General features: G+C 68.1%; 53 protein-coding genes and 1 pseudogene (1 of these 54 only partly in view). 31 read left to right on the top strand and 23 right to left on the bottom strand.

All coding sequences use genetic code 11. The features are described from left to right. Together D578_RS0103985 and lgt are read right to left on the bottom strand one after the other, a co-directional pair. Nucleotides 1-642 carry the 5' portion of a thymidylate synthase gene (locus tag D578_RS0103985; protein WP_018948683.1) on the bottom strand. 177 nt of this gene lie to the left of the window's left edge, so only the first 642 of its 819 coding nucleotides appear in the window; its start codon is at nt 640-642; its stop codon lies off the left edge, out of view. 1 nt (nt 643) lies between these two features. Continuing rightward, nucleotides 644-1,459 (bottom strand): prolipoprotein diacylglyceryl transferase, encoded by an 816-nt coding sequence (gene lgt, locus D578_RS0103980; RefSeq protein ID WP_018948682.1) that lies wholly within the window; start codon nt 1,457-1,459, stop codon nt 644-646. A gap of 101 nt (nt 1,460-1,560) precedes the next feature. On the opposite strand from lgt, the gene D578_RS0103975 reads away from it, so the two are divergent. The 6 genes from D578_RS0103975 (at nt 1,561) to D578_RS0103950 (ending at nt 7,655) form a co-directional block, all read left to right on the top strand. Next, nucleotides 1,561-3,594: a thioredoxin domain-containing protein gene (locus D578_RS0103975; RefSeq protein WP_018948681.1), complete on the top strand. Its 2,034-nt coding sequence runs from the start codon at nt 1,561-1,563 to the stop codon at nt 3,592-3,594. 158 nt (nt 3,595-3,752) lie between these two features. Continuing rightward, entirely contained in the window at nt 3,753-4,166 is a 414-nt protein-coding gene (locus D578_RS0103970) for a rhodanese-like domain-containing protein (RefSeq protein WP_018146120.1), read from the top strand. Nucleotides 4,167-4,323: 157 nt separating this feature from the next. Beyond that, nucleotides 4,324-5,139 carry a GNAT family N-acetyltransferase gene (locus D578_RS0103965; RefSeq protein ID WP_018948680.1) on the top strand — a complete coding sequence of 272 codons (816 nt, stop codon included), beginning with the start codon at nt 4,324-4,326 and terminating at the stop codon, nt 5,137-5,139. Nucleotides 5,140-5,143: 4 nt separating this feature from the next. After that, entirely contained in the window at nt 5,144-5,884 is a 741-nt protein-coding gene (locus D578_RS0103960; protein ID WP_018948679.1) for a 1-acyl-sn-glycerol-3-phosphate acyltransferase, read from the top strand. A gap of 24 nt (nt 5,885-5,908) precedes the next feature. Next, nucleotides 5,909-7,150, top strand: a complete 1,242-nt coding sequence (locus D578_RS0103955) for a glycosyltransferase family 1 protein (protein ID WP_018948678.1) — start codon at nt 5,909-5,911, stop codon at nt 7,148-7,150. Beyond that, nucleotides 7,125-7,655 (top strand): phosphatase PAP2 family protein, encoded by a 531-nt coding sequence (locus tag D578_RS0103950; RefSeq protein ID WP_018948677.1) that lies wholly within the window; start codon nt 7,125-7,127, stop codon nt 7,653-7,655. The genes D578_RS0103955 and D578_RS0103950 overlap by 26 nt, the downstream gene beginning before the upstream one ends. Nucleotides 7,656-7,917: 262 nt before the next feature. On the opposite strand, the gene D578_RS0103945 is transcribed toward D578_RS0103950, so the two are convergent. The 7 genes from D578_RS0103945 to D578_RS0103915 all read right to left on the bottom strand — a co-directional run bounded on the left by D578_RS0103945 (nt 7,918) and on the right by D578_RS0103915 (nt 16,190). Next, entirely contained in the window at nt 7,918-8,247 is a 330-nt protein-coding gene (locus D578_RS0103945; protein WP_018948676.1) for a hypothetical protein, read from the bottom strand. A 69-nt stretch (nt 8,248-8,316) separates the two neighbouring features. Next, the gene (locus D578_RS0103940) at nt 8,317-9,501 is read right to left on the bottom strand and encodes an alanine--glyoxylate aminotransferase family protein (RefSeq protein WP_018948675.1); all 1,185 of its coding nucleotides are present in this window, start codon (nt 9,499-9,501) and stop codon (nt 8,317-8,319) included. 64 nt (nt 9,502-9,565) lie between these two features. Further along, nucleotides 9,566-10,831: a glycolate oxidase subunit GlcF gene (gene glcF / locus D578_RS0103935; RefSeq protein ID WP_018948674.1), complete on the bottom strand. Its 1,266-nt coding sequence runs from the start codon at nt 10,829-10,831 to the stop codon at nt 9,566-9,568. Between the two features lie 4 nt (nt 10,832-10,835). After that, entirely contained in the window at nt 10,836-11,945 is a 1,110-nt protein-coding gene (gene glcE, locus D578_RS0103930) for a glycolate oxidase subunit GlcE (RefSeq protein WP_018948673.1), read from the bottom strand. A gap of 22 nt (nt 11,946-11,967) precedes the next feature. Next, nucleotides 11,968-12,372, bottom strand: a complete 405-nt coding sequence (locus D578_RS0103925; RefSeq protein WP_018948672.1) for a DUF302 domain-containing protein — start codon at nt 12,370-12,372, stop codon at nt 11,968-11,970. 28 nt (nt 12,373-12,400) lie between these two features. Continuing rightward, on the bottom strand, nt 12,401-15,190 hold the full coding sequence (locus D578_RS0103920) for a TRAP transporter permease (protein WP_018948671.1): 2,790 nt from the start codon (nt 15,188-15,190) through the stop codon (nt 12,401-12,403). Continuing rightward, on the bottom strand, nt 15,183-16,190 hold the full coding sequence (locus tag D578_RS0103915) for a TAXI family TRAP transporter solute-binding subunit (protein ID WP_018948670.1): 1,008 nt from the start codon (nt 16,188-16,190) through the stop codon (nt 15,183-15,185). Before D578_RS0103915 ends, D578_RS0103920 begins: the two co-directional genes overlap by 8 nt. Before the next feature lie 147 nt (nt 16,191-16,337). On the opposite strand from D578_RS0103915, the gene D578_RS0103910 reads away from it, so the two are divergent. The 4 genes from D578_RS0103910 to ribD all read left to right on the top strand — a co-directional run bounded on the left by D578_RS0103910 (nt 16,338) and on the right by ribD (nt 20,460). Next, a complete protein-coding gene (locus D578_RS0103910; protein ID WP_018948669.1) occupies nt 16,338-17,132 on the top strand; it encodes a transglutaminase family protein in 795 nt (264 codons plus the stop codon). A gap of 280 nt (nt 17,133-17,412) precedes the next feature. Continuing rightward, entirely contained in the window at nt 17,413-18,672 is a 1,260-nt protein-coding gene (glyA, locus tag D578_RS0103905; protein ID WP_018948668.1) for a serine hydroxymethyltransferase, read from the top strand. A gap of 31 nt (nt 18,673-18,703) precedes the next feature. Then, a complete protein-coding gene (gene nrdR, locus D578_RS0103900) occupies nt 18,704-19,285 on the top strand; it encodes a transcriptional regulator NrdR (protein WP_026289162.1) in 582 nt (193 codons plus the stop codon). Beyond that, nucleotides 19,285-20,460 (top strand): bifunctional diaminohydroxyphosphoribosylaminopyrimidine deaminase/5-amino-6-(5-phosphoribosylamino)uracil reductase RibD, encoded by a 1,176-nt coding sequence (gene ribD, locus D578_RS0103895; RefSeq protein WP_018948666.1) that lies wholly within the window; start codon nt 19,285-19,287, stop codon nt 20,458-20,460. The genes nrdR and ribD overlap by 1 nt, the downstream gene beginning before the upstream one ends. A 155-nt stretch (nt 20,461-20,615) precedes the next feature. Here ribD and D578_RS15845 read toward each other — a convergent pair whose 3' ends face one another. After that, the gene (locus tag D578_RS15845; RefSeq protein ID WP_155996752.1) at nt 20,616-20,771 is read right to left on the bottom strand and encodes a hypothetical protein; all 156 of its coding nucleotides are present in this window, start codon (nt 20,769-20,771) and stop codon (nt 20,616-20,618) included. Nucleotides 20,772-20,843: 72 nt separating this feature from the next. On the opposite strand from D578_RS15845, the gene D578_RS0103890 reads away from it, so the two are divergent. The 6 genes from D578_RS0103890 (at nt 20,844) to D578_RS0103865 (ending at nt 25,376) form a co-directional block, all read left to right on the top strand. Beyond that, nucleotides 20,844-21,527, top strand: a complete 684-nt coding sequence (locus D578_RS0103890) for a riboflavin synthase (protein WP_018948665.1) — start codon at nt 20,844-20,846, stop codon at nt 21,525-21,527. 22 nt (nt 21,528-21,549) lie between these two features. Continuing rightward, nucleotides 21,550-22,656: a bifunctional 3,4-dihydroxy-2-butanone-4-phosphate synthase/GTP cyclohydrolase II gene (gene ribBA / locus D578_RS0103885; RefSeq protein WP_018948664.1), complete on the top strand. Its 1,107-nt coding sequence runs from the start codon at nt 21,550-21,552 to the stop codon at nt 22,654-22,656. Between the two features lie 98 nt (nt 22,657-22,754). Beyond that, nucleotides 22,755-23,234, top strand: coding sequence for a 6,7-dimethyl-8-ribityllumazine synthase (gene ribE, locus D578_RS0103880; protein WP_018169400.1), 480 nt, complete (start codon nt 22,755-22,757; stop codon nt 23,232-23,234). 48 nt (nt 23,235-23,282) lie between these two features. Continuing rightward, nucleotides 23,283-23,819, top strand: a complete 537-nt coding sequence (gene nusB / locus D578_RS0103875) for a transcription antitermination factor NusB (protein ID WP_018948663.1) — start codon at nt 23,283-23,285, stop codon at nt 23,817-23,819. A gap of 25 nt (nt 23,820-23,844) precedes the next feature. Then, nucleotides 23,845-24,834: a thiamine-phosphate kinase gene (thiL, locus tag D578_RS0103870; RefSeq protein ID WP_018948662.1), complete on the top strand. Its 990-nt coding sequence runs from the start codon at nt 23,845-23,847 to the stop codon at nt 24,832-24,834. A gap of 20 nt (nt 24,835-24,854) precedes the next feature. Beyond that, nucleotides 24,855-25,376, top strand: a complete 522-nt coding sequence (locus D578_RS0103865; RefSeq protein WP_018938466.1) for a phosphatidylglycerophosphatase A — start codon at nt 24,855-24,857, stop codon at nt 25,374-25,376. A 260-nt stretch (nt 25,377-25,636) separates the two neighbouring features. On the opposite strand, the pseudogene D578_RS14765 reads toward D578_RS0103865, so the two are convergent. Both D578_RS14765 and D578_RS0103855 read right to left on the bottom strand, forming a co-directional pair. Then, a pseudogene (locus tag D578_RS14765) lies at nt 25,637-26,755 on the bottom strand (cytosine permease). A 45-nt stretch (nt 26,756-26,800) separates the two neighbouring features. Continuing rightward, nucleotides 26,801-27,379, bottom strand: a complete 579-nt coding sequence (locus D578_RS0103855) for an NAD(P)H-dependent oxidoreductase (protein ID WP_018948661.1) — start codon at nt 27,377-27,379, stop codon at nt 26,801-26,803. 132 nt (nt 27,380-27,511) lie between these two features. On the opposite strand from D578_RS0103855, the gene D578_RS0103850 reads away from it, so the two are divergent. The 3 genes from D578_RS0103850 to D578_RS16295 all read left to right on the top strand — a co-directional run bounded on the left by D578_RS0103850 (nt 27,512) and on the right by D578_RS16295 (nt 29,460). Beyond that, nucleotides 27,512-28,459 (top strand): sodium-dependent bicarbonate transport family permease, encoded by a 948-nt coding sequence (locus D578_RS0103850; RefSeq protein ID WP_018948660.1) that lies wholly within the window; start codon nt 27,512-27,514, stop codon nt 28,457-28,459. Nucleotides 28,460-28,463: 4 nt separating this feature from the next. After that, on the top strand, nt 28,464-28,754 hold the full coding sequence (locus tag D578_RS0103845) for a nitrogen regulatory protein P-II (protein ID WP_026289160.1): 291 nt from the start codon (nt 28,464-28,466) through the stop codon (nt 28,752-28,754). Nucleotides 28,755-28,896: 142 nt separating this feature from the next. Beyond that, nucleotides 28,897-29,460 carry a hypothetical protein gene (locus D578_RS16295; RefSeq protein ID WP_369772754.1) on the top strand — a complete coding sequence of 188 codons (564 nt, stop codon included), beginning with the start codon at nt 28,897-28,899 and terminating at the stop codon, nt 29,458-29,460. Nucleotides 29,461-29,505: 45 nt separating this feature from the next. On the opposite strand, the gene thpR is transcribed toward D578_RS16295, so the two are convergent. The 6 genes from thpR to dksA form a co-directional block, all read right to left on the bottom strand. Next, nucleotides 29,506-30,027: an RNA 2',3'-cyclic phosphodiesterase gene (gene thpR / locus D578_RS0103830; RefSeq protein ID WP_018948656.1), complete on the bottom strand. Its 522-nt coding sequence runs from the start codon at nt 30,025-30,027 to the stop codon at nt 29,506-29,508. A 4-nt stretch (nt 30,028-30,031) separates the two neighbouring features. Further along, on the bottom strand, nt 30,032-31,393 hold the full coding sequence (locus tag D578_RS0103825) for a sigma-54 dependent transcriptional regulator (protein ID WP_018948655.1): 1,362 nt from the start codon (nt 31,391-31,393) through the stop codon (nt 30,032-30,034). Nucleotides 31,394-31,946: 553 nt separating this feature from the next. Beyond that, complete coding sequence (locus D578_RS0103820) at nt 31,947-34,868, bottom strand: ATP-binding protein (RefSeq protein WP_018948654.1); 2,922 nt, start codon at nt 34,866-34,868, stop codon at nt 31,947-31,949. Beyond that, on the bottom strand, nt 34,858-35,031 hold the full coding sequence (locus D578_RS16030) for a hypothetical protein (RefSeq protein WP_018948653.1): 174 nt from the start codon (nt 35,029-35,031) through the stop codon (nt 34,858-34,860). Before D578_RS16030 ends, D578_RS0103820 begins: the two co-directional genes overlap by 11 nt. A gap of 92 nt (nt 35,032-35,123) precedes the next feature. Then, nucleotides 35,124-36,071, bottom strand: a complete 948-nt coding sequence (gene gluQRS / locus D578_RS0103810; RefSeq protein WP_018948652.1) for a tRNA glutamyl-Q(34) synthetase GluQRS — start codon at nt 36,069-36,071, stop codon at nt 35,124-35,126. 13 nt (nt 36,072-36,084) lie between these two features. Beyond that, nucleotides 36,085-36,537: an RNA polymerase-binding protein DksA gene (gene dksA, locus D578_RS0103805; RefSeq protein ID WP_018146088.1), complete on the bottom strand. Its 453-nt coding sequence runs from the start codon at nt 36,535-36,537 to the stop codon at nt 36,085-36,087. 168 nt (nt 36,538-36,705) lie between these two features. On the opposite strand from dksA, the gene D578_RS0103800 reads away from it, so the two are divergent. After that, on the top strand, nt 36,706-37,476 hold the full coding sequence (locus tag D578_RS0103800; RefSeq protein ID WP_018948651.1) for an HAD family hydrolase: 771 nt from the start codon (nt 36,706-36,708) through the stop codon (nt 37,474-37,476). A gap of 13 nt (nt 37,477-37,489) precedes the next feature. On the opposite strand, the gene D578_RS0103795 is transcribed toward D578_RS0103800, so the two are convergent. After that, nucleotides 37,490-38,197 (bottom strand): MarC family protein, encoded by a 708-nt coding sequence (locus D578_RS0103795; RefSeq protein ID WP_018948650.1) that lies wholly within the window; start codon nt 38,195-38,197, stop codon nt 37,490-37,492. 229 nt (nt 38,198-38,426) lie between these two features. On the opposite strand from D578_RS0103795, the gene cysM reads away from it, so the two are divergent. The 9 genes from cysM to kdsB all read left to right on the top strand — a co-directional run bounded on the left by cysM (nt 38,427) and on the right by kdsB (nt 45,770). Next, nucleotides 38,427-39,338 carry a cysteine synthase CysM gene (cysM, locus tag D578_RS0103790; protein ID WP_018948649.1) on the top strand — a complete coding sequence of 304 codons (912 nt, stop codon included), beginning with the start codon at nt 38,427-38,429 and terminating at the stop codon, nt 39,336-39,338. Then, nucleotides 39,335-40,141 carry a 3'-5' exonuclease gene (locus D578_RS0103785; RefSeq protein WP_018948648.1) on the top strand — a complete coding sequence of 269 codons (807 nt, stop codon included), beginning with the start codon at nt 39,335-39,337 and terminating at the stop codon, nt 40,139-40,141. Before cysM ends, D578_RS0103785 begins: the two co-directional genes overlap by 4 nt. Then, nucleotides 40,141-41,469: a 23S rRNA (uracil(1939)-C(5))-methyltransferase RlmD gene (gene rlmD, locus D578_RS0103780; RefSeq protein ID WP_018948647.1), complete on the top strand. Its 1,329-nt coding sequence runs from the start codon at nt 40,141-40,143 to the stop codon at nt 41,467-41,469. The genes D578_RS0103785 and rlmD overlap by 1 nt, the downstream gene beginning before the upstream one ends. 27 nt (nt 41,470-41,496) lie before the next feature. Further along, nucleotides 41,497-42,135, top strand: coding sequence for a MotA/TolQ/ExbB proton channel family protein (locus D578_RS0103775; RefSeq protein ID WP_018948646.1), 639 nt, complete (start codon nt 41,497-41,499; stop codon nt 42,133-42,135). Beyond that, complete coding sequence (locus D578_RS0103770) at nt 42,132-42,560, top strand: biopolymer transporter ExbD (protein ID WP_018650355.1); 429 nt, start codon at nt 42,132-42,134, stop codon at nt 42,558-42,560. The genes D578_RS0103775 and D578_RS0103770 overlap by 4 nt, the downstream gene beginning before the upstream one ends. Before the next feature lie 71 nt (nt 42,561-42,631). Then, nucleotides 42,632-43,768 carry a glycosyltransferase N-terminal domain-containing protein gene (locus D578_RS0103765; protein WP_018948645.1) on the top strand — a complete coding sequence of 379 codons (1,137 nt, stop codon included), beginning with the start codon at nt 42,632-42,634 and terminating at the stop codon, nt 43,766-43,768. A gap of 2 nt (nt 43,769-43,770) precedes the next feature. Continuing rightward, nucleotides 43,771-44,793 (top strand): tetraacyldisaccharide 4'-kinase, encoded by a 1,023-nt coding sequence (lpxK, locus tag D578_RS0103760; protein WP_018948644.1) that lies wholly within the window; start codon nt 43,771-43,773, stop codon nt 44,791-44,793. A gap of 3 nt (nt 44,794-44,796) precedes the next feature. Continuing rightward, entirely contained in the window at nt 44,797-44,991 is a 195-nt protein-coding gene (locus D578_RS0103755) for a Trm112 family protein (protein WP_018169424.1), read from the top strand. 11 nt (nt 44,992-45,002) lie between these two features. Next, nucleotides 45,003-45,770 (top strand): 3-deoxy-manno-octulosonate cytidylyltransferase, encoded by a 768-nt coding sequence (gene kdsB, locus D578_RS0103750; protein ID WP_018948643.1) that lies wholly within the window; start codon nt 45,003-45,005, stop codon nt 45,768-45,770. A gap of 195 nt (nt 45,771-45,965) precedes the next feature. Here the strand turns inward: kdsB and D578_RS0103745 are convergent, their stop codons facing one another. The 4 genes from D578_RS0103745 to D578_RS0103725 all read right to left on the bottom strand — a co-directional run bounded on the left by D578_RS0103745 (nt 45,966) and on the right by D578_RS0103725 (nt 52,893). Further along, nucleotides 45,966-46,826: a PA4780 family RIO1-like protein kinase gene (locus D578_RS0103745; RefSeq protein WP_018948642.1), complete on the bottom strand. Its 861-nt coding sequence runs from the start codon at nt 46,824-46,826 to the stop codon at nt 45,966-45,968. Nucleotides 46,827-47,303: 477 nt separating this feature from the next. After that, nucleotides 47,304-50,759 (bottom strand): AAA family ATPase, encoded by a 3,456-nt coding sequence (locus D578_RS0103735; RefSeq protein ID WP_018948641.1) that lies wholly within the window; start codon nt 50,757-50,759, stop codon nt 47,304-47,306. Nucleotides 50,760-50,766: 7 nt separating this feature from the next. Then, complete coding sequence (locus D578_RS0103730) at nt 50,767-52,047, bottom strand: DNA repair exonuclease (RefSeq protein WP_018948640.1); 1,281 nt, start codon at nt 52,045-52,047, stop codon at nt 50,767-50,769. A 99-nt stretch (nt 52,048-52,146) separates the two neighbouring features. Then, a complete protein-coding gene (locus D578_RS0103725; RefSeq protein ID WP_026289158.1) occupies nt 52,147-52,893 on the bottom strand; it encodes an HAD family hydrolase in 747 nt (248 codons plus the stop codon). Nucleotides 52,894-53,319: 426 nt separating this feature from the next. Here D578_RS0103725 and D578_RS0103720 point away from each other — a divergent pair, with 426 nt between their 5' ends. Both D578_RS0103720 and D578_RS0103715 read left to right on the top strand, forming a co-directional pair. Further along, nucleotides 53,320-53,904 (top strand): cytochrome b, encoded by a 585-nt coding sequence (locus D578_RS0103720; RefSeq protein ID WP_018948638.1) that lies wholly within the window; start codon nt 53,320-53,322, stop codon nt 53,902-53,904. A 13-nt stretch (nt 53,905-53,917) separates the two neighbouring features. After that, nucleotides 53,918-55,513, top strand: coding sequence for a hypothetical protein (locus D578_RS0103715; RefSeq protein ID WP_018948637.1), 1,596 nt, complete (start codon nt 53,918-53,920; stop codon nt 55,511-55,513). Nucleotides 55,514-55,568: the final 55 nt, after the last annotated feature.

Below are 55,568 nucleotides of genomic sequence, written 5' to 3'. Positions count from 1 at the left end.
GGCGTCGCCGAAGGTGTGGACGAACTCTCCGGGCTTGAGACCGACCACCTGCGCAAGCATGTGGGTTAGCAGGGCGTAGCTGGCGATGTTGAACGGCACCCCAAGGAAGACATCCGCGCTGCGCTGGTAGAGCTGGCAGGACAGGCGATCGTCGGCCACGTAGAACTGGAACAGGGTGTGGCAGGGGGCCAGGGCCATGCGCCCGGCCTCGGCGTTCGCCCGCGGCGAGACGGACTCGTCCGGTAGGTCGGCCACGTTCCAGGCGCTGATGATGTGGCGCCGGGAGTGGGGGCGGTTCTTCAGGTTGTCGATCAGTTCGGCAAGCTGGTCGTGGCCGGCCCAGCTGCGCCATTGCGCGCCGTAGACGGGGCCCAGGTCGCCGGCCTCGGTGGCCCACTCGTCCCAGATACGGACCTGGTGCTCGCGCAGGTAGCCGACATTGGTGTCGCCGGCAATGAACCACAGCAGTTCATGGATCACCGAGCGCAGGTGGGTGCGCTTGGTGGTGACCAGCGGGAAGCCGTCGGCCAGATCGAAGCGCACCTGGTAGCCGAACACCGATCGTGTGCCGGTTCCCGTGCGATCCGGGCGGTCCGTCCCGTGGTCGCGGATATGGCGCACCAGGTCCAGGTATTGCTGCATGTCAGACGGTCTCCGGGGCAGGGCGCGCGGTGGGCAGGGGGTTGCGCCGCGACCAGAGGATCAGGATGACGCCGACCAGGATCACCGGGAGCGTCAGGACCTGCCCCATGGTGAGCCAGTCGAAGGCGACATAGCCGAGATGGGCATCCGGTACGCGCACGAACTCGACCACGAAGCGGAAGCTGCCGTAGAGCGTCAGGAACAGTCCGGAGATCAGGCCTGTGCGCCGCGGCTGGCGCGAGACGATCCACAACACGACGAACAGCACCAGGCCCTCGAGGAAGGCCTGGTACAGCTGCGACGGATGACGCGGGATGTAATCCGCGGCCGGGAAGACCATGGCCCAGGGCAGGTCGGTGGGTTTGCCCCACAGCTCGCCGTTGATCCAGTTGCCGATGCGCCCGGCCCCCAGGCCGATCGGGATCAGCGGGGCGATGAAGTCGGTCAGGCGGAAGAACGACTGGCCGATGTTGCGCGCGTAGAGCCAGCAGGTGACCAGCACGCCCGCGAGCCCGCCGTGAAAGGCCATGCCGCCTTCCCAGATGCGGAACAGGCTCAGCGGGTCGGCCAGCGTGGTGTCCAGGTTGTAGAACAGTGCATAGCCGAGCCGCCCGCCGACGACGACTCCGATCACGCCCCAGAACAGCAGGTCGCCGACCTGCCAGGGGTGCAGGGGGTCCCAGTTGCGGCTGCGCGTACGCCAAACCCCCAGCGCCCAGAAGGCGACGAAGCCGACCAGGTACGTCAGGCCGTACCAGTACAGGGTCAGCGGGCCTATGGACAGGGCGACGGGGTCGATAAACGGGTGTGTGGGCATGGACGCTTGCGGATGAAAAGCCGGCTGCACATGCTACTCGCCCGGGCCTCGGCATGCACCTGTATGCCGCTAGCCCGATCCACCTGCAAGGAGGCCGCGCGATGAACCGACTGGCCGGGGTCAGCAGCCCGTATCTGCTGCAGCACGCCGACAACCCCGTCGACTGGTACCCCTGGGGCGAGGAGGCGCTGGAGCGCGCCCGCCGCGAGGACAAGCCGATCCTGCTCTCGATTGGCTATTCCGCCTGCCACTGGTGCCACGTGATGGCGCACGAATCGTTCGAGGACCCGGCTACCGCCGAGGTGATGAACGCGCGCTTCGTCAGCATCAAGGTGGACCGCGAGGAGCGTCCGGACCTCGACCGCATCTACCAGAATGCGCACATGCTGCTGTCGCAGCGCCCCGGCGGCTGGCCGCTGACCGTATTCCTCACGCCGGACCAGGTGCCGTTCTTTGCCGGTACCTATTTCCCGAACACCCCGCGCCACGGCCTGCCGTCGTTCGTGGACCTGATGACCCGGGTGGCGGACTTCCTCGCCGAGCATCCCGACGAGATCCAGCGCCAGAACGACTCCCTGCAGCAAGCGTTGGGGCGGATCTACCGCCCGGCCGGTGGCGCGATTCCGGCCCTCAGTGTCATCGACAAGGGGCGTGCCGAACTGGCGAAGACCTTCGACGAGCAGTTCGGCGGTTTCGGTGACGCCCCCAAGTTCCCGCACCCGGCCAGTCTCGAATGGCTGGCCTGGCACGGGGCGCGCCATGGCGACGCCGAGGCCGACCGCATGCTGGCTCGCACCCTGGACGCGATGGCGGCCGGTGGCATCTTCGACCAGGTGGGCGGCGGCTTTTGCCGCTACTCGGTGGATGCCCGCTGGATGATCCCGCACTTCGAGAAGATGCTCTATGACAACGGCCCGCTGCTGGGCCTGTACGCCGAGCGCGCGGCGAGTGGTGACGAACGCTCGCGGCGGGTGGTGGAGCAGACGGTGGCCTGGCTGGAGCGCGAGATGCTGGATGCCTCCGGGGCCTTTTATTCGAGTCTGGACGCGGACTCCGAGGGCGAGGAAGGTCTCTTCTACGTCTGGGACCCGGAGACGGTCGAGGCACTTTTGCCGGCGGACGAGTGGGCAGTGGCCAGCCGGGTCTGGGGGCTGAACGGGCCCGCCAACTTCGAAGGGCGCTGGCACCTGCACGAGGTGGCGCCGCCGGCGACGGTCGCGGATGCGCTGGCGATCGACGAGACAGAGGCGAACCGGCGCCTGGATCGCGCCCGCGAGCGCCTGCTCGCGGCGCGCGAGGCACGCGTTCGGCCGCATCGCGACGAGAAGATCCTGGGTGCCTGGAATGCCCTGATGATCACCGGCCTGGCGCGCGCGGCGCGTGCCCTGGAACGCCCGGACTGGCTGCGACTGGCGCGCGAGGCCATGACGGCGGTGCGCGAACGCCTGTGGCGCGACGGGCGGCTGTACGCCAGCGTCCGCGAGGGTGCGACCGGCGCGATGCCGCGCGCCTATCTGGACGACCACGCCCTGTTGCTGGAGGCCACGCTGGCGCTGCTGGAGGCCGAATGGGACGCCGACCTGCTGGACTGGGCCGTGACCCTGGTCGAGACCCTGCTGGTGGACTTCGAGGACGCCGAGCATGGCGGCTTCTTCTTTACTGCCCGGGACCACGAGGCGCTGATCCAGCGTCCGAAGGTGTATGCCGACGATGCCATGGCCGCTGGCAACGGCGTCGCGGCGCAGGCGCTGCAGAAACTCGGTTTCCTGCTGGCGGAGCCGCGCTACCTGGAGGCCGCCGAACGCACCCTGGCCAATGCCGGCCCGATGATCGAGCAGGCGCCACTGGGTCACATGAGCCTGCTGACCGCGCTGGACATCCATTACCAGGCGCCGGCCCTGGTCGTGCTGCGGGGGCCGGCCGACGAACTTCCCGCTTGGCAGCAGCGACTGCGGGCGCAGGATGCTCCGGTGTGGACCTTCGCGATTCCCGCGCAGGCCGGCGATCTGCCCGCCGCGCTCGCGGAAAAAGCCGCCCCGGAGACGGGCGTGCGGGCCTATGTCTGTCGCGGGTTGCAGTGCGCCGCTCCGGTGACCGATCCCGTTGCGCTGGAACGCGCGCTCGACGCGGGTTGAATCGCTCGGACTCGCACCCAAGGTAGAATGAGGTCCCGGGTGTAGGAGCCTGCTTGCAGGCGAACGCCCCTGCCGGCATCCGACTCTGGCCGGGGCGTTCGCCTGCAAGCAGGCTCCTACGGGGGGTAGTCCGATTCATTGCAAAAGGGAATGTTCGAATGAGCGAAAAGAAGCTGATGGATTTCGTCGCCGAGGCGCGGAAGAACGTGAAGGAGATCGCCCCGGCGGATCTCGCCGAGAAGATGGAAAACGGCGAGGACTGGCTGGTGGTCGACGTGCGCGAGCCCTACGAATTCGAAAAGATGCACGCGCCGAATTCCATCCTGGTTCCGCGCGGCCTGCTGGAGGGCGCGGCCGATCCCAACACCCCGCACCGCATCGATGCGCTGGTGAACGCGCGCGAGAAGCCGGTGGCCGTGATGTGCGCAACCGGCGGGCGTGCCGCGATGTCCGTGCAGCGCCTGCAGGACATGGGCTTCACTAACGTGGTGAACATCGCCGGCGGTATCAAGAGCTGGGAAGGCGAGGACCTGCCGGTGGAATCCGGTGCCTATACGGGCCCGCTTCCGTAGCGGGGGCTGACGGGGCGGGGGCAGGGGCCTTCGCCCCGAACGGTGTCGTTTCCGGGCGCTGTTTCGACGAAGGGTTCATCCGACCGTCATCGTTCCTACACGGAGCGGTCAACCACGCGGCGTAGTCTCCGGGACAGTTCAACCGGAGGTCGCCACCATGAGCGCACCGCAGCTGTCCCCGCCCGCACCGATCGCGCCGAGCGAAACTGCCTACCGTGTCCACCTCGCGTCCAGCCCGTCGGATCTCGAGGCGGCCCAGCGCCTGCGCCAGGAGGTATTCGCTGGCGAGATGGGGGCCGCGCTTCCGGATACCGGGTCAGGTCTGGACCGGGACCCCCTGGATCCCTTCTGTCATCACCTGCTGGTGCGCGAACGGCGCTCCGGTGCGGTGGTTGCCTGCACGCGCATCCTGACCGAGGAGAGCGCCAGCACGGCCGGCGGCTTCTACTCGCTGTCCGAATTCGAACTGGGCCCATTGATGAACCTCCCGGGGAAGACTCTGGAGATCGGCCGCACCTGCGTGCACGCAGATCATCGTCAGGGCGCCGCGATCAACGCGCTGTGGACCGGTCTGGCCCGGTTCATGAATGCCCATCGCTACGAATACCTGATGGGTTGTGCGAGTCTGCCACTGAGCGAACACACGCCGGCGCAGCTGGCCTGGCTTCGCCTGTTCCACCGTGCTCCGTCACGTCTGCGGGTGACGCCGCGCCGGCCGCTGCCCAATTCTCTGACCATCTGGCATGGCACGCCCAGCCGAACTGGCATGCCGCCGCTGCTGAAGGCCTACCTGCGGCTGGGTGCCCGGGTCTGTGGCGAGGCCTGTTTCGATCCCGACTTCAATGTGGCCGACGTGCTCGTCCTGCTGGATGTGCGCGCCATGCCGGACCGTTACCATCGGCACTTCATGGGCGCCACGGCGTCCGCAAGCCGAGGAACGGAACATGACTGGAACATTGCGGGCACTGGGTAGGCTGATGCGCATCATGCTGCACATGCTAACGGGAGTTTGGCTGACCTGGCGGCTGGCCCGTCGGGGGGCGGCCTTCGAGGAACGCAGCCGCATGCGCCGCGCCTGGTACGACCGTGCGCTGTGGATCGTGGGGGTTCGCTTCAAGATCCATGGTGACGAGCCTGAGCGCCCGTCTTTGGTGGTGGCCAATCATGTCTCCTGGCTGGATATCCCCCTGATTGGCGCAGCGGTGGACACCTGTTTCCTCTCCAAGGCTGAGATAGCGCGCTGGCCGGTCTTCGGCTGGCTCGGACGCCAGCATGACACCCGCTTCATCGACCGCGGCGCCAGTCAGGCGTCTGCCCACTTCGAGGCGATGCAGGCCGGCCTCGACGAGGGCCGACAATTCGTGGTGTTCCCGGAAGGCACGACCAGCCGTGGCGAGTTCGTGCGCCGGTTTCACCCGCGGCTGTTCGCGGCCGTGGCGGGGACCCAGCACCCGGTACAGCCGGTGGCGCTGGCCTACGAAGGTATGCCGAACGGACCGGTGCCGGTGTCCTACGCGGAAGACGATCGCCTGATCGCGAACGTCTGGCAGCTGTTGTGCCGGCGCGAGACGCACGTGGACCTGCACCTCCTGGAACCGCTGGAATCCGCCGACCAGGATCGACGCAGTCTGGCCGACGGCGCCCGCAGCGCCATCGTCGGCGTGCTTGGGCTGCCGGTCGACCCGCCTTCGGGGCGGGCAACCGCCCGCGCCTCGTAGCGGCGGGCGGGGGAGGGATTCAGCATGTCGTCGCCGCTACACACGGAACCCCGCCGCCCCTCCCGCACTTTCCTGAACCTTGCCCTGGTGACCGAGACCTGGCCACCGGAGGTCAATGGCGTCGCCCACACGCTCGCCCGCCTGGTCGAGGGGATGCGCAGCCGCGGACATCGTATTCAGGTGCTGCGCCCGCGCCAGCCGGGCGAATCGAAGGGCGTCGTGATCGATCCGATAGAGATGGACGGCTCAACGGAGGACCGGCTACTCGCCGGGCTGCCGCTGGCGGGCTACAGCGGGCTGCGTATGGGCCTTCCGGCCCGCCGGCGCCTGACGGCGCTGTGGACCGAACACCGGCCCGACGCGGTGTATATCGCGACCGAAGGCCCGCTTGGCCATTCGGCCCTGCGTGCGGCGCGGTGCCTCGGGATCCCCGTTGCCTCGGGTTTTCACACCCATTTCGATGGCTATGCCCGCTACTACGGCGTGGGCTGGCTGACGCCGCTGGTGCGGGCCGTCCTGCGCCGTTTCCACAATCGCTGCGACGTCACCCTGGCCCCCACGCAGGTGCTGACCACAAGCCTCGAGGCCCATGGTTTCGAGCGCGTGCGAGTGATGGCGCGAGGCGTGGATACCCGGCACTTTACTCCCGCGCGGCGATCCTCGCGTCTGCGGCGGCAATGGGGGGGCGGTTCGATGGGGCCGGTGGTCCTGTACGTCGGCCGCCTGGCGCCAGAGAAGAATCTGGGTCTGGTGGTCGAGGCCTTCCGCGCGATGCAGGAGCGCCTGCCCGAGGCCCGCCTGGTGCTGGTGGGGGACGGACCGTCGCGCGTGGGGCTGGAGCGGGCGCATCCAGACCTGATCTTCACCGGACAGCAGGTGGGTCAGGCCCTGGCCCAGCACTACGCCAGCGCCGATCTATTCCTGTTCCCGTCCACCTCCGAGACCTTTGGCAACGTGGTGATCGAGGCCATGGCCAGCGGCCTCCCGGTACTGGCCTTCGATACCGCGGCGGCTCACGAACACCTGATCAGCGGCGTGAGCGGCGCGCGCGTGCCCTGTACCGGAGACGTAACGGTGGATGCTGCCGCCTTTGTCACGGCTGCGTTGGAACTCGCGCAGGGCCCGGAGGGATGGAGCGAAATGGGGCACCACGCCCGGGCGCGCGCCCGTGGCCTCGACTGGGTCGAGGTGGTCGCCGAGTTCGAAACGGTTTGTCTGGAACTGCTAGGAGAGGCGCGCGATGCGAGTCCTGCACTGGATGGATGAGTTCGAGCTGGCGGTCTGCCAGCGGTTCAATCACTACAATCGCCGTCGCGCCGTCAGCGGGTTCTTCGGCTGGATCAGCCGCCTGGGCGATGGGGCCATCTGGTATGCGCTGATGCTTGCCCTGCCACTGATCCATGGGCCGCAGGCGGCCTGGGTCAGTGTGCAGATGGCGGTAGTGGGGCTGGCCTCGCTGCCGCTTTACAAGTGGCTGAAGCGGCGCACCAGCCGGCGCCGCCCCTGCCATCGTGATCGGCCGTTCGCGCGCACGGTCGACCCGCTGGACGAGTTCAGCTTCCCCTCGGGCCATACCATGCACGCGGTCGGCTTCACCGTAATCCTGGTGGCCTGGTTCCCGATGTGGGCGTGGGTGGTCGTGCCGTTCGCAGTGCTGGTGGCCGCCTCGCGGCTGGTGCTGGCCCTGCACTATCCGAGTGATGTTGCGATGGGGGCCCTGATTGGCGCAACGGTGGCTGCGACCCTTCTTGGGCTGGTCAGCCTGCTCTGACACTCGAACCTGCGTTACCCATCTCGTCATCCCGGAAACCGCGTAGCGGTTATCCGGGATCTCGTTGAGACGCTCGGGTCGTCCCTGGAGATCCCGGCTCTCCGCTTCGCTCCGGCCGGGATGACGGGGGAAATTTCAGGCCTTTCCGGGAGATCCCGGATAACCGCTGGGCGGCTTCCGGGATGACTGTGAGAGCGCCGCATAGCCCCTCTTGGGGGTCCTGGCGGTTCCCGGGATGCCCGGCCCTGCCGGGGCTGAAAGGTCAGCCGCGCAGGGCGAGGGCTTCCTCGTTGTAGGCGGCGTCGATGGTGACGATGGTCTTTTCCACCAGGCGGAAGCCTTCGACCGGGGCGTCGTCGCCCATGTACTTCAGGCGCGTCGGGCCGATGGACTTGACCGCCTCGCCACGTTCCATGGTGGCGTCCGGGCTGTCGGCACCGGCGCCGTCCATCAGGGCCACCAGGACCTCGGCCGCGATGGGGTTGCGGTGTTCGCCGCTGCGCGCCTTTTCCAGCGACGCGGCGGGGTCGCCGTCCAGGAACACGCCGTCCATGTGTTCATCCAGATACTGCAGCAGTTGACTTAGCGTCATGGGGTAGGTCTCCGTTGGGTCTCGAAGCGCCGTCATCGCCCGCTGGCGATGACGGCGGCCGGTAATGGTTCAGCCTTGCGGCGCGTAGGTGGCGCGGGCGGCGGACAGCGCCCGGCCGGGGGTGACCGCGCCCCTGTCGGCGAGCACGGCCTCCAGCGCGGACAGGCACAGCAGCACGTTCTTCTCGTTCGCGCCATGGCCCATCAGGCCGATGCGCCAGACCTTGCCGGCGTACGGGCCGAGGCCCGCGCCGATTTCCAGGCCGTAGCGGTTCAGCAGTTCGCCGCGCACCGCGGCCTCGTCCACGCCTTCTGGCACGTGGATGGTGTTCAGCTGCGGCAGGCGATGCTCGGCGTCGACCAGGAAGCTCAGGCCCATGGCCTCGAGCCCGGCGCGCAGGGCATCGTGGTGACGATCGTGGCGCGACCAGCTGTTCTCCAGGCCCTCTTCGGCCAGGATCACCAGGGATTCATGCAGGGCATACAGGGCGTTGATCGGTGCGGTGTGGTGGTAGGCGCGCTTGCCGCCGCCGCCCCAGTAGCCCATGACCAGATTCAGGTCGAGGAACCAGCTCTGCACCTTGTGGCTGCGCGCCTGAATGCGTTCCACCGCGCGTTCGCTGAAGGAGACCGGGGACAGGCCCGGGGTGCAGGACAGGCACTTCTGCGAGCCGGAGTAGATGGCGTCCACGCCCCAGTCGTCCACGTACAGCGGGCTGCCGGCCAGGCCGGTCACCGAGTCGACGATGCTCAGGCAGTCGTGTTCGCGGGCCAGGCGGCACAGCGTCTCGACATCCGAGCGTGCGCCAGTGGAGGTCTCGGCATGCACGAAGGCCAGGATCTTCGCGTCCGGGTTGCCCTTCAATGCGTCCTCGACCTTCTCGGGCGAGACCGGGTTGCCCCAGTCGTCCTCGACCACGACGGCGGTCCCGCCGCAGCGCTCGACGTTCTCCTTCATGCGGGTGCCGAACACGCCGTTGATGCAGACGATCACCTTGTCGCCCGGCTCGACCAGGTTCACGAAGCAGGTCTCCATGCCGGCGGAGCCGGGGGCGGAGACCGGCAGGGTCAGGGCGTTGCTGGTCTGAAAGGCGTACTGCAGCAGGCCCTTCATCTCCTCCATCATGCCGACGAACACCGGGTCCAGGTGGCCGATGATCGGCCGGCTCATTGCGGCGAGCACGCGCGGGTTCACATCGGAGGGGCCGGGGCCCATCAGGGTGCGCTGCGGGGGGAGAAAGGATTGTGCCTGCATGAATGCGTCTACCGTATTGAGAAAGGGGGAATCTAGATTGCCGTCCGGGCGCGGGCAAGCGCCCCTACGCACCGGCGGGAGTTGCGCCGCTGTGGCGTTCGAGCAGTGTGAGCCAGTGCTCGACCGGCGTGTCGGTCCCGGACTGCAGGTGGGTCTGGCAGCCGATGTTGGCGGTCACGATGCGCGCGGGGCTGGCGGCCTCGAGGTTGTCGAGCTTGCGTTGGCGCAGTCGGCCCGCCATCGACGGCTGCAGAATGGAATAGGTGCCGGCCGAGCCGCAGCACAGATGCGGCTCGGCGACCGGTAGCAGGTGGAAGCCGGCGGCCTGCAACAGCGGTTCCACGCGGCCGGCCAGGCCCTGGCCATGCTGCAGGGTGCAGGGGGCGTGCCAGGCTACGGGCGGGTGATCTGCCGGCGCCCGAATGCCGAGGCTGCGGATGGTCTGGATATCGAACAGCTCGACCGGGTCGCGGACCTGCGCCGTGAAGCTGGCGGCGCGTGTGGCATACGTCGGGTCGTCGGCCAGGATGTGCGCGTAGTCGCGCAGCATGACGCCGCAGCCGCTGGCGGTGCTGACGACGGCGTCCACCCCGTCCGCGAGAATCGGCTCCCAGGCATCCAGATTGGCCCGGGCCCGCTCGCGGGTGCGCTCTGCGAACGCCAGGTGGTGTTCGACCGCGCCGCAGCAGCGGGCCTCTCCTGCCTCGATCACCTCGATGCCAAGGCGCCCCAGCAGCCCCCGGAGTGCGGCGTTGATGCGGGCGTCGATCGCATCGTGCACGCAGCCGCCGAGCAGCAGGACGCGTGCGTGGGGAAAGCCTGCCGGTGTCGACGCGCCAATGCTGGTTGCGCCGGGCCGGGCACCGTGGCGTGCGGGCACGCGGCGTTTCAGGGTGGCGGGCAGCAGCGGGCGGGCCAGGCGGCCCAGCCCCAGGGCCGCCCGGAACGGCCAGCGCGCCGGCAGCACGCGGACCAGCAGGCCGCGCAGCAGCCGGTCGCGCCAGCCGCGCTGGAGGTCTTCCTCGATGACCTCCCGGCCAAAGGCGACCAGGTGGTTGTAGTCGACGCCGGAGGGGCAGGTGGTCATGCAGTTGAGGCAGGTCAGGCAGCGGTCGAGGTGGGTGCGCGTGGTGGTGTTCGCCTCGCCGCTCTCCAGGACCTGCTTGATCTGGTAGATGCGGCCGCGCGGGCCGTCCAGCTCGTCGCCCTGCTCCTGATAGGTGGGGCAGGTCGCGTTGCAGAAGCCGCAGTGCACGCAGGCGCGCAGGGCATCCTCGGCGATGCGCGCCGCCGGGTCGTTCTCGAAGCGGGGGTGCAGGCGGGTTTCCATGGCCTCAGCTCGCCGGCGCGGTGCGTGGATGAGGGGTGATCAGCGGGGCGAAGAACACGCCGTCAGGGTCCAGGGCGGCGCGGACCTGGCCCTCCAGTCGCGCGTGGGCCGGGGGGCGGGGGTGCAGCCAGGGCGCCCCGGCCGGATCGCCGGACCACAGGCGGGCGTGTCCGCCCGCTTGCTCGGTGGCCGCGCGCACTGCGTCCGGGGTTGCCGTGGACCGCAGCCAGCGCTCGCCGCCGCCCCAGTTGATCAGCCATTCGCCGGGCAGATCCAGCGGCGGGGTGGCGGGCGGCAGGCTCAGACGCCACAGGCGCTCGCCACGGGTCATTGGTCGGGTGAGGAAGGGCAGGTGCCGGTCGCGCAGTTGCGCCCAGAAGGCAGGGCCGTCGATGTCCGGTTCCGCGCCCAGGCGCTCGGCGGCCTCCTGCACGGCTTCCTGGCCCCCGCCCAGGCGGATGTGGCCGATACCGTCGGCCCAGGCCAGCCCCGAGAAAGGCAGGGCCGTACGGCCCCAGTCGCGCGCCTGCTCGATGAAGGCCGCAGCGGAGCTCTCCTGGCGCAGCCAAGCCTGGTAGGCGGGGGCGGGCAGTAGCTTGAAGCTGACCTCCAGCAGCAGGCCGAGGCTGCCGAGGCTGCCGGCCATCAGCCGCGAGATATCGAAGCCCGCGACGTTCTTCATCACTTCGCCGCCGAAGCGCAGGATCTCCCCGCGGCCGTTGACGATGCGCGTGCCGAGCACGGCGTCGCGCAGGCTCGCGGCCCAGGGTCGGCGCGCACCGGACAGGCCCAGGGCAACCATGCCGCCCACCGTGCTCGAGGGGGTGGGCATGGCGGGTTCGAAGGGCAGCATCATGCCGACCTCTTCCAGCGCGGCCTGCAGTTCCATCACCGGCGTGCCGGCGCGCACGGTCACCACCAGCTCGCTGGGCGCGAGGTTGACGATGCCGTAATGGCCGCTGGCCTCCAGTGGCTGGACATCCGGTTCGAAGCCCGTGGGGAAGGCACGCGCGCGCTGACTCCCGCCGCCTGCGATCGCCAGGCGGTGCCCGGCTGCGACGGCCGTGCGGATGCGCTCGGCCAGTCCAGCGGACTGGTCGGTTCCGGTATCCATGGTGTGTTCTCGAAGCCGGGGGCTAGCCGGTCTCGAGGGTCAGGCGTACGCGCTCCAGGCGATGGCGCACCTCGCCGGCCAGTTCTTCGACGCCGGGTTTGTCGACCAGACCCATGACCGCGACCGGGTCCATGAAGCCGACCGTGCAGGTGCCGTTCTCGTTGTCCTGCACCAGCACGTTGCAGGGCAGCAGCAGGCCGATGTTGGGGTCGGCCTCGACGGCTTGCCGTGCAAGCTTCGGATTGCAGGCGCCGAGGATGCGGTAGGGGCGATGCTCCAGGTCCAGTTTCTTCTTGAAGGCCGCGGCGACGTCGATATCGCTGAGGATGCCGAAGCCCTCCTCGCCGAGGGCAGCCGTGGTGCGCTCGATCACGCTCTCGATGTCGCCTTTCACGATGACATTGAAGCCGTAGTTGGGTTGTTCCATTGCGGTGTACTCCGGTTGCGGTTCGTGGTTACGCCGAAAGCGCGGGTGCGTCGGTGGAAGGACCGCGCCCCGGCGGTTCCGCGCGTCGGCGCTGATTCCAGACTACCAGCAGACCCAGCGCCAGGGCCGGCAGGTAGAACCAGTACGGGCTGGGACGGTCGGTCGGCACCAGTACGCCGGTGATCGACCAACCGCCCTCCAACCCTACTCGGCCGGCGGGGCTGCCGAAAGCGACCGTCTGGATTTGTGCCTTCTGGTCGTCCGGGTCGAAGCGCACGTCCAGCCCGGCGTCGGCCAGGCGCTCGCGCGGGGCCAGCTCGGGATCGCCCAGCGGGAACATCACCGTACGGGTGATCTCGCGGCCCTCCAGGTCGATGCCGGTGGCCTCCAGGCGCAGCGAATCGCGGTCCGGGATGGTCTCGACGACCTCGAGCAGGGTTTCCGCCGGCTGCTGCTGATAGGGCGCAGCGATGCGATCCATCAACACCGTGGGCACTAGCAGTACGAAGGCGACCACCAGCAGCGCGGCGGATTCCCAGTAGCGGCTGCGGGTGAGGAACCAGCCTTGAGTGGCCGCAGTAAACGCGAGGATGCCGGCCAGCGAGCCGAGGAACACCAGCGCCAGCTGGAACACGCTGTCCACCCCGATCAGCAGTAGCTGGCTGTTGAAGATGAAGAAGAACGGCAACGCGATGGTGCGCAGGCTGTAGACGAAGGCCTGGATACCGGTGCGGATCGGGTCGGCCCGGGCGATCGCCGCGCCGGCGAACGAGGCCAGGCCCACTGGCGGCGTCACGTCGGCCATGATGCCGAAATAGAACACGAACAGGTGGGCCGCGATCAGCGGGATCAGGATGTCGTGCTGGGCCCCCAGGTCGACGATGATCGGCGCCATCAGGGTCGCCACGACAATGTAGTTCGCGGTGGTCGGCAGGCCCAGGCCGAGGACCAGGCTGATGACCGCGGTCAACACCAGCACCAGCAGCAGATTGCCGCCGGACAGGGTATCGACCAGGTCGGTCAGCACCAGCCCGACGCCGGTCATCGCCACCGTGCCGACGATGATCCCGGCCGCGGCAGTGGCCAGGCCGATGCCGATCATGTTGCGCGCGCCGGTCTCGAAGCCCTGGAACAGCTCCCAGACTCCGACCCAGGCGGCCTGGGCGAGCCGCCCCTGGCGCCGGTACAGCGCGACCAGCGGGCGCTGGGTCAGCACGATGAAGATCATGAAGGCCACCGCCCAGAACGCCGACAGCCCCGGCGACAGGCGCTCGACCACCAACGCCCAGACCAGTACCACCAGTGGCAGGAGGTAGTGCAGGCCGCTCAATACCGTGGGGGCGACGCGCGGCAGGGGGCGCTCGGTATCCAGGGGCTCGGGGTCCGGTTCGCGGGCGACGACCCAGACCAGCACCAGATAGCTCGCCAGTAGCAGCGCGGCGATGATCCACGCGGCGGCATCCCCGGCGATAGTCTTGATCCAGCCCAGTCCCCAGTACACCGCGCCGGCGAGGATGATCAGACTGGCCACGGTCAGGCCGAAGCTGATCAGGCGTCCGCGCCAGGTGGTGCCGGTGGCGCGCTTGAGGCCCTCCATGCCGTTCTTGCAGGCTTCCAGGTGGACGATGTAGATCAGTGCGATATAGGCGATCAGCGCCGGCAGGATCGCGTGCTTGAGCACCTCGACATAAGGGATGCCGACGTACTCGACCATCAGGAACGCGGCGGCGCCCATCACCGGCGGCATCAGCTGGCCATTCACCGAACTGGCGACCTCTACCGCGCCGGCCTTGTGCGGGGCAAAGCCGACCCGCTTCATCAGCGGTACGGTGAAGGTGCCGGTGGTGACCACGTTGGCGATCGACGAGCCGGAGACCACGCCGGTCATCCCGGAGGCCAGCACCGCCGCCTTGGCCGGGCCGCCGCGCAGGTGCCCGAGCAGGGCGAAGGCGACGCGGATGAAGTAGTCGCCGGCCCCGGCGCGCTCCAGCAATGCACCGAACAGTACGAACAGGAAGACGAAGCTGGTGGAGACGCCCAGCGCGATGCCGAATACACCCTCGTTGGACAACCACTGCTGGGCCATCGCGCGCGGGTAGCTGGCGCCCCGATGGGCGATCAGGTCCGGCATCAGCGGCCCGGCAAAGGTATAGAACAGGAAGATCGCGGCGATGATGGTCAGCGCCGGGCCGAGCACCCGGCGGGTGGCCTCCAGCAGCAGGATCAGCCCGATCCCGGCCATGATCAGGTCCACCTCGGTGGGCGCGCCGGGGCGTGTCGCCAGCGCCTCGTGGAACAGGTACAGATACAGGGCGCTGAAGGCCGCGACCACGGCGAACACCCAGTCGCCAAGGGGCACGCGATGCACGGGGTCGTTTCCGCGCAGGAGTGGCCAGGCGACCACCACCAGGGCGATGCCGAGCGCCAGGTAGACCTCGCCCAGGCGTTCCAGGCCGAGCAACTGCCACAGCCCCAGCGCGATCAGGGCCAGCCCGCCCAGGGCATAGAGGATGCCGATGGCGTGTTGCCAGCCTTTGCCGCGGGCGGTGGCGCGGACCGCCGGGAACAGCAGGTAGCCGAGGAAGATGGCGAACGCCAGGTGGATCGAGCGGGCCTCGGTCTCGGAGACCACGAAGACGTCCACCCAGTCGGCGATCGGCGATGCGATCCAGATCTGGAACAGCGACCAGGCCACGGCCGTGAGCCAGATCAGGCTGCGGGTGGCGCGGCCGGGATGGCGTCCGCCGGTTTCCAGCTCCCCGATGGAGGCGTCAGCGGGGGCGGAAGTCTCCGGGCTTTGCGTTCGGCTATCAGTCATCGATCAGCCCCGCTTCACGGAAGTAGCGTCGGGCACCGGGGTGGAGGGGTGCGGACAGGCCCTCGTCCACCATGCCCTCGCGTTCGAGGCCACTGAAGGCCGGGTGCAGGCCGCGGAAGGTCTCGAAGTTCTCGAACACCGCGCGGGTCAGCTCGTAGGCGGCGTTGTTCGAGGTGCGGTTGGAGGTGACCAGGGTGGCGCCCACTCCGTAGGTGTGGATGTCCTGGTCCTGCCCCGGGTAGGTGTCCGCGGGGATCACGGCCGTCAGATAGTAGGGGGTCGAGCGGATTAGTTCGTCGATGGCCGGGCCCTCCAGCGAGACCAGTCGGGCATCGCAGGTGGCGATCGGCTCCTGGATCGCCGCGGAGGGGTGTCCCACCGAGAACACGAAGGCATCAATGCGGTTGTCGCACAGGGCCTGGGCCTGTTCGCGCGAGGGCAGTTCGCTGACCCGGCGGAAGGTGTTGTGGTCCCAGCCGAGCGTGTCCATCAGCTGTTCCATCAGGGTGCGCTGGCCGGAGCCGGGGTTGCCGATGTTCACGCGCTTGTCCGGCAAGTCGTCCAGGCCCGCGATGTCCGCGTCCGGGCGGACCACCAGGGTCAGCGGTTCCGGGTGCAGGCTGAACATCGCGCGCAAGTGGTCGGCGGGCCCGAAGGCCTCGAAGCGGCCGCTGCCATGATAGGCGTGATACTGGAGATCCGACTGGGCCACGCCGAAATCCATGTCGCCCGAGCGCACCATGTTCAGGTTGAAGACCGAGCCGCCCGTGCTTTCGGCCGTGCAGCGCATCCCGTGTTCGTCGCGGCGGGTGTTGAATAGACGGCACAGATGCTGTCCAGCCGGGTAGTACACGCCGGTAACACCGCCGGTGCCGATGTTGATGAAACGCTGCTCCGCCCCGGCCAGTGGCGCGAGCAGCAACAGGCCGAGGGCCAGCAGTCCGCCGGTAAGGTGCCGGGTGCGGCGTCTCGCGGTGCGGTGGTCGGGTCGTCCTCGCATACGGGCTCCGGGGAACAGGCGATTTCGGGAGTGTAGGGAATCGCGGGCCAATGTACACGGTCGCAGCCGGCTGCCAGGGCCGGCTGCGTGTGGCCTCGCCGTCGGGCAGGGCGTAGTGTAGGAGGTTCACCCCAAGAGGCCCCGCTCATGTGGCTCGAGACCCGTTGTGACTTCGAGTTCGAGATCGTCGAACCCACGCCGTTTGTACTGATGCTGCGACCGCGGAGCGGCCCGCTGCAATGGGTCGCGCGCGAGGAATATCGCCTGGTGCCGACGGCGCCGGTGTCCGAGTTTGTCGACATCTACGGCAACCTCTGCCAGCGCCTGATCGCGCCGCCGGGCACATTCTCCATCCACACCGCGGCGGAGGTGCAGACCGTAGAGGCCCTGGACCGGGCCCCGGGCGCGCCGTTTGTCGAAGTGCAGTCCCTGCCGGATGCCGTGCTGAGCTATCTCCTGCCCAGCCGGTTCTGCGAATCGGATCGCTTCAACCTCATGGCGACCGAGATCACTGCGGGCCAGCGGCTGGGCTATGACCAGGTGGCGGCCATCGAGCAGTGGCTGCGCGAGCGCATCGCGTTTCTTCCGGGCAGCAGCGACATCCCGATCTCGGCCGCGGAGGTGAACCAGCGCGGGAGCGGGGTGTGTCGCGATCTGGCGCACCTGGGGATCGCGCTTTGCCGCAGCCTCAGCATCCCGGCGCGCATGGTGGTCGGGTACCTGCACGGCCTGCAGCCGATGGACATGCATGCCTGGTTCGAGGCCTTTGTCGGCGGGCGCTGGTACACCTTCGATGCGACCCAGGCCGAGTTGCGCGGTGGCTACGTGGTGGTCGGCTATGGCCGCGATGCGGCCGACGTGGCGGTCTATAACCAGTTCGGCCTGCCGGTTTACCCGACCCGCCACGACGTGGCTGTGCGTCGAATCGAAGGGCCCGACTGAGGCGTTCGAGCATGCGCACGGGGCCCGGTTTCCGGGGGACGGAAAGGGGTTTGTGCCGCCTGTCTCCCCGGGGTGCGGCCGGGCGTTAAAGTGCCTGATCGGGCTTGCGAAACGCCGGTTCGGGAAGGGGGCTCGGGGGTCCGTTGCGGCCGCGTCGGGGGAGCCCCGGCCTGAAAAGAGGGGCCGGATGACGTATGATAAGCGGCCTTTTTGCGGCAGTGCCCCAAGCAGCTGGCGCGCCGAAATCCGCTGAATCCAAAGCTTTGAACGGGAGACCCGAATGTTTTCGATCGACATGAGTATCCACGGCTACGACGACGACCTCTGGAATGCCATCCGCGACGAGTCGCAGCGTCAGGAAGAGCACATCGAACTGATTGCGTCGGAAAACTACACCAGCCCGCGCGTGATGGAAGCGCAGGGCTCGGTGCTGACCAACAAGTACGCCGAGGGCTACCCGGGCAAGCGCTACTACGGCGGTTGCGAGCACGTCGACGTGGTCGAGCAGCTGGCGATCGATCGCCTCAAGCAGCTCTACGGTGCCGACTACGCCAACGTGCAGCCGCATTCCGGCTCGCAGGCCAACGCCGCGGTGTACATGGCCCTGCTGCAGCCGCATGACACCGTCCTGGGCATGAGCCTGGATGCCGGTGGCCACCTGACCCACGGCGCCAAGCCGAACTTCTCCGGCAAGATCTACAACGCCGTGCAGTACGGCATCACCGACGAAGGCCTGATCGACTACGACGAGGTTCAGCGTCTGGCCACCGAGAACCAGCCGAAGATGATTGTCGCCGGCTTCTCCGCTTATTCGCGCGTGGTCGACTGGAAGCGCTTCCGCGAGATCGCCGATTCCGTGGGTGCCTACCTGATGGTCGACATGGCCCACGTCTCCGGCCTGATCGCCGTCGGCGAGTACCCCAACCCGATCGACCACGCCCATGTGGTCACCTCCACCACGCACAAGTCCCTGCGCGGGCCGCGTGGCGGCTTCATTATCTCCAAGGGGCAGCCGGAACTGAACAAGAAGTTCCAGTCGCTGATCTTCCCGGGCACCCAGGGTGGCCCGCTGATGCACGTGATTGCCGGCAAGGCGGTGGCGTTCAAGGAGGCCCTGGAGCCGGAATTCAAGACCTACCAGAAGCAGGTGATCGCCAACGCCCGTGCGATGGCCGAGGTGCTGGTCAAGCGTGGCTTCGACATCGTCTCCGGCGGTACCGACAACCATCTGTTCCTGCTGAGCCTGGTCGCCAAGGGCATGACCGGCAAGGCCGCGGACGCCGCGCTGGGCCGTGCCAATATCACCGTCAACAAGAATGCCGTGCCGAACGATCCGCAGTCCCCGTTCGTGACCTCCGGCATCCGCATTGGCACCGCCGCGCTGACCACTCGCGGCTTCACCGAGTCCGAGTCCCGCGAGTTGGCTGGCTGGATCGCCGACGTGCTGGATGATCACGAGAACGAGCAGGTGATCGACGCGACCCGCGAGAAGGTCCTCGAGATCTGCCGTCGCTTCCCGGTGTACGGCCACGGCGAATAAGCACCGCCAGTTGGCCGGCTGACGGCCCGGGATGCGCTGTCCGTCCTGTCATGATCAGGACACCCGCGTGGTCGATTCGCGGGTGGCCGGCCCGGAGCAGGAACAGATCCGGCGCCGGCGACAGTGCCGCGCCTGTGGTGCGCGCTTTACCACCTTCGAGCGGGCGGAGTTCAGCCTGCCGCGGGTGGTCAAGCGCTCCGGAGAACGGGTCGCCTTCGACGAGGAAAAGCTGCGTAGCGGTCTGCGCCGGGCACTGCACAAGCGCCCGGTGAAGACCGATGATGTCGAGCGTGTGATCGACGACATCAAGCGCCAGCTCTCGGCCGTCACGGCCCCCGAGGTAAAGTCCGACCGCATCGGCGAAATGGTGCTGGCGGCCTTGCACGGGCTCGACCATGTGGCCTATATCCGTTTTGCCTCGATCTATCTCAGCTTCGCCAGTGTGCAGTCCTTCCGTGAGGCGATCGAACGGCTGGAGGATGACCTCAGCCCGGAGATGCGCCGTTCGCAGATGCGCCTGATCGACGAGGAGGCGACCGGAATCGCCCCGGAATCCGCGGCGGATGGGCGGGCCACCCCGGAGACGGACGGCGGCTCGCAGGAGGGGACGTAATGGAAGCGCCGACGACCGAGCAGGTGATTGCCGACCGCCGGCACATGGCGCGCGCCCTGGCATTGGCGGACTACGGCCGCTTCACCGCGGATCCGAATCCGCGGGTGGGCTGCGTCATCGTGCGCGACGGCCGGGAGGTAGGCGCGGGCCTGCACTGGAAGGCCGGCGAGCCGCATGCCGAGGTGAACGCGTTGCAGGCGGCCGGCGAGGCCGCGCAAGGCGCGACCGCCTACGTCACCCTGGAGCCCTGCAGGCATCACGGTCTCACCCCGCCCTGTACCGACGCGTTGATCCGGGCTGGAGTAGCGCGAGTCGTGATCGCGATGCTGGATCCGAATCCGCAGGTCTGCGGGGGCGGGATCGACGCCTTGCAGGCCGCTGGTATCCGGGTCGACAGCGGCGGGCTGGAGGCTGAGGCACGGGCCTTGAACCCCGGCTTCGTGCAGCGCATGGAGCAGGGGCGCCCCTGGGTGCGAGTCAAGCTGGCGGCGAGCCTGGACGGGCGGACGGCCATGGCCTCCGGCGAGTCGCAGTGGATTACCGGCGAGGCGGCGCGGCGCGACGTGCAACTGTGGCGGGCGCGGGCCGGGGCGATCGTGACCGGCAGTGGCACCGTGGTCGGCGATGACCCGCGCCTGAATGTGCGCATGAAGCCGTTCGACCTGGCCGCCCATGCCGGCTTCCCGGATCACCCGCGTTATCACGACTTACCCACCCGGCAGCCACTGCGCATCATCCTCGATGCGCGACTGCGCACGCCCCCGGGCTCGCAGATCTTGCACGACGGGTCGGTCTGGATCCTCACCAGTCCCGATGTGGTGGACTCGCCCGCGGCGGATGCCTTGCGCGGCAAGGGCGCCGAGGTGAGGGCGGTACCGCTGGCGGAGGAATCTGCCGAGGGCGGGCTTGATCTCGGTGCGGTGCTGGCGGAGCTGGGACGCGCGGAGATCAACGAGCTCCACGTGGAATCCGGCCCCGGCCTGGCCGGCGCGCTCGCCCGCGGCGGCTGGGTCGACGAGTGGCTGATCTACCAGGCCCCGTTGCTGATGGGCTCCAGCGCCCGTCCCCTGGTGGAGTGGCCACTGGCCCGCATGGCGGAACGCGCCGAACTCGAAGTCGTCGACACCCGCTGGGTCGGCGAGACCCTGCGCCTGCGCGCCCGTCCGCGTTCGTAAGGGCTGGTTTGCACCACGAAGCGTACGAAGACACGAAGAAGGGACAGGCCAGGGTCCAGAACGATCAACCGGAAGACGCGAAGACGGGATGGATGATGGGGCTCGAGGCGCGGGGGGGCCAACGCCACGGCGCCGGATAAAAAGCGTAGGGCCCACTATTCATCTTCATTCCAAAAGCCTTCCGGTTTTCCAGCCTTTCTGTGATCGCCTTTGACCTGCTTCGCGTCTTCGTGCGCTTCGTGGTTGCCAATAAAGGGGTGGCCAGGACAGGCGTTGCCACCATAAAAGCCCGGGTCGTGGTGCGAATTCATTAGCGTTTCCCTATGATGGGGCGCCTGTGGCCCGGCGTTGTGCTCCGGACCCGACCGAACGAGTGGACATCCATGTTTACCGGAATCATCGAGACCCTTGGCAGCCTGGAGCGCCTCACCCCCAGCGGTGGCGATGTGCGCTTGCACGTAAATGCGACCGGGATGGATCTGGCGGATACCCGCCTGGGGGATTCCATCGCGGTCAACGGGGTCTGCCTGACGGTGACCGATCTGCCGGGCAATGGCTTTGCCGCCGATGTCTCGCGCGAGTCGCTGGATGTAACCACGCTGGGCCATCTCGGCCCGGGGGATCGGGTGAATCTCGAACGCGCGCTGGCGCTGGGCGATCGCCTGGGCGGGCACATGGTATCCGGCCATGTCGACGGCGTGGGCGAGGTGGTGGCGATGGAGCCGGATGCGCGCTCCACCCGCGTACGTTTTCGCGCGCCGGGGGCGCTGGCCCGCTACATCGCGGCCAAGGGCTCGATCACCATCGACGGTACCAGCCTGACGGTGAACCGGGTGGACGGTGCCGAATTCGAGGTGAACATCATCCCGCACACCTGGTCACTGACCCGGTTTGCCGTGTATGCAGTGGGCACGCCGGTCAACCTGGAGGTGGACCTGATCGCTCGCTATCTGGAACGCCTGATGCTGGGCGATCGCGCGGCCGAGCCGGGCGGGCAGGCGGGCGATCTGTCCGAGGCCTGGCTGGCCGAACAGGGTTTTCCCAATCACTCCGGCACGCGTGACTGAGCGCGGCCGAAAGCAGGAATCTATGGAATTTTCCAATACCGAAACCATCCTGGAAGAACTTGAGGCCGGCCGCATGGTGGTCATCGTCGACGACGAGGACCGCGAGAACGAGGGCGATCTGTTGATGCTCGCCTCGCACGCGCGCCCCGAGGACATCAACTTCATGGCCAAGTACGGCCGTGGCCTGATCTGTCTGACGTTGACCCGCGAGCGCTGCAAGCAGCTGGCCCTGCCGCTGATGGTGACCGACACCAATGACGTGCACGGCACCAACTTCACGCTGTCTATCGAGGCGGCCGAGGGCGTGACCACCGGCATTTCCGCCTACGATCGCGCGCACACCATCCGCACCGCCGTGGCGCCCAACGCGACGCCCGAGGACATCGTCCAGCCGGGCCACGTGTTCCCGCTGATGGCCCAGCCGGGCGGGGTGATTGTGCGCGCCGGGCATACCGAGGCGGGTTGTGACCTGGCGCGCCTGGCCGGGGCCGAGCCGGCCGCAGTGATCGTCGAGATCCTGAACGAGGACGGCAGCATGGCGCGGCGTTCGGACCTCGAGCGCTTCTGTGCCGAGCACGACCTGAAGATGGGCACCATCGAGGACCTGATCCGCTACCGCATCGAGAACGAGAAGACCGTCCGGCGGGTCTCCGAGCGTCCGTTCCCGACCGAGCATGGCGAGTTCCGCCTGCTGGCCTTCGAAGACGAAGTGGACCACGAACTGCATTTTGCCCTGGTGCGCGGCGAGCCGAAGCCGGACCAGGACACCCTGGTGCGCGTGCATCTGGAGAGCACCCTGTGCGACACCCTCGGCTATGCCGGCCCGGATCGTGGCTGGCCGCTGGACGACGCCCTGCGCCGGATCGACGAGGCGGGTGCGGGCGTGGTGGTGGTGCTGCGCAAACACGAGAGTGCCGACGCCCTGGCCCAGCGCCTGGAGAACATCGGTCAGCCCGCGCCGGAGGAACGCAGCGGGCGCGAAAACTCCGCCGAATGGCGCATGTACGGGATCGGCGCGCAGATCCTCGCCGACTGCGGCGTCGGGCGCATGCAGCTGATGTCCGCTCCGAAACGCTTCCATGGCCTCGGTGGCTTTGGCCTGGAGGTCGTGGACTACGTCCACGAGTAGCCCCGACGGCGGGAGCCGCGGTGCTACACTAGCGGCTCCCTAGCCCGATCGACTTACTGGACCGACAGGTCCGTCATCTGCCCAACCGGAAGCTCATCATGTCCGAGATCAAGACCCTGGAAGGCGTATTCACCGACGCCGCCGACCATCGCTATGGCCTGCTGCTGGCACGCTTCAACAGCCTGATCGTCGAACGCCTGCTGGAAGGGGCCGTGGATACCCTGAAGCGCCATGGGGTGCAGGAGACGAACCTGACGATCGCCCGTGTTCCGGGTGCCTATGAACTGCCGCTGGCGGCGCAGGCCATGGCGCGTTCCGGGCAGTACGACGGTGTGATCGCCCTGGGCTGCGTGATTCGTGGTTCCACCCCGCATTTCGATTATGTCGCTGGTGAGGCGGCCAAGGGACTGGCCCAGGTGCAGATGGCCGAGGACCTGCCGATCAGCTTCGGCGTGCTGACCACGGACTCCATCGAGCAGGCGATCGAGCGCGCCGGCACCAAGGCCGGCAACAAGGGCGCCGATGCCGCCATGGGCGCGATCGAGATGGTCAGCCTGATGCGCCAGCTGCGCGGCTGATGCCGCAACGTTTACCCAGTGCTATCCGTCCATCCGAACAGGTCTGCCGTGACTGAACCCTCCGATCCCCGCCCCGAAGGTGGTGCCCCGCGCAAGGATGCCGATGCCGGCAAGTCCTCCCGGGCCCGGCGCCCGCGCAGCACGCCCGAGCAGCGGGCGCGGCATGCGCGCTCCTTCGCGCGCCGCCGCGCGATGCAGGCGCTTTATTCCTGGCAGATCACGGCCGCCCACCCGAAGGATATCCTGGCCGAATTCCGTGACGACGAGGAACACGCCAAGGCGGATGCGGAGTACTTCCGCGAACTCCTGATGGGCGTGACCGGCGACCGCGAGGCCCTGGATGCCCGCATGGAGCCCTACCTCGGCCGTCCGCTGGATCAGCTCGATCCCATTGAGCACGCCCTGCTGTGGCTGGGCCAATGGGAGTTGGCTGAACGCATGGAGGTGCCCTACCGCGTGGTGATCAACGAGGCCGTCGACCTGGCCAAGCGCTATGGCGCCGAGCAGTCGCATCGCTACATCAACGGCGTGCTGGACCGGCTCTCCGCCGACCTGCGCGGCCCCGAGCGTTCCGCCCCGCGCTGACCCCGGGCGGGTCAGCACCACGGCCATGGCCGGCCCCGATTCCGAATTCGACCTGATTCAACGCTACTTCGGGGCTCCGGTGCGGGCCGCCGGGATGGCGGAAGGCGTTCGTCTGGGTATCGGAGACGATGCCGCCCTGCTGGCCGTGCGTAGCGGCCACGAATTGGTCGTCACCGTTGATACCCTGGTCGAGGGCACCCACTTCTTTCCTGATCACCCGCCGGCAAGCGCCGGCCACAAGGCCCTGGCCTCCAATCTCAGTGACCTGGCCGCGATGGGGGCCGAGCCGTTGGGCGCGGTGCTGTCGCTGACCCTGCCGCGTGTGGATCATGACTGGCTGGCGGGCTTCAGCCACGGCTTTCTGGCGCTGGCCGAGGAGGTCGGGATCCCGCTGGTGGGCGGGGATACCAACCGGGGTCCGCTGGCGATCAGCGTGACGGTCCTGGGCGAGGTGCCCGCCGGCCAGGCGCTGCGCCGCGAAGGTGCCCGGCCTGGCGATCGCCTGGTGGTTTCCGGTGCGCTGGGCGGAGCGGCCTGCGGGTTGGCCCACGAGACGCAGCGGCGTGCAGAGGGGGGCCCCGTAGACGCCTCGAGCCCCGCCTGCGCCCGGCTGTTCTGGCCCGCGGCGCGTCTGAGTCTGGGCCGTGGTCTGCGCAACCGCGCACGGGCCGCCATCGATATCTCTGACGGCCTGCTGGCGGACCTGGGCCATCTGTGTGCCGCCTCGGGTTGCGGCGCGCGAGTCGACTGGCCCAGCGTCCCGCGCGACCCGCTGCTGGCGGAGGTGTCCGAGCAGCAGGCTCGCGCCTGCGCACTGGGCGGTGGCGAGGACTACGAGCTGCTGTTCGCCCTCCCGCCGGGGGAGTCGCTGGACCTGCTCGCGTTCAGCGTGGACGTCCCGCTGACCGTGATCGGTGAGTGCACCGAGGGTGCGGGTGTGGTGGTGGAGGACGCAAACGGGCAACGGTTGGACGTGGCGCGGGCGGGCCACGATCATTTCGCGAACACAGAATAAAGAATAGGGACAGGGGAGCCATGCCGGAGCAGAAGATCCGTAATCCGAAGATGCCATCGGTGAAGACCGTGTTCGGCGATCCCATTCACCTGTTGGCGTTCGGCTTCGGCAGTGGCCTGTCGCGCTGGGCACCGGGTACCACCGGCTCGCTGGGTGCACTGGTGCTGTACTTCGCGATCATGAATTTCCCGGAGTGGGCCTACCTTGCGATCACCGTGGTCGTGGTGATGGCCGGCTTCCACATCTGTGGCGAAAGTGCGCGCAAGCTGGGCGTGCACGATCATCCCGGCATCGTCTGGGATGAATGGGCCGGCATGCTGATCACGCTGGCGTTTGCCCCGGCAGGGCTGATGTGGGTGGTCGTCGGCTTCCTGCTGTTCCGGGTGTTCGACATCCTCAAGCCCTGGCCGGCGAACTACTTCGATGAAAAGTGGCACGACGGCCACGGGATCATGATGGACGACGTGGTGGCGGGGCTGTACGCGGGCTTCGCGCTGGTGATCCTGGGCGGGCTGTTCCAGCAGTTGGTGGTCGAGGCCTGACCGTTCCGGGCCATCGGATCCGGGACGATCCGACCGCCTTCGCGGGTCCGGTGGTTGCCGCGTGTTGTCCTTGCGGATGAGGGAACGGGTGTGAACGGCTTGGCAGCAGCGCGGCGATCCGCGTCCCGATCCGCGTCCGGACCGCCCGCGCGCGGCCTAACCCTCCTCGGTGCCGTCCCCGGACGGTGCATCGCTGCCGGATCCATCGGACCTTCCGGAACCGCCACCGACACCGAACCTGCCAGGGCCTTGATCGGGCTCTAATCCGCGCTTCCTGGATGCGGGCGGCAAGTGGCGGGTGAGGCGGGAGCCATCAGGACGGCGTAGGCGGCCGTTGCCACTATGACGCCCACCAGAGGAGGGACGACGGGTGCGTAGTACGCCGCAGCCGATCCCGCGGCGTACGCCAGCAGGCCGGGCCAGTGGAACCCGGGCAGGTGGGCCGCGTCCAGGCGGGGGTATTGCCCGCGATGGCGCAGCCAGAAGTCGGCCACGATCACGCCGCCGAGCGGCGGGATGAAGGTCCGGAGCAGGATCAGGAACGGCACCAGATAGTCATGCATCCCGGCGACCGCGAGCGCCGTGCCGATCGCGGCCCCGAGCACCGTGACCAGCCGCCGGCGCTGGGTACGCAGCAGATTGCAGCCGGCCACGCCGAAGTTGTAGATGGTGTTGTCCTGGGTGCTCCAGATGTTCAGTCGGAGCATCAGTACCGTGATCGTCACGAACCCCTGCGCCAGCATTACGTGGACGATGTCGGCCTCGTGGTAGATCAGGGCGCCGAGTGCGCCGGTCAGCACCATCAGGCCGTTTCCCAGGACGAAGGCCGCCGGGGCCGCCTGCCTCGCCGATCCCGATGAACAGCGTGAACAGGATGAACAGGAGCATCACCGGCACCGCCACGCGGGAGAGCCAGTCGAGACCGCGAGCGCGCGATTCAATCAGCGTCTCCCTAGAAGGCAAACCCGAACAGCACCATCAGCCCGACTTCGATCGGTTCTGGCAGGGCGGTGGTCTCGACCAGGATGATTGCGACGGTGGCCGTGCCCCAGGCGTACCAGCCGATCTGCGTGAACGCGAGGATGACGTCGGAGAGCTTGCTGCCCCATTCGCCGAAGCAGAAACGCCCCATCAGGACCGTGTGCAGCCCGCTCTTGCAGCCGATGTAGGCAAGCGTGGCCGCGTAGGTCCCGAGCAGCAGGTTGCCCAGTACGATCACCAGCATCAGCTCAGCCGACGCTGAAGGCCATGCCCAGCGAGCCGCCGGCCCACAGGGTCGAGGTGAAGAAGGTGAACCCGAACAACACCACGGTGATGGACCAGAAGCCCTTGCGGGCATGCTCCGGCACTTCGCTGAGGGGGTGGTCGTTGTGACTCACGCGCGCGGCCGGGCGGAAGACCGCCCGAGTGTACTGGCCACAGGGTTACCGTGCAGCGCGTCCGAGCTCGCGCATCGTCTTCAGCCAGCGTTCGCGGGCGGCGGCATCACCGCCGTTCTGGCCGATCAGGGTGTGGCGGATCGGGCCGAAGCCGCAGAAGCGGAAGATGTTGCGTTCCAGGCTCTTCAGGCTGTGGGCCCCGTAGAACCAGCGGTAGGCCAGCGCCGGCATGCCCATGGTGACCACGATGCGTACCGAGCGGCCCTGTAGCCGAGTGTGGCGCAGGCGGTTCATGTCGCCATCGCCGACGAATGCCGGGCGCAGGGTCTGTTCCAGGAAGCCCTTGACCAGGGCCGGCATGTCGCCCAGCCACAGGGGATAGATCAGTACGACGTGGTTGGCGACCTCGATCAGTTCCTGCGCCTCGAGGATCGCGGGCGGGACGGTCTCGTCGAGAAACTCGGCCTGGTTCTTCAGCAGTGGAAAGTCGCGGTGGGCAATCGTCAGGGTGTCCACCGCGACGCCGGCCTTCTCGGCCCCTTCGCGGTAGGCATCGGCCAGCGCATGGTCGAGGTGGCCTTCGGCCGGGTCGGGGTGGCCTTGCAGGATCAGGATTCGGGTCATGCCGTACTCCTCGTACCGGTCGCACGCATACCTCGAGGGTAGCGCACCCGCGCGAACGTGCGAATTGATCCGCGCCTCTCTAGAATATGCACTAACTTGGTGAGGGTTTTCATGGCGCGCTTGGGAGGCTAAATGGCTTTCGATCCGGTTGTACTGTTCTTCCTGCTGGGCGCGATTGCGGGGCTTGCCAAGTCGGATCTGAAGATCCCGATGGCGATCTACGAGGCGCTGTCGATTTATCTTTTGCTGGCGATCGGCCTGATGGGCGGGGTCAAGCTGGCGGAGAGCGAGCTGGTGCCGCTGCTGCTGCCAGGGCTGGCGGTGCTGGCGGTGGGTTCGCTGATCCCACTGATGGCGTTCCCGGTGCTGCGCTGGGTGGGACGCATGCCGCGGGCGGACTCGGCCTCGATCGCGGCACACTATGGCTCGGTCTCGGTGGTGACCTTCTCGGTCGCCGTGGCCCTGCTGGCCTCGCGCGGGATCGACTACGAGGGCCACATGGTGGTCTTCCTGGTGCTGCTGGAGATGCCGGCCCTGATCATCGGTATCCTGCTGGCGCGCATGGGCAGCAAGGGCCCGACCCGCTGGGGCAAGACCATGCACGAGATCTTCTTCGGCAAGAGCATCTTTCTGCTGGCCGGTGGTCTCGTGATCGGCTTCATCGCGGGCCCGGTGCATATAGCGCCGCTGGAGCCGATGTTCTTCGACCTGTTCAAGGGTGTGCTGGCGCTGTTCCTGCTGGAGATGGGGCTGGTCGCCTCCAGTCGCATCGCGGACATTCGTCAGTACGGTTTCTTCCTGGTGACCTTCGCGATCGTGATGCCGATTGTCTCGGCTGTGCTGGGCACGCTGCTGGGTTATGCACTGGGCATGTCGATGGGCGGTACGCTGCTGTTGGCCACGCTCTATGCGAGCGCATCCTACATCGCTGCCCCGGCAGCCATGCGTATCGCGGTACCCCAGGCGAATCCGGCACTTTCCATTGGCGCATCGCTGGGAATCACGTTCCCCTTCAACATCTTCCTGGGTGTGCCGCTGTATTTCTGGATGGCCCAGACCCTTTATTCGCTGGGAGGCTAGCGCGATGGAATCTGATGACATGCACCTGCTGACGGTGGTCGCCGAGGCGATCCTGGAGGACACGCTGATCGACGAGGCGCGCGCCATGGGCGCGGCCGGGTACACAGTGACCGATACGCGCGGCTGGGGCCGTCATGGCAAGCGCCGGGGCAACTGGCGCCAGGGTGGCAACATCAAGATCGAGGTCGTGGCTTCGGCCGAGTTGTGCGACCGCATCGCAGCCCGGTTCAAGGAACAGTACGAGGCCGACTACGGTTTGCTGATGTTCACCATCCCGGTGGCGCTGAAGAATTGATGCCGACGTGGAAGCGACCTTCCATGAAGTGAAGTGTTTCGCGGAATTTCCGGGAACTCGACTGTCACCCTTGGGGGTCGCGAGGGCTGGCTGCTATCAAAGGGGCTGAATGAACGGCTTTACAGCCTGCAGGAGGGTCCCAATGACGAGATTTCGTAGCACGGCACTGGCCATCGCGCTTGGTTCACTGTTTGCCGCCGGTTTGGCACACGCCCAGGCCCCGCAACATGGAGGCCAGCAGGGCGGGATGGGCCAGGGTATGCCGCCCGCCGAACAGGGTGCCCCGCCGGCCGGTGGTCAGCAGGTCCCGGGCCAGGGCGGCATGCCGCGCGGCCAGGGTCAGGAGCGCGGAGAGGGCATGCCTCAGGGGCAGCCGCCGGAGCAGCCCGGCCAGCGCAGGCAGGGACAACAGGCTCCCGGTCAGATGGAGCGGGGTGGCCAGCAGGCACCGGGGCAAAGCGGAGCGCCGACTCCGCCCCAGGGGCAGGGCCAACCGCCTCAAGGACAGGGTCAGCCTCAAGGACAAGGGCAGCCCCAGGATGCGCCTCCGCTGGGACAGCAGCGTCAGCCCCGGGGCGAGGATGCACCGCCGCTAGGGGACGGAACGCCGATGCGACCGGATACCGGAACCCCGCCAGCCGATCCGGCAGACCCCGCCCAGCCAGCCGACCCTTCGGCAACGGATAACCTTCCGCCCCTCGACTGATCCGGCTCTCTCGGCCGTCGCCGGCCTGCCGCGCGGGCGGGCTGGTCAGGCCCGGGCGAGGATGCGGTAGGGCCCTGGATGGCCGTCTTTTCCCGACTCGATCAGCGCAATCGTGTCCGCCAGCCAGCGCAGGGGCGGTTCGATGCGTTCGGTGGCGGGCAGCGCGGCGTGGCGCCGCAGGGACACGTGGGGCCGGAAGGGGCGCGGCGGGCCGAGGTCGATACCGCAGTCGTTGCACAGGGCATGTGCCTGCTCGGCGAGGTTGGCCAGCGCGGCGGGCGGCTCGGCGGGGCCGGCCCAGGTGATGCGCGGCCCGGTGAAGTGGCCCAGATGATCCAGGGTCAGGTCGATCGGGGCGCAGGCGAGTTCCTTGATGTGGGCGGCCAGGCAGTCGGCCTGTTCGGCCGGGACCGTTCCGGCGAAGGCCAGCGTCAGGTGCAGGTGATCGCGCGGGACCGGTCGGCCGGGGCCGTCGAGCTTTTGCCCCAGCCGGGTAAGTGCGGCGCGTGTGCGGTCGTTGGGCCAAAGGGCCAGGAAGACTCGCCGGACTTCGGGAGGAGCCGCCACCGGTTCAGCCGCGCGGGCGGGGGAGGTTCTCGCGCTGACGGCGTTCCCACAGGGTCTTGCGGCTGATGCCGAGGGCACGGGCCAGCTCCGTCTCGGTCATGCTGTCCTGGTTCTCCTGCACGAAGCGCCGGAAATACTCGTTCAGACTCGAGCCCTTGCCCTTGCGGGTCGGAAACGCGGGGTTCGGGATCTCGTCGTCCTGGGCCGGGGTGCCCGTCGAGAGCCCCATGTGGTCCGCTTCGATGCAGCCATCCGGGCTCAGTACCCACCCGCGTTCCAGGGCGTTCGCCAGCTCGCGCACGTTGCCGGGCCAATCTTGAGATTCCAGTGCCTGGCGTGCCGCGTGCGACAGTTGTGGCACCGGCCCCGAACCGGCCAGTGCCTCGAGGAAATGTTGTGCCAGGGGGATGATGTCCTCGCGCCGTTCGCGCAGGGGCGGGATGGACAGCTCCAGTACCCGCAGGCGGTAGTAGAGATCGGCACGAAAGGCCTGTTCCTCGATCATGGCCTCGAGGTCGCGGTGGGTGGCCGCCAGCAGGCGCACATCCACCTTCAGGTTCGCGTTGGCTCCGACCGGGCGGAGCTCGCCATCCTGCAGGACCCGCAGCAGGCGGGCCTGGGCGGCGGGCGCCAGTTCGCCGATCTCGTCCAGGAAAAGCGTGCCGCCGTGGGCGCTCTGGATCAGGCCGGTGCGCGCCTTGACCGCGCCGGTGTAGGCGCCCTGGGCATGACCGAACAACTCCGCCTCGACCAGACCCTCGGGGATGGTGGCGCAGTTGACCGCGACGAACGGGCCGCTGGCGCGCGGGCTCAGCTCGTGCAGGGCGCGCGCGGCCAGCTCCTTTCCGGTACCGGACTCGCCGCGCAACAGTACGGTGGAATGGGTCATGGCCACGCGCCGGATCTGATCGCGCAACTGTTGCATGGCCGCGCTCTCGCCAACCAGGCCCAGCCCGGGGCGGGGCGACGCATCGGCACCCTCCTCGGCCGTTTCCGGCGCGGGGCGATCGCGCTCGGCGCGTGCGCGCAGCGCGGCGCGCAGGGTCAGCAGCAGGGCGTCGTGGTCGAAAGGCTTGGCGATGTAGTCGGCGGCGCCTTCCTTCATTGCGTTGACCGCCGAGGGGACTGATGCATAGCTGGTCATGATGACCGTGGGCGTGCGGGAGAACTCCGGCAGCAGCTCGATGCCCTCGCCATCCGGCAGGCGCAGATCCACCAGTTGCAGATCGTAGGGATCGGCTGCGGCGAGGGCCCGTGCCTCGGCCAGATTTTCGGCCACGCCGACCTCGAAGCCGTGGTGCTCCAGGAATCGGCGCACGGCGCGGCGGATCGGGGCTTCGTCGTCAACCAGGAGGATGCGGGTCATGAGTCTTGGCGGCTAGGGAAACACTGATCAGTGAACACGTTCGCGCTCGAGTCGCTTTTGCGTGCGAAGGAGTGGAGTGCGTCACCCGATGGGGTGCTTATAGAGCCTCGTACCGCCTCGAGCGCAAGGCGGCGCTCGCCGGGAATGGCCGTAGCCCTTTCCAAGAGCGCCAACGCCGCGATCGCGGCGGTACGAGGCTCCCTTCGGGCGAGAGTCTCGGGGGCCATCTGCGGCGTTGCGCTTGCTTGACGTAGCACCACTACGCCGGCGCAACCGCGCCTTGCATCTGACCCCCGAGGCACTCGCTATAAGCACCCCATCGGGTGACGCACTCCACTGCGCGCGGTGACTGCCGTGCAGTCATTCTGCACAAGGGAGCCGCAACGCCGTGCGCGCACAAAAGCGGCCGAGCCCCTGCATCGAATGGTTTGTGGGGTTGGAACCCCAGGTTCCCCGTTCCTGCGTTGCGCCGCTTGTGGGTAGAACCACTACCCGCGGCACGACGCGCCTGGTCTCGAAAAACCTGGGGCACCAACGCGAACGTGTTCATTGATCAGTGTTTCCCTAGTGTCAGCAGGAATCGGGCACCGCCCTCGGGGCGGTTGGCGGCCATCAGGGTACCACCGTGGTCGCGCACGATGCTGTAGGCCACCGGCAGGCCCAGGCCGGTGCCCTGGCCGGCCGGCTTGGTGGTAAAGAACGGCTCGAATAGCCGTTCCAGGCTGGATTCGTCGATTCCGGGGCCAGCGTCGTCGATGGTGATCTGGACATGCCGTCCGTGGAGTCGGGCCGCGATGGCGACGGTGGCGTCCTCGGGCGAGGCCTGCTCGGCGTTGGTCAGCAGGTTGATGAACACCTGCAACAGCGTGGCATGCGAGCCGCGGACGTGCAGCCCCGCGAGACCCGAGGTCGTGAACTGCAGGTCGTTGCGCCCGGCCAGGCGCATCAGGCGGATGGCCTCGGCCACGAGATCGTCCAGCGCGATGGTCTCGAAGTGCCCGGCCGAGGGGCCCTCGTCGGCATGGGCGAAGGTGATCAGCGACTGCACGATGGCGTTGATGCGTCGGGTCTGGGCCAGGATGTCGTCGGCGGTGCCGCGGATCTCGTGCGGGTCGTCCTCCAGGGGCAGGGTCTGCGCCAGCGAGGCGATACCGGTCAGTGGATTGCCGATCTCGTGCGCGACCCCGGCGGCAAACCGGCCGATGGAGGCCAGGCGATCGCCGTGGGCGATCTCGGACTCGAGCTGGGCGCGTTCGGTCACGTCCTCGATCAGGACCACGCGGCCTTCCACCTGACCCTGGGCATCCTGCAGTTCGGAGCGGTGCAGGTTCAGGCGGCGGTTGCCGGCAGGCAGGTCCACGTTCAGTTTGTACCACTGGCGGTCCGGGCTCTCCAGGAAGGCGGTCAGCAGGCCGCTCCACGGACTGTCGAGCTGACCGATGTTCTGACCCACGGCGTCTTCCGTGGCGACCTGCGTGAGCTGCGCTAGGGCCTGGTTCCAGCCGGTGATCTCGCCGGTATTGGTAAGGCTGGCCACCCCCAGCGGGAGCTCGTGCAGGATCTGGCGATGAAAGCGGCGCAGGGCGTCCAGCTCGGCCGCCAGGCCGGAGAGCGGCAGGGGGCGGGTCTCCAGCTGTTCCTCGATCCGCCGCAGGCTCTCGCTCAGGGTGTGGCGCCCGGCGGCGTCCAGACGCAGGTGCTGGTCGACGATCATGCGCGCCAGTACCGGCCCCAGCAGGCCGGAGAGATTGCGCTCGATGCGCTCGCGGAGGTGGCGCAGATCGCCGCGCGACCGCGTATGGCGTGGCAGGCCGAGATCATCCAGGGCGCGCTGGACCTCGTGGCGCGCGGTGCCCGGGCCCAGGGTGGCCGCCAGCGCGGTCTCCATCTCGGTGACGTCGCCCGCCAGCGGCAGGCCCGCGCCGGGGGCGGTGGGTTCGTTGGGGCAGCAGGCCCGGCCGGCCTCGGCCTCCTCGGGGTTGGGCCGGGTCAGCAGCGAGCCGACGACGAACAGGACCGCGTTGACGCCCAGGCTCAGCATCAGCGCGAAGGTCCACGGGTCCAGCATCTCCGCTTGCAAGAGGCGTTGCGGGTCGGGCAGGGCGGTCGCGATCCCGGCATCCGACAGCAAAGGCATGACGAGGGTGAACGCCCAGCCGGCAATCCCGGCTCCCAGGCCCAAGAGAAATCCGACCCGGGTCGCCTGTTTCCACAGCATCAGGCCGATCAGGCCCGGCAGAAGTTGCGCCACCGCAGCAAACGAGATCAGCCCCAGCTGCGCCAGGCCCTCCACAACCTGCAACAGGCCGTAGAAGGCATAGCCCAGCCCGATGATGAACACGATCCAGATGCGCCGCCCCCAGAGCAGGCGGGTGTAGAGGTTGGCGCTGCGCTCCTCCTCGTGCAGCCGGGTCAGTGGCGAGAGGTAGTTGGTGCCCATGTGGGCGAGCGCCAGGGTGGTCACAATCATCATCGCGCTGGCGGCGGACAACCCACCGATGAAGACCAGCAGGGCCAGGCTGGGCGACTCCAGCAGCCCGGCGATGCCGATGGCGTAGTAGTTGGGCGAGATGCCGAGCCCGGCCGCCTCCCCGGCCCAGTAGAGCACCGGCATCGGCAGGTTCAGCAGCAGCAGGAACGCGGGGAAGGCCCAGGCCGCGGTGTTCAGCGCCTGCGGGTTGATGTTCTCGGTGAACAGCATGTGGAACTGGCGTGGCAGCAGGAAGGCTGCGGCGAAGGCCAGGATCATCATGGCGAACCAGCCGCCCTGGCGCACCGGCTCGTACAGCGCATCGACCGCCTCGGGGTGGGCGGCCAGCCAGTCGTTCAGCCCGCCGAGGCCGCCGAACACGGCGTACAGCGCCACCGCGGCAATCACGAGGATGGCGATCAGCTTGACGATGGACTCGAAGGCGATGGCCAGCACCAGACCGGCGTGCTTTTCGCGCGGGGCAATGTGGCGGGCGCCGAACAGGATCGCGAACAGCGCGATGGTGCCGCTGAAGGTCAGGGCGAGCAAATGCGGCGGGGTCTCCGCGGTCAGCACCGCGGCGGACTCGGCCACGGCCTTGATCTGCAGGGCGATGTACGGGAGCACTCCGGCGAGCATGAACAGGGCCACCACCGGCCCGGTGAAGCGGCTGCGGTAGCGAAAGGCGAACAGGTCAGCGAGCGAAGTCAGTTGCTGCTCGCGGGTCAGGCGCAGGAGGGGGCGCAGCAGCCAGGGCGTGGCGGCAAAGGCCAGGGTCACACCCAGGTAGATCGTCAGGTACAAATAGCCCTGGTCGGCGAGGAAACCGAGGTTGCCGTAGAAGGTCCAGGACGTCGCGTAGACCCCCAGCGACAGACTGAACACCCAACCGTTGGCCGCCAGCCGGCCCACCCGGGGGACGCGGTCAGCCAGGAACGCGATGCCGAACAACAGCGCCAGGTAGGCGACCCCTACCGCATAGATAAGACCCAGGCTAAGGGTCACGGCGGCGGCTCCAGCTCAGGATCGCGATGGCCGCGATGAAGAGGCCCCAGGCCGCAAACGGCCACCACCAGGCGGGGCTCATGTGCGCGATCCAGAGCACCAGCGGGCTCAGAAACAGCAGGGCGCCGAGCAAGGCGATCAGGATGGCGCGCGGGGCGTCCACGTTCAGTCCGGCCGCGTTGTGGCCCGGCCTGCGGGCGCGGGCGTTCGCAGGGCCGTCCGGGTTGGCGCGCGACGGGAGGGCATGTCGCGAGTCTACACCGCGTCCGGGGGCGCGGGCAGACCGGAGACCGACGGAAGGCGACGGGGCAGGCCCTGCTTGCGCAGACCGGCCAGGGCCTCGGCCAGCAGGGCCTCGGGTGCGTCCGGTGTGTCCGGGTCGCTGGGAGGCAGGCCGATCACCGTCAGGGTGTCGGCCAGCTGCCGCCGGGCGGTATCCGCGCGGATGCCCTCGGCTCCGGTGGCTTTGGCCAGCTTGTCGCCGCCGGGTGCCACCAGGACCGGGTGGTGGGCATAGGCCGGTGGGGTGGCGCCCAACGCCTGATAAACCTGCGCCTGGCGCGGGGTGGAGCCGAGCAGATCGATCCCGCGCACCACGCGGGTTACGCCCAGGTCAAGGTCGTCCACCACGGTGGCAAGCTGGTAGGCGACGATGCCATCCGCCCGGCGGATCACGAAGTCGCTGCCGAGTGCCTCAAGATCGAAGGCGACCGCACCCAGAAAGCGATCCGCGATCGTCCAGTAGCGGGTGGTCGCGCGGGCGCGTACGGCCCGGGGCTCGCGTCCGGGCGGTAGGCCGTGGCGACAGGTGCCTGGATAGATCGGTCCTTCCCAGCCCGGCCGGCCGTTAGCGGCCAGGTCCTTGCGGGTACAGCCGCAGGGGAACGCCTGGTTTGTCGTCAGCAGGGTGTCCAGGGCGCGTTGGTAGGCGGGACCGCGCTGGCTTTGCCAGGTGACGGGGCCGTCCCAGACCAGGGCGAAGGCCTCCAGGGCATGGAAAATGGCATCGACCGCCCCCGGGCGAACCCGGGGGGCGTCGATGTCGTCGATCCGCAGATGCCAGCGGCCGTCGGTGCTCCGGGCATCCAGCCAGGAGATGACGGCGGCCAGCAGGGAGCCCGCATGCAGCGGGCCGGAAGGCGTGGGGGCAAACCGGCCGACATGGTTGTCGGCCCGGGTAATCCGTTCGGGCGTGGCCGTCACGGCCCGGCCGGGATCAGGCGCGCTGCTTTTCCTTGATCTCGTCGAGCTGCTTGCAGTCGATGCACATGGTGGCCGTCGGACGGGCCTCCAGGCGACGAATGCCGATCTCCACGCCGCAGGTCTCGCAGTAGCCGTAGTCGTGGGTGTCGATCTTGCGCAACGCCTCGTTGATCTTCTTCGACAGCTTGCGCTCGCGGTCGCGGGAGCGCAGTTCCAGGCCGAACTCCTCTTCCTGTGTGGCGCGGTCGGCCGGATCGGCAAAGTTGGACGCGTCCTGGCGCATGTGCCCCACGGTGCGATCGACTTCCTCGGCCAGCTCCTGGCGCCATGCCCGCAGCAGGCTGCGGAAATGCTCGAGCTGATCCGGATTCATGTAATCTTCGTCCGGCTTCGGCTCGTAGGGCGCAATGCCCCCGGCGACCATGTGCTGGGTGGAGGGCTTGTCGGTCTTTTCGTCAGCAGCCATGCGGGCTTTCTCCGGCTGGAAAAATGAGGCGCACTTAGTACCAGAGTCGGGCGAGCCGGGCAAGTCCCGTGCCATGACTGTTTGCGCCCGGTCTCGGTTGGCTGCCGGGGATGTGCGGGCTTGCGGCCGGTTTTTCAGCGAGATACGGGAAAAGGCAGGAATAACGGCATGACGGAATTACAGGCGCTGATTTTCGACGTGGACGGCACATTGGCGGACACCGAACGCGACGGTCACCGCGTCGCCTTCAACAAGGCGTTCGCGGACGCGGGCCTGGACTGGGAGTGGAGCATCGCGCGCTACGGCGAGTTGCTGCGCGTGACCGGCGGCAAGGAGCGTATCCGCCAGTACCTGTCCGAGGACCATCCCGCGGTCCTGAACGAGCCGGGTATCGATGCACGTATCCGCGAGCTGCATGCGGCCAAGACCCGCCACTACGTGGCCCTGCTGGAGACCGGCGCGATCCCGCTGCGGCCGGGGGTGCGGCGGCTCCTGGACGAGGCGGAGGCCGAGGGTCTGCGCCTGGCGATCGCGACCACTACTACCCCCGAGAACGTCACGGCCCTGCTGGAGGCCACGCTCGGAAGCGAGGGGCCGTATCGCTTCGAGGTGATCTCCGCTGGCGACGTGGTCCCGGCCAAGAAGCCTGCTCCGGATATCTTTACCCACGCACTGGAGGCGATGAACCTGCCGGCGGAGGCCTGCCTGGCTCTGGAGGACTCCGACAACGGCGTGCGTTCCGCGCGCGGGGCGGGGCTGGAGGTCGTGGTCACGACGAACGACTACACCCGCGAGCAGGTGTTCGATGGCGCCTTGGCCGTGCTGGACGGGTTCGGTGAGGCGGATCAGCCCGCGACGGTCCTGGCCGGTCCGGCACTGGAAGGCTCGGTAGTGGATATCGCGACCCTGCGCGCCTGGGTCTCCGGGGCAAAGGGATAGCCGGCGCGCCGGCTCAATCGTTTTCGCGCGGCGGCAGGCGCGGGTCCTCGATCTCGGTACCGTCGAGCACCTGGGTATCCAGGAGGAAACCGACGGCGGCGTCGCTGACCCCGTTGATCACGAACTGCACCGCCAGGACCGCGAGGATCAGGCCGAACACCTTGGTCAGGATGTCCTTGCCAGTATTTCCCAGGAATTTCACCAGATAGCGCGAATGGATCATCGCGTAGTAGCACGCCACCATGCAGGCCAGCACCGCCAGGAATACCAGGACCAGGTGATAGATGGTGGGGGCCTCGCTGGTCAGGATCATTACCGTTGCGATCGCCCCGGGCCCGCTCATGAACGGGATGGCCAGCGGGATGACCGAGATGTCCTCGGTCACCTGCCCCTTGTCTGCCTTCACCTCCTCGGCGGTCTCGCGCTCGCTGGCCGCCTTCTGCCGGATCATGCCGATCGCGATACCGAACAGGATGATGCCGCCGGCGATGCGGAACGCGGCCAACGTGATACCGAATAGCTGGAAGATCACCCCGCCCAGCAGGGCAAAGGCGAACAGCAGGGCCGTGGCGACTTTCACCGAGCGCAGGGCGGTGGAGCGGCGCTTCTCTTCGGAGGCGCGCGGCAGCATCGCGGTGAAGATGAACGCGGTCGTCAGCGGGTTCACGATGACGAACACCGCGAGGAACGTGACGATGAGGTATTCGAGCAATACGAGCATGGCCCTAGCTTAAGCAAAATGCGGTGTCGTTTCGATGTCCTGCCTGGGTCGTGACACTGAGGTCGTTTTGACCACCGTCATTGCGAGGCCCCGTGGCAATCTCTGGAATGCCGCACGCCGTCGGAATCCGGTGGTTTCATAGGGGGATCGCCACGTCGCTACGCTCCTCGCGATGATGGGGCGAGCGTGCATGGGCATGGACCGGGCCCGATCGTTATACTCTGCGCGCATGAAGAAACGCCTGCATCCGGAATCCTTCCCGACCCTCGAGCACTTTGTCGGCAATACGCCGCTGGTGCGCCTGCAGCGCATGGCGGCAGACCTGCCGTCCACCGTGCTGGTGAAGCTCGAGGGCAACAACCCCGCCGGTTCGGTCAAGGACCGGCCCGCGCTGAACATGATCCAGGCGGCCGAGCGCCGTGGCGACATTGAGCCTGGCGACACCCTGATCGAGGCGACCAGCGGCAATACCGGCATTGCGCTGGCGATGGTCGCGGCGATGAAGGGCTACCGCATGATCCTGGTGATGCCGGACAACATGTCCGCCGAGCGCCGTGCCTCGATGAAGGCCTTCGGTGCCGAGCTGGTGTTGGTCTCGCGCGAGGAGAGCATGGAGGGTGCGCGTGACCTGGCCGATCGCATGGAGGCCGAGGGCAAGGGCCGGGTGCTGAACCAGTTCGGCAACCCGGACAACCCGGATGCCCACTACATCGGCACCGGTCCGGAGATCTGGCGCGATACAGAGGGTACCGTGACCCACTTCGTCTCCGCGATGGGGACCACCGGCACCATCATGGGCGTGTCGCACTATCTCAAGGAACGCGACCCGGACGTACAGATTGTCGGCGTGCAGCCGGCCGAGGGGGCGTCGATCCCCGGTATCCGGCGCTGGCCGGAGGCCTATCTGCCGACCATCTTCGAGGCCTCGCGGGTGGACCAGACCGTGGACGTGACCCAGGAGGAGGCCGAGGACACCATGCACCGATTGGCCGTCGAGGAAGGCATCTTCGCCGGGGTCTCATCCGGCGGTTCGGTGGCCGCTGCCCTGAAGCTGGCGGCGCAGACCGAGGGCGGCACCTTCGTCGCGATCATCTGTGACCGTGGCGATCGCTACATCTCCACCGGCGTGTTCCCCGCATGAGTGCCCCGGTCCTGATCTTCGACCTCGAGACCGTCCCGGACATCGAGGGCGCGCGGCGCCTGCACGACTTCGACGGGCTGAGCGATCACGAGGTGGCCGAGGCCATGTTCGCGCTGCGCCGCGCCCAGACCGGCTCCGAGTTCCTCAAGCATCCGCTGCATCGCATCGTGTCCATCGGCGTGCTTTATCAGGGCGGTGATGCGCTGAAGCTCTCCGCCTTCGGGCGCGAGGGCGAGGACGGCCAGGCGCCATCCGAGGCCGAACTGCTGCGGCAGTTCTTCGACGTGATCGACAAGCGCACGCCACAGCTCGTTAGCTGGAACGGCGGCGGTTTCGACCTCCCGGTGCTGCATTACCGCGCGCTGGTCAACGGCGTGCAGGCCCCGCGCTACTGGGAGCAGGGCAACGACGACCGTGAGTTTCGCTACAACAACTACCTGTCGCGCTTCCACTGGCGCCATGTGGACCTGATGGACGTACTGGCCGGGTTCCAGGGCCGTGCGGTCACCAGCCTCGACATGATGGCCAGCCTGCTCGGCTTCCCCGGCAAGCTGGGCATGGACGGCTCGAAGGTCTGGCCGGCCTGGCGCGACGGGCGTCAGGCCGAGATCCACGACTACGTCGAGCACGACGTGCTGAACACCTATCTGGTCTGGCTGCGCTTCGAGTACATGCGCGGCAACCTGACCGACGCCGCCCTGGCCAGCCGGCAGCAGCAGCTGGCCGAGTACCTGGAGGGCAGTGGTGCGGCGCACCACCGCGAATTCCTCGACGCCTGGCAGCCTGCCGGGACGGACACCTGATGGCAGGCATCGACAAGACCCCGTTCGAGGCCCGGATCGAGGAGGTTACGCTGGACGGCCAGGGCGTGATCCGGCGTGACGGCAAGGCTTGCTTCATCCACGGCGTGCTGAAGGGCGAGCGCGTGGTGGCGGTGCAGACCGGGCGCAAACGCCGCTTCGATAGTGCCGAGGTGGTGGAAGTGCTGGAGCCGGCCGCGGGCCGAGCCGAGCCGCCCTGCGAATTCTTTGGCCTGTGCGGTGGCTGCAAGCTGCAGCACGCCTCTGTCGAGACCCAGCGGGCGATCAAGGAGCAGGCGCTGTTCGACGCGCTGGAACGCATCGGGCACGTGACGCCCGAGGCCCGTTTCGAGCCGCTGACCGCCGACACCCTGGGCTATCGCCGCACCGCGCGGCTGGGGGCCAAGCATGTGCCGAAAAAGGGCGGGGTGCTGGTCGGCTTTCGCGAGCGCGGCAGCCCGTACCTCGCCGAGATGACCCACTGCGAGGTGCTGCACCCGGCGGTGGGCCGCCGTATCCAGGCGCTGCGCGAACTGATGGACGGGCTCGAGGCGCGCGACCGTCTGCCGCAGATCGAGGTCGCGGTGGATGACGACGAACGCGTGGCGCTGATCTTCCGCAACCTTGATCCGCTGTCCGAGGCGGATACTGAGCGCCTGTCGGCCTGGGCCGAGGCCGAGGGCATCCAGGTGTATCTGCAGCCGGGCGGTGCGGACACGGTGGAGCCGCTGGCCGGGCCGATCGAGCCGCTGATCTACCGCCATCCGGACTACGGCGTGTCGGTGCCGTTCATGCCGACCGATTTCATCCAGGTGCATGCGCAGATTAATCGCCGGATGGTCCCGCAGGCCCTGGAGGCCCTGGACCTGCAGCCGGGGCAGCGGGTGCTGGACCTGTTCTGCGGGCTGGGCAATTTCACCCTGCCGCTGGCGCGGACGGTGACCGAGGGTGAAGTGGTCGGTGTCGAGGTGGACGACGCGATGCTTGCGCGGGCACGCGCGAATGCCCGCGACCAGGGCATCGCCAATACCCGCTACGAGCGCGCCGACCTGGACGATGTGGAGGCGCTGAAGAACGCCGCCTGGATGGGGGAGGACTTCGACCGGGTGCTACTGGATCCGCCGCGCACCGGCGCGGCTGCGGTGATCGAGGCGCTCGCGCCTCAGCGGATCGAGCGCCTGGTCTATGTGTCCTGCAACCCGGCGACGCTCGCCCGTGACGCCGAGCGCCTGGTGCATCATCATGGCTATCGCCTGGAGCGGGCCGGGATCATGGACATGTTCCCTCACACCGCTCACGTGGAATCCATGGCCGTGTTCCGGCGCGCCTGACGCGCTTCGATACTTTAGGGGAATTGCATGCTGGAGATCGTACAAGCGGGCGGGTGGCTGATGCTGCCGATCCTGCTGTGTTCCGTACTGGCCGTGGCCATCGTGCTGGAGCGGATGTGGACGCTGCGCCGCTCGCGGGTCGTGCCGCCGCGCCTGCTGACCTCGGTATGGGAACAGATGCGCACGCAGGGGCTCAAGCTGGACGATATCCAGCGCCTGCGCGCCGCTTCCCCGCTGGGCGCAATCCTGGCCGCGGGCCTGGCGACCCATGACCGCGCCCGCCAGATCACCCAGGAGAGCATTGAAGAGGCCGGGCGCCGGGTGGCCCACGAGCTCGAGCGCTATATGAACACGCTGGGCACGATCTCGATGATTACCCCGCTGCTGGGCCTGCTGGGCACCGTGGTCGGGATGATCGAGGTGTTCACCGTGATCACCGAGATCGGGGTCGGCAGCCCGCGCGATCTGGCCGGTGGGATATCGCAGGCCCTGATTACCACCGCTACCGGTATCGGCGTGGCCATCCCGGCGCTGGCCTTCCACCGCTACTTCCGTGGGCATATCGACGAACTGGTGCTGGAGATGGAGCAGGAGGCCACCAAGCTGGTCGAGGTGATCCATGGCGAGCGCGAGGCCGGTGCGGTCGAGGGCGGGGCCAAGGCGTGAACTTCCGTACGCCAAGCCGGCAGGAAGAGCCGGGCGTCAATCTGACGCCATTGATTGATGTGGTGTTCCTGCTGCTGATCTTCTTCATGGTCTCCACCACCTTCGATCAGCACGCGGACATCGAGCTGACCCTGCCCTCGGCCGACCGCGAGGCCGAGGCCGTTGAGCGCGCGTGGATCGACATCATCGTGGATGCCAACGGCAACTACTTCATCAACGGCCAGGAGCTGATCAACCGGCGCGCGGAGACCCTGGAGCGTGTGCTGTCCGAAGCCCGCGAGGGCCGCGAGGACGACCCGGTGCTGATCCGCGCGGACGCCAATGCCACCCACCAGTCGGTGGTGCGCGCGCTGGATGTCGTCGGTCGCCTGGGCATCACCTCGGTCTCCATCGCCACCCTGGGTGACGCCGCCGATGACGACTGAGGCGTACCACCTGCAGCACGTCGAGCCTGACTCTGTACCCGAGACCGTCCCCTGCCGCGAGGAGGTGGGGGATGCGGGGTGACGCAGGAGGTTACGGCGCTCGGCAGTTTGCGGTCTGGAGCGCGACCTGGCGCGATTATCGTCGCGGCGAGGGGAATCGTGCGCGGGCCCGTCGGGGCTTCCTGACGCCACCCGACGAGCGGGGGCGGCTAATCTGGATCAAGGCCGGCGGCACGCCCGAGGAGGTGCGCCTGGGGATCGAACTGCTCGGCGCGGTGCGCGACAAGCGCCAGGATGTACGCATCGTCCTGACCTTCGAGCAGGACTACCCGGAACTCTTTGAACGCCACATGCAGCCGTTTCGCAAGGTGGGCGTGGGCTATGGCCCCTGTGATCGCCCGCGGGTGGTGCGCCGGGTGCTCGAGCGTTTTCAGCCCCATGGCATCCTTCTGGCCGGCGGTCAGGCCCCGGTGAACCTCCTGCACGCGGCCGAGGTCCCGGTGATCGCGGTCAATACCGAGCCGCCCGCCCGGGCAGTGCCTCCGGTCGTGCGCCACTGGCCGGTCGATCCGGCCGGGGCGCAGGCGTGGCCGGAGGCCGCGTTCGAAGCCGCACTGGCGCCCGCCGACCCGCAGGCACGATTTGTCGAGGCCCAGGCCGATGTGGTCCTGCGCGCATTGGTCGGGGGTAACGTGGAGCGCCTGTGGTGGTGGCACGGCACGTCGGAGCAGTGGCCCGCCTGGCGCACGGCCTGGCAGGCCTCTGGCCGGGGGCAGAGCGATATCTTGCTGGCGAGCCTGCGCGGGGATGCGACCGAGGCCGGGCTGCCCGGCGCGGATCTGGCAGTCTCGGCCTGGGATCGTTCCGTTTTGGCGCCGGGGACCATCCTGCATCTGGATGACCGACGCTGGTTTGCCGCTGCGGCCAGCGCCGCCCATGCGGTGCATCTCGCCGCGTCGGATCGCCAGGCCCTGTGGCAGGGGCTGGCCGGTGGTGCGGCGGTGAGCCTGGGCGAGGCCTCGGCGGCGGCGTTGCCCTGCGCGGTGCTGGGCGAACCCGCTGCGGTGCTGGAGGCCTGGCAGCAGTTGAGCGACGACCCGGCCGCGCGGCGTCAGCAGGGAGATGCCGCGCGGCGGCGTTTCTGGGACGAGCGGCGCCAGGTGGATGCCAATTTCGATGCTGTGCTGCAGCAGGTCTGGGACTGGTAGCCATGGGCTCCTTTCAAGCGTGGCTGAGCGCCCGGTTGTGGGATCAGTGGAGCCAGCGCGGGCCGTTCGCCGCGGCGATGTTCCCGTTGTCGCTGGGCTACGCCGGGCTTGCCGAGTGGAACCGTCAGCGGCAGGAGCAGGCACGGCGCGATATCTCTATCCCGGCGCGCGCGGTGATCGTGGTTGGCAACCTGACCCTGGGCGGCAGCGGGAAGACGCCGATGACGGTCTGGCTGGCCAAGCGCCTGCGTGCCGCTGGCTATCGCCCGGGCATTGTTAGTCGCGGCTATGGCGGGCGTGGCGATGTGGCCGGGATCGCGGTGACGGCCGATTCCGATCCGGTGGTGGTGGGCGACGAGCCGTTGCTGATCGCCCGGCGCACGGGCGTCCCGGTGCAGGTGGATCGCGACCGGGTGCGCGGGGCGCGGGCCCTGACCGACCAGGGCGTGGACGTGGTGATCGCCGACGACGGCATGCAGCATCACCGCCTGCCACGCGACATCACCATCCTGATGGTCGATGGGAGACGCCGCTTCGGCAATGGGCTTTGTCTCCCGGCGGGGCCGTTGCGGGAGCCGAAGAGGGCCCGTGAGCGGGCCGATTTCGTGATCGTGACCGGCGGCGAGCCGGGTCCTGGCGAGATCCCGATGGAACTGGTCCCGTCCAGTCGGTTGCAGCGGGTGGACGGGGCGGAGGAGTCGCGCAAGCCCGGCCGCTTTGCCCGGCGCGATGCCCACGCCATCGCCGGGATCGCGGATCCGGAGCGTTTCTTCCGCACCCTCGAAGAAGCGAAGATCGGTATCATTCGTCATCCGTTCCCGGATCATCACCGTTTCCTGCCGCATCAGATCCGCTTCGATGACGAATTGCCGGTTCTGATGACGGAGAAGGATGCCGTAAAATGCCGGTCGTTTGCGCAGGATAATCATTGGTACTGGCCGATCGCGGCCCGGTTGCCAACCACTTTCGAGCCGGCGCTACTCGCGCGTCTGGAGACGGTCAGTCGGCTCAAACACCTGGGGTAATGCATGGACAAGCGTCTGCTCGATATTCTGGTCTGCCCGGTCACCAAGGGTCCGCTCAAGTACGATCGCGAGAATCAGGAACTGATCTCCGTCTCCGCCGGCCTCGCCTATCCGATCCGTGACGACATCCCGGTGATGCTGGAGGACGAGGCGCGCAGCCTCTCCGAGGACGAGAAGGAACGCTGGCGCGAGGCCTGAGCGTTCCCGGCATGACCGGCTTTGTCGTGGTGATTCCGGCACGCATGGCCTCCAGCCGTCTGCCGGGCAAGCCGCTGGTCGCGGTGGCCGGGCGGCCGCTGATTGCGCATGTGATCAGCCGTGCGAAGGAGAGCGCCGCCACCCGTGTGATCGTCGCCGCGGATGATGAACGCATCCTGGCGGTGGCGCGTCAGTGCGGGGTCGAGGCCTTCCTGACCGATCCCGCACTCCCTTCCGGCACCGACCGCATCGCGGCTGTGGCTGCCGCCGAGGGCTGGGACGATGAGTCGATCGTGGTCAACCTGCAGGGCGACGAACCGCTCACCCCGGGGCCGCTGCTGAACGACCTGGCGGCTCTGCTCGAACAGACCCCGCAGGCGGATATGGCCACCCTGGGCGTGCCGATCCGCTGCGCGGAGGATCTGGCCGACCCCAATCAGGTCAAGCTGGTGACCGACCGCAACGGCCGGGCCCTGTATTTCTCGCGTGCCCCGATCCCCTGGGACCGCGACGCGCGCCGGGCGGGGCAGTCGCCCTCGGTCGACCATGCCATCCGGCACCTGGGGCTCTACGCCTACCGCGCCGGGTTCCTGCGGCGCATGAGTGCCGAGCCGCCCGCGCCGCTGGAGCAGTTGGAGCAGCTGGAACAGCTACGCGCGCTGGACATGGGGGCCTGGATCCAGGTCGGTCGCCGGGCCGAGGCGCACCCGCCTGGCGTGGATACCCCCGAGGACCTGGACCGCGTGGACGCCTTTTTTTCGGGCACGGCCCGCGTGTAACGCGCAATCGGGCTTCTGACTAGCCCCATCCTTCGCGGGCCAGAGGGCCCCTGAGCGCTTCCGAGCCGCCGTTGGTTCGCCTGCAAGCAGGCTCCTACCGGGTCTTGCCCTCGTAGGAGCCTGCTTGCAGGCGAAGGGCCCCCGCCAAAGAGCTTCGATCCTGACCAGGCTCGGTAGAATCGCGCGGACAGCCGCCTATTGGTTGTCGGGGTGGGTCGGGTCGAGGGCGGCCAGCAAGGCCTCGTGCTCCAGTCGCGCATCCTCGATCTCGTCGAGCACCCCATCCACGTCGGGGGTCTCTTCGCTGTGCACAAAGTGCCCGGTCAGGGGTGTTTCCGGAGTCAGGTCACCGTTGGCGAACAGGTCCCACATCTCGTGGGCGTACTGCGTCTCCAGCAGCGTGGGGTCCACGCGGCCGAAGGTTGTGCGCATGTTGTTCACGTCCCGCTGCAGCATGCGGAATGCGCTGTTGTTGCCGGCGGCGTCGACGGCCTGGGGGAGGTCGATGATGACGGGCCCGTGCGCGTCCACCAGTACGTTGTACTCGGACAGGTCCCCATGGATCAGGCCGGCGCACAGCATGCGCTGGATCTGGCGGATCATGAATGCGAACCACTCGCGTGCTGTCTCTGGGTCCAGTTCGACTTCGTGCAGCTGGGGTGCGGTGTTGCCGTCGGCGTCCAGCACCAGTTCCATCAATAGGACGCGGTCGAATACGCCGTAGGGGACTGGCACTCGAACGCCCGCGTCGGCAAGGCGGTAGAGCGCCTCGACTTCCGCGTTCTTCCACTGCGTCTCCTCGACCTCGCGGCCGTGACGCCCACGTCGGGCCATGGCCCGCGCATCGCGGCTGCCGCGGACCTTGCGGCCTTCCTGATACTCGGCCAGTTTGTGGAAGCCGCGATGCTTGGCTTCCTTGTACGCCTTGGCACAGCGTGTCGCACCCCCGCTGCGGACGAGGTAGATGTTCGCCTCCTTGCCGCTTTGCAGCTGCCCGAGGACGGTATCAATGACGCCGTCTTCGATCAGCGGCTGGAGGATCTTGGGGATTTTCATAAGCGCGTACGGGGTTGGCGAAACGCACGACGCCGACCTGGGGGGAACCCCGGAGGCCGGCGTCGTGCGTTCCAAAACGGTTGGGTCAGGGCAGAAAGATCTTGGGTTTGCGCTTCTCCGCCTTGGCGGTGCGTTTCTCCATCAGTGTCTTTTCGGCCTTCTTCTTGCTGTCGCGCTTACGATCCATGGTCTTCATGGGGTGGGTCCTCTGGGGCGCCGGACGGATCATCCGGCTGATTGCGTGCCCGTTTCTGCTGGCGTTTTTCTTCTTGCTTGGCGGCTTTCTTCAGCTCGCGCTGGCGCTTTTCGTATTGGTAGTTCGGTTTGGCCATAGGGCAGCAGGGTCTCCATCGGGGTGTCGCCAGCGAGGCGGGGTCACGAAGCGTTGTCTCTCCACAATAGCACCGAAACATTGTCATGGGGGCGAGCGCACGAAGAAGGGCAAGGAGGCACCTGGCGTTTCCTTCCCCGTGCCGTTCAGGCGGGCGGGTGCAAGCCGCCTTGCAGGGCGCGGGCCAGGGCCTGGCCTTCGCTGATGGCCCGCTCCGGTGTGGAGTGGTGCGGTTTGAGGGTCGCGATCACGCGGTGTTCGAGCTCGGTCTCGGTCAGGATTGTGTTCGGGTCGATATAGCCGTTGTCGGTGAGCCATTCGGACAGCCGTTCGCGAGCACTGCTCTGGAAGCGCTTGACCGTACCGTTCTCCAGTTCGCGCAGGAGCTGTTCGCCGTTGCCGTTCAGCTGGTTCGCCAGGTCGGAGACGGCGTCGATGAAGGTCGCACTGACGGCCTCGGAGGCCTCCAGGGCCTCGCGGTCTACCGGGCGGCCGCGACCCTGGCGCCAGGCGCGAGTCCAGGCGCGCGCGGCCTCACTACGGGCCTGCAGCGTCTGGCATTCCGGGGGTTCAAGCAGGGAGTCGGCGGGGCCTTGTAGCAGGGATTCCAGCGCGCCCAGGCGATCCACCCCCAGCTCCAGCAGGCGCTGCAACAGCTCCAGACGGTCTCGCAGCAGGTGAAACAGATGGATACCGGCCGGATCCTGCCAGGGGTCGATCAGGGGAATGCCCCCAATCCGCTGCGCGTAGTCCTCGGGCGTGTCGCTGCCGGGGGCGGGTACCGCTTTGGTTTCCGGAAGGCTCAGCTGCTCGTGGCTACCCAGCGCTTGCTGTCCCCAGCGGCGTGCGGCCAGGTCAATGATCTCGACGCTGGACTCCTGTGCCTGCCAGTAACGCGCGTCCTCGGGCTGGGCGGTCAGGTAGAAGACCTGGCGGCCGGCCTCGTGGGCCAGTGCCTGCAGGCTTTCGGCCACCGCCCGGAAGCGGTCCGGGTCCGCCGTGCCCAGCGCCTCGTCGAGGATGAGCGGGAGCGCGCTGCGCCCGCGTTCGGCCTCCAGCGCAAAGGCGATGCGTACGGCGAGCAGAAGCTGCATCAGCGTCCCGCTGGAGAGTTCGGTGAGCGAGCGGGTGGCCCCGCTGGCGGTCTCGAGGGCGCTGAATCGGGTCGAGGCATGGGGTGAGAACTGAAGTTCGTAGTGATGGCGAGTGAAGCGCTGGAACCACTCGCGGGCCTGGCGCAGGGCTGCGGGCTGAACCGCCTGTTCGTGTTCCATCTCGACCTGGTCCAGCAGGAAGTTTCCGGCCGTGGCGAACAGGGCCTGATCGAGTCGCTGGGTCAGGGCGTCGCGGGCGAGTTCGCGGCGGGCGCGGGCGGTTTCCAGCTGGCGTTCATGGCCGGCGCGGTCGATCGCCGCTTCGATGCGGGCGATCTCCTCGCTCAGCCGGTCGCGTTCCGCCGCCTGGTCGCGCAGTGTTTGAAGTTGCGATTCCAGGGGTTCCGCGGCATCGGCCTCGACCGCCTCCAGCAAGTCCGGGCGGTCCTCGAGGTGGCGGCGGCGTTCGCGCTCGCGTTCGCGCACATTACCCAGTTGCCCGCTCAGTTCCTGCCAGTCGGGCCATAGGCGCAGCCTCTCGCGCAGGGTCGATTCATCGTCATTTTCCAGGCCGGCCGCTGCGTACAGGGCGGCGATCTGCTCCCGCGTGCGGTTCGCGTCGGCTTGCAGGCGATCGAGTTCGCGCTGGGCGGCCTTTTCTTCGCGCAGCGCGGTGTCCCGCGTCTGCAGCCGGGCGGCGAGACGGTCCAGGCGCTGGGCCAGGGCATCCGCCGAAGGGTCGGGGTCCGGAGGGGCCACGGCATACTGGGTGAGAAAGGCCATGACGGGTGCCCGGGTCGCCTCCAGATCGGCTGTCAGGCGTTCCTGTTCCGCCCGGGCCGTGTTCACGGCCTGGCGGGCCCGGTCATGGTTCGCGGTCAGGTGGATCCAGCGCTGCAGCGAGGCATCCATGCAGCCGGGGTCGAAGCCGACCTGCCGGGCAATATCCTTCAGGCGCACCTCTTCCTGCTCGCGGGTAGCGCGCCGCTCTTGCAGTTCCCGTTCGAGTCGAGCGCGGCGCTCCGCCGTTCGTCGGGCGCCCTCCGCAGTTTCCAGCTCGCGCTCCAGGTGGGTCAGGCGCTCGCGGACCGCGTCGGCCGCCCATTCCGTGGGTAGCGCCAGACCGGTATCGCGGAAACGTGCCTCCGCGGCCTCGCGCGGGATGCTGTCGGGCGCCGGGCGACGACCGGCGATGTACGTGCCCCAGGCGACCGGGAGCGCGAGTACGGCGAAGGCGGGGTGTACCAGGACCGCCGCGGTGCCAATGGCGCCGCCCGCCGCGAGCAGGGCGATCCCGGCGGCGAACCGGCGCAGGCCGGTCCAGGGGGTGGGGCGCGGGGACCCCAGCCAGTGCAGCAGCTCGTCGCGGCCGCGTCGCAGTGTATCGGGGGTGGGCCGGGTGTCGTCAGTCGGAGGCAGGGCGGCGAGTTCGTCTTCCCGTTGCGCGATGCCGGCCTGCAGCCCACGCAGGGTTTCCAGGGACTGTTCCACAGAGTGGAGCGTGGCGGGGTCCAGGGCCGGAGCCGCCTCTGGTGTGCCCCCCAGTTCTTCGGTTGCCTGGCGCAGTGTCGCCTGTGCCTCGTGCAGCGCGCTCGTCGCCTGTTCCAGCCCCCTCTCCAGCTCCAGCAGCCTGCGTGCCACGGGGCGTTGATCATCCACGCAATCCGCATCCAGCTCGGGGTCCGCCAGTCCGGCTCCCTCGCGGCGCTGGCGCGCATCCTCGAGTCGTTCGCGGGCCTGTTGTTGTTCGTGTTCCAGGCGTCGCAACTCGTCCTGGAGTGGGGCGAGGCGTTGCAGTTCGTCGCCGCGGAGCCTGTCCAGACCGGAAGGCAAGGCCGCCATCCGGGTCTCCAGATCCCGGTGTTCGCGTCGGGCCCCCAGCAGGTCCAGGGCGCGTTCGTATTGATCGGCCTCGTGGGCAGCGCGCTGGGTCTGCTGGCGTTGCGCCTTCAGGTCGGTCAGGCGCTGTTCGTCGTGCTGCAGGCCGCGTTGCTGCTGACGGCGCTCGCGCAGTTCCTGTTCCGCAGCCGTCAGCGCCTGGGACTCGCTACGGGCATGGGTCGTCTTCAGGCTCAGTGCGGGATCGTCGCGCAGGGCGGGCAGGTCGTAGCCACCGGCCAGTTCGCGGGCCAGCCGCAGGCCGATCTCCTGCTCGGTGCCGTGGTCGGCGTTCAGCAGATCCTCGATGCGCAGGGTGTAGCAGTCGATGAAGCGATGATCCGGCAGTGGGGGCGCCTCGACGCGTTCGCCATTGCGGGACCAGGACAAGTCGGTCCCCAGCCGATGGGCCTTTAACGGGCCCTGGGCATCGACGAAGGTCGCCTCGATGTGGACTCCGGTCTGGCGCAGTTCCTGGGCATACAGGGCGGCTCGCAAGGCGCGCACGAGGCTCGATTTTCCGGACGCGTTGGGCCCGATGGCCACGTTCACGCCCGGCCCCAGGGCGTCCAGGCGGAACCCAGGATGGATGCCCGGCAGGCGGACGATATCCAGTGAGTCCAGTCTCATGCGGCCCTCACGCTTCGCTCTCGCGCTGGAGCAGCAGCCGGTCAAGGGCGTGCAGGGCGGCCGCTTCCAGGTGGCGGGCGATCGCCTCGTCATCCGGGCCCTCCGGGGCGAGGGCGCGATAACGCGGGTCATGAATCACCTGGGCGAGCGGACCCCGGGCCTTCTCCAGGAGTTCGCGGCGGGCCGCGTTATCCGGGCCTTGCAGCAACTGGAGCTTGCGGGCCAGCAATGCGGCGGGATCGCTGCCCGCGGCGAGTTCCGCCAGGTCCAGGGCGGGCAGGGCCTCCAGGCGCCAGTCATGGACGAAATACAAACGGCCGCCGAGGTCCTGCGGTGTGGCGCGCGGGTCGTCGGCGTACAGGCTGCGCTCCAGCGCATGGCGTTGATCGCTGCGTCCGGTCAACCGCAGGCGGCAGCCGACGGCCGCAGGCCTGTGGCTCCAGGTCTCCAGCTCGGCATGGAGGGCTCCCAGTGCCTCGGTCACCCGGCGGTGGATATCGGCCGCTTGCTGCAGGCCATCCACGGCGATCTCGAGGGTATGCCAGTACAGCGGTGCCAATGGAATCTGCTCGATCGCGAGGTCGCCGCCCGGGGTGATTTCGAGACACCACGGGCCATGGCGGCCGGACTCGCCCGGATCCATGCCGCTCAGGGAGCCCAGATAGCCCATCGGTCGGGGTGCGACCAGCGGATCGGGGCGATGGATGTGGCCCAGTAGCCAGGCCTCGACCGGGGCGGCCGCCAGGTCGCTGCTGCGCACGGGGGCGTGCGGGCTGCGGGACTGGTCACGATCGCAGTGCAGGAGCCCGACGGTGGGGCAGTCTGTGGGGGCGGGAAAATCGCCTTCCAGCGGACTGGTGGTTACGCGCGCTTCGGGGAACGACCAGCCCGCAATCCGTAGACGCTGATCATCGTGGCCGCGCAGCTCGCGGGTTTCCCACTGCCCGCCGGCCCCCAGCAGCTCGAAGGCCGGCAGGGATTCGGCCAGCCGCGGCAGGACCTGGACGTCATGGTTGCCGGCGACGCCGAGTACCCGGATGCCCGCCTGGGTCAGGCGCTCGACACCCGCCCTCAGGTCGCGGTAGGCCTCGTAGAAGTCGTCCTCCTGTTCGACCACATCGCCGGCCAGCAGCACCGCGTCGATGCCCTGTTCCACGGCGTAGTCGACACTGCGGCGCCAGGCGGCCGCGGGGCCGAGCGCCGCGATGCCCACGGCCTCGTCCACCCCGGGCGGGATGCGCGAAGGCTGGCGGCCCAGGTGGATGTCGCCCACGCAGAGCAGTTTCATGGCTGGGCGCCGCGGATCTCGGTCATGGGCGGCAGTTTGGAAGAATCCCGGCGGGAAGCCAATAGCGTGGGCGCCCGGATGCTCGCATTGCGTGGCGGATCAGGTGTCCACGCCGAGTCGCTGCGGGAGTTGTCCGAGGCGGCCGAGCGTCAGGCAAGGGCGCGGATGGCCGTGTTCCCAGGGCAGTGATTTAGGGTTGAACCAGGCCGCGCGAAAACCCGCCTGTAGCGCGCCGAGGACGTCCGCCGCGCCGTCGTCGCCGACATGCAGGATGGCGTCGGCCGCCACGCCCGCCCGCTCCCGGGCCTGGCGGAAGATCACCGGATCGGGCTTGGCTGCACCCGCCTCGCCGGCGGCGATGGCGAAGTCGAAGTGGCGCCCCAGCGGGGTGCGGAAGACATCGGCGTTGCCGTTGCTGATCGCGCCCAGGCGGAAGTGCTGACTCAATGTCGTCAGCACGCCCTCGGCCTCGGGGTAGGGGGTTACTTCGTTGCGTGCCTCCCAGAAGACCTGGAAGCCCTCGCCCGAAAGGTGGTCCGGGCAGCAGCCGCAGGTCTCGGCGATCTCGCGCAGCCAGCGCTTGCGCAGCCCGGTCAGGTCGTGGCGCTCGTGCGCCGGTGCGGCGCGCATGAAGGCCGTGCGCTCCTGAATCAGGGCCTCGGGACCGAAGCGCTCGCAGACCTCGGGCGCCTGCTCGCGCAGCCAGGCATAAAAGCGCGCCTCGGCGTGGTGGATGACCGGCATCACTGGCCACAACGTATCGTCGAGGTCGAAGGTCAGGCAGCGGATACGGCCGGGCTCGAGGGCTTGGCGTCGAAACGGTTCTGGAGCGGGCGTATGGTTCATCCCTACAAGGTTAGCGTGGAACAGCGGCGGGTCGACCATTCGGATAACACCCTTGGGGATACTCGCGGCATTCTGCGGTCGAAACGGACGGCTAGGGAAACACTGATCAATGTACACGCTCGCGCTCGAGTTGCTTTTGCGTGCGAACAAGGCGCGGTGACCGCCGTGCAGTCATTCTGCACAAGGGAGCCGCAACGCCGTGCGCGCGCCCGTTTTCGTCAACAACGGGCGGTCGAGCCCCTGCATTCAATCGCTTGTGGGGTTGGTACCCCAGGTTCCCCGATCCTGCGTTGCGCCGCTTGTGGGTAGAACCACTACCCGCTGCGCGACGCGCCTGGTCTCGGGAAACCTGGGGTACCAACGCGAGTGTGTACATTGATCAGTGTTTCCCTAGGCTGGGAAGGAAGCGACGAGGAGGTCTTCGACATGCAAACAACCAACGATTCCAATGGTTGGCCACGCTACAGCCGGGGGCAGCGGGTGCTGCACTGGTTGGTGGCGGTATTGGTGTTGGGCGCGCTGGGCCTGGGTGGGACGATTGGCTGGTTCGGCTTCGAGGGGTTGCAGGCGCGATTCGGCGAGGATGTAACGAACACCATTTACACCTGGCACAAGAGTTTCGGGGTGCTGATTCTGGCCTTGATGCTGGTGCGCATCGGGCTGCGGCTGCGCCACGGCAAGCCGCCCTATGCGATGGCACTCGCCCGTTGGCAGCGTCTGGGGTCGGAGGCGGTGCATGGGCTGCTCTATGTCCTGCTGATCGTGATGCCGGTGATCGGGTGGTGGGCGACCGCGGCCGGCGGCTATCCGGTGCAACTGGGGCCGTTGATCCTGCCGGGGCTGTTCCCGGAGAACGAGGCGCTTTCGGAGGTCCTGTTCGCCTGGCACCAGGCGCTGGGGGTGACGATCCTGATCCTGGCGCTGGGGCACATCGCGGCGGCGCTCTACCACTGGCGCGTGCGCCGGGACGGGGTGATGCAGAGAATGACCTTCGGCTCGGCCCGGCGCTGATTCCGGGGCGCCCATGCTGCGATTGCTGCTGACCCTTGTCGCGTTGAATGCCGTCCTGCTGGGTCTGGAAGTCCCGCGCTACGCCGGGCTCGCGCCATACTGGCTGGCCTGGGAAGCGGTACTGCTGGTGGGCCTGTTCGCGCTCCTGCCGGCGGGTCGTTTGGCGCGGGGCCTGGCCTGGCTGGCCGGTGGGGTCTTGCTGGTGCTGGTCGTCCTGGCCCTGTTCGAGGCCCTCACCCGGGCCAGCCTGACCCGGCCGCTGAACGTGATCCAGGACTGGGTACTGCTGGATGCGGTGTACCAGTTGGTGACCGGGAATCTCGGTACGCCGGCCACGGTGTTGCTGGGCATCGTTCTGGTCGCCGGGCTGATCGCGGTGATTTGGGGTGCGAGCCGGGGCCTGTATGCGTTGAGCAGCGGTTCGGCAGGTGCGCGGCCGGTGCCGCTGTCCCTTGCGGTCGGGTTGCTGGGACTTGGCCTGGTGGGTACGGCCACCGGCGTACGGGATATGGCACCCGCCGGAACGGACGCGCCGGCGGCCGGGATGGTGCAGCAGCAGATCGCGGCAGGGCAGGCGGCCATCGCGGAGAACCAGGACTTCCGTGCGCGGCTGGAGAAGAGCCGTAAGCAGGCCGGGGCACAGCCGCTGCCGGGGCTTTCCGGAGTGGACGTGATCCTGGGGCTGGTGGAGTCCTACGGCGTCTCCGCTGTTTTCGACGCGCGCTACGCGCCGGTGATCGTGCCGAGTCTCGAGTCGATCGGTGAGGAGCTCGACGCCGCGGGATTGCACGTGGTGACCGGCGTCCTGGAGGCGCCGATTGCCGGCGGGCAGTCCTGGCTGGCGCACGCCTCGCTACTGTCGGGTCTGCAGGTTCGTTACGCCGGGCACTACGACGCGTTGCAGGCCGAGCCCCGCGATACCCTGGTGCAGGACTTTCAGGCCACCGGGCACCACACGGCCATGCTGGCGCCTGCAATTCAGCTCGATTGGCCGGAGGGCCGCTGGTTCGGCTGGGACCGGATCGTGGACAAGCACGCATTCGACTACGCCGGGCCGCCGTTTTTTTGGGTGACCATGCCGGATCAGTACACCTGGTCGTTCTTTGAGCGCGAGGTGCGCGCTGCATCCGAAGATCCGATATTCGCAATGCTGGCCCTGGTCAGTTCGCATGCGCCCTGGACGCCGATCCTGCCGGTGCTGGAGGACTGGGACGGCATCGGTGATGGCGCCATCTTTGACCAGTGGGCCGACCAGGGGCCTGCGCCGGAGACGCTGTGGCGCGACTTCGACCGCGTGCGCGAGTACTACGCGGAGTCGGTGCGTTACTCGCTGGAGGTGACCGGGGCCTACGCCGCCCGGTTTGCCGACGAGGAAACCTTGTTCGTTATGCTGGGCGACCACCCGTCGGCCGCCTTGATCACCGGTCTGGACACCAGTTGGGCGGTGCCCGTGCACGTGATCTCCGGCGATCCGCAGTTGCTGGAGCCGTTTCGGGCGCGCGGCTTCGTGCCGGGCATGCAGCCGCCTTCGGAGCAGGCGGAGCACGGGTTTGATGCCCTGCGTGGTTGGCTGCGCGATGCATTTGGCGGGGCGCCCGGCAAGGACTGATCGACCGGCGACTGTTGCAGTTTCTCGAGTCGAATGGCTGGGCCTGGTTCATCCT

The organism is Thioalkalivibrio sp. ALMg11 (assembly GCF_000377905.1).
In the GTDB taxonomy this organism is placed as follows: Bacteria; Pseudomonadota; Gammaproteobacteria; order Ectothiorhodospirales; family Ectothiorhodospiraceae; genus Thioalkalivibrio.
The sequence above is the reverse complement of the archived record's forward strand: the minus strand, read 5'-3'. Positions and strand labels throughout refer to the sequence as shown.

Excerpts from the sequence above, each read along its gene's own strand:
- lgt (WP_018948682.1), bottom strand. The coding sequence starts at position 1,459 with ATGCCCACACACCCGTTTATCGACCCCGTCGCCCTGTCCATAGGCCCG.
- D578_RS0103975 (WP_018948681.1), top strand. The coding sequence starts at position 1,561 with ATGAACCGACTGGCCGGGGTCAGCAGCCCGTATCTGCTGCAGCACGCC.
- D578_RS0103970 (WP_018146120.1), top strand. The coding sequence starts at position 3,753 with ATGAGCGAAAAGAAGCTGATGGATTTCGTCGCCGAGGCGCGGAAGAAC.
- D578_RS0103965 (WP_018948680.1), top strand. The coding sequence starts at position 4,324 with ATGAGCGCACCGCAGCTGTCCCCGCCCGCACCGATCGCGCCGAGCGAA.
- D578_RS0103960 (WP_018948679.1), top strand. The coding sequence starts at position 5,144 with ATGCGCATCATGCTGCACATGCTAACGGGAGTTTGGCTGACCTGGCGG.
- D578_RS0103955 (WP_018948678.1), top strand. The coding sequence starts at position 5,909 with ATGTCGTCGCCGCTACACACGGAACCCCGCCGCCCCTCCCGCACTTTC.
- D578_RS0103950 (WP_018948677.1), top strand. The coding sequence starts at position 7,125 with ATGCGAGTCCTGCACTGGATGGATGAGTTCGAGCTGGCGGTCTGCCAG.
- D578_RS0103945 (WP_018948676.1), bottom strand. The coding sequence starts at position 8,247 with ATGACGCTAAGTCAACTGCTGCAGTATCTGGATGAACACATGGACGGC.
- D578_RS0103940 (WP_018948675.1), bottom strand. The coding sequence starts at position 9,501 with ATGCAGGCACAATCCTTTCTCCCCCCGCAGCGCACCCTGATGGGCCCC.
- glcF (WP_018948674.1), bottom strand. The coding sequence starts at position 10,831 with ATGGAAACCCGCCTGCACCCCCGCTTCGAGAACGACCCGGCGGCGCGC.
- glcE (WP_018948673.1), bottom strand. The coding sequence starts at position 11,945 with ATGGATACCGGAACCGACCAGTCCGCTGGACTGGCCGAGCGCATCCGC.
- D578_RS0103925 (WP_018948672.1), bottom strand. The coding sequence starts at position 12,372 with ATGGAACAACCCAACTACGGCTTCAATGTCATCGTGAAAGGCGACATC.
- D578_RS0103920 (WP_018948671.1), bottom strand. The coding sequence starts at position 15,190 with ATGACTGATAGCCGAACGCAAAGCCCGGAGACTTCCGCCCCCGCTGAC.
- D578_RS0103915 (WP_018948670.1), bottom strand. The coding sequence starts at position 16,190 with ATGCGAGGACGACCCGACCACCGCACCGCGAGACGCCGCACCCGGCAC.
- D578_RS0103910 (WP_018948669.1), top strand. The coding sequence starts at position 16,338 with ATGTGGCTCGAGACCCGTTGTGACTTCGAGTTCGAGATCGTCGAACCC.
- glyA (WP_018948668.1), top strand. The coding sequence starts at position 17,413 with ATGTTTTCGATCGACATGAGTATCCACGGCTACGACGACGACCTCTGG.
- nrdR (WP_026289162.1), top strand. The coding sequence starts at position 18,704 with ATGCGCTGTCCGTCCTGTCATGATCAGGACACCCGCGTGGTCGATTCG.
- ribD (WP_018948666.1), top strand. The coding sequence starts at position 19,285 with ATGGAAGCGCCGACGACCGAGCAGGTGATTGCCGACCGCCGGCACATG.
- D578_RS15845 (WP_155996752.1), bottom strand. The coding sequence starts at position 20,771 with ATGAATTCGCACCACGACCCGGGCTTTTATGGTGGCAACGCCTGTCCT.
- D578_RS0103890 (WP_018948665.1), top strand. The coding sequence starts at position 20,844 with ATGTTTACCGGAATCATCGAGACCCTTGGCAGCCTGGAGCGCCTCACC.
- ribBA (WP_018948664.1), top strand. The coding sequence starts at position 21,550 with ATGGAATTTTCCAATACCGAAACCATCCTGGAAGAACTTGAGGCCGGC.
- ribE (WP_018169400.1), top strand. The coding sequence starts at position 22,755 with ATGTCCGAGATCAAGACCCTGGAAGGCGTATTCACCGACGCCGCCGAC.
- thiL (WP_018948662.1), top strand. The coding sequence starts at position 23,845 with ATGGCCGGCCCCGATTCCGAATTCGACCTGATTCAACGCTACTTCGGG.
- D578_RS0103865 (WP_018938466.1), top strand. The coding sequence starts at position 24,855 with ATGCCGGAGCAGAAGATCCGTAATCCGAAGATGCCATCGGTGAAGACC.
- D578_RS0103855 (WP_018948661.1), bottom strand. The coding sequence starts at position 27,379 with ATGACCCGAATCCTGATCCTGCAAGGCCACCCCGACCCGGCCGAAGGC.
- D578_RS0103850 (WP_018948660.1), top strand. The coding sequence starts at position 27,512 with ATGGCTTTCGATCCGGTTGTACTGTTCTTCCTGCTGGGCGCGATTGCG.
- D578_RS0103845 (WP_026289160.1), top strand. The coding sequence starts at position 28,464 with ATGGAATCTGATGACATGCACCTGCTGACGGTGGTCGCCGAGGCGATC.
- D578_RS16295 (WP_369772754.1), top strand. The coding sequence starts at position 28,897 with ATGACGAGATTTCGTAGCACGGCACTGGCCATCGCGCTTGGTTCACTG.
- D578_RS0103825 (WP_018948655.1), bottom strand. The coding sequence starts at position 31,393 with ATGACCCGCATCCTCCTGGTTGACGACGAAGCCCCGATCCGCCGCGCC.
- dksA (WP_018146088.1), bottom strand. The coding sequence starts at position 36,537 with ATGGCTGCTGACGAAAAGACCGACAAGCCCTCCACCCAGCACATGGTC.
- D578_RS0103800 (WP_018948651.1), top strand. The coding sequence starts at position 36,706 with ATGACGGAATTACAGGCGCTGATTTTCGACGTGGACGGCACATTGGCG.
- D578_RS0103795 (WP_018948650.1), bottom strand. The coding sequence starts at position 38,197 with ATGCTCGTATTGCTCGAATACCTCATCGTCACGTTCCTCGCGGTGTTC.
- cysM (WP_018948649.1), top strand. The coding sequence starts at position 38,427 with ATGAAGAAACGCCTGCATCCGGAATCCTTCCCGACCCTCGAGCACTTT.
- D578_RS0103785 (WP_018948648.1), top strand. The coding sequence starts at position 39,335 with ATGAGTGCCCCGGTCCTGATCTTCGACCTCGAGACCGTCCCGGACATC.
- rlmD (WP_018948647.1), top strand. The coding sequence starts at position 40,141 with ATGGCAGGCATCGACAAGACCCCGTTCGAGGCCCGGATCGAGGAGGTT.
- D578_RS0103775 (WP_018948646.1), top strand. The coding sequence starts at position 41,497 with ATGCTGGAGATCGTACAAGCGGGCGGGTGGCTGATGCTGCCGATCCTG.
- D578_RS0103765 (WP_018948645.1), top strand. The coding sequence starts at position 42,632 with ATGCGGGGTGACGCAGGAGGTTACGGCGCTCGGCAGTTTGCGGTCTGG.
- lpxK (WP_018948644.1), top strand. The coding sequence starts at position 43,771 with ATGGGCTCCTTTCAAGCGTGGCTGAGCGCCCGGTTGTGGGATCAGTGG.
- D578_RS0103755 (WP_018169424.1), top strand. The coding sequence starts at position 44,797 with ATGGACAAGCGTCTGCTCGATATTCTGGTCTGCCCGGTCACCAAGGGT.
- kdsB (WP_018948643.1), top strand. The coding sequence starts at position 45,003 with ATGACCGGCTTTGTCGTGGTGATTCCGGCACGCATGGCCTCCAGCCGT.
- D578_RS0103745 (WP_018948642.1), bottom strand. The coding sequence starts at position 46,826 with ATGAAAATCCCCAAGATCCTCCAGCCGCTGATCGAAGACGGCGTCATT.
- D578_RS0103735 (WP_018948641.1), bottom strand. The coding sequence starts at position 50,759 with ATGAGACTGGACTCACTGGATATCGTCCGCCTGCCGGGCATCCATCCT.
- D578_RS0103730 (WP_018948640.1), bottom strand. The coding sequence starts at position 52,047 with ATGAAACTGCTCTGCGTGGGCGACATCCACCTGGGCCGCCAGCCTTCG.
- D578_RS0103725 (WP_026289158.1), bottom strand. The coding sequence starts at position 52,893 with ATGAACCATACGCCCGCTCCAGAACCGTTTCGACGCCAAGCCCTCGAG.
- D578_RS0103720 (WP_018948638.1), top strand. The coding sequence starts at position 53,320 with ATGCAAACAACCAACGATTCCAATGGTTGGCCACGCTACAGCCGGGGG.
- D578_RS0103715 (WP_018948637.1), top strand. The coding sequence starts at position 53,918 with ATGCTGCGATTGCTGCTGACCCTTGTCGCGTTGAATGCCGTCCTGCTG.